Source organism: Pseudomonas synxantha (assembly GCF_900105675.1).
Classification (GTDB): Bacteria; Pseudomonadota; Gammaproteobacteria; order Pseudomonadales; family Pseudomonadaceae; genus Aquipseudomonas; species Aquipseudomonas synxantha.
Window position 1 is genome coordinate 4503326 of the sequence record NZ_LT629786.1, and the last position, 57671, is coordinate 4560996.

Here is a 57671-nt window from a genome sequence, read left to right on the forward strand (position 1 = left end):
TCCAGGCTGCCCTGCAGGCCGCCCTCGCCTTTCCAGCCAGCGAACGTGGACGCGGTGCCAATGGGCGCTTCCTGGAGAATTTTCAAGCCATCGCCCAAGCCGCCGGAGAACCCGCCGGTGAGCAGCAGGTGGCTGTCCTGGCCGGCCGGCGCGTGGGGAATGTTGACGTAGACGTCCTTAACCTGGGTATCGAGCAACTGGCCCTTGCTTGCCAGGATGCGCACACCGCTTTCCTCGACGAAGACTTCACCGTTGACCTTGTTAACATGGGGCCAACCCGGCTGGAAGGCCAGCTCGGCATCATGCACCTTGAAGAACAGACTGATGTTGCGCGACGCCGGCAGCGCGTCGTGGTTCAGGGAGCCTTGATACTGGAAGAACCCTTCATCCACGGCGCCCTTGAGGATTGCCGTACGCAGCCACTCATCCAGCGCCGGGCTCAACACGGCGGGCAGGTACTTGGGGGTGAAACGGCCATCGCCATCGACCATCCCGACCCGCAGGTCCATGTAGTCTTCCTGGCTATGATCGAAGTGCAGGCGGATCAGGAAGTCTGCAGCAACCTTGCCCTCCTCCCCCAGCACCTTGATATACGGGGCAATCAGGGTGAAACCCTGTTTATCCAGTTTCCAGGTCAGGCGTGCATTGGCCTGGATGTACTGCCAGGGCTTGGCGAAGATCGGGTCCAGGTGCAGGGAAAAGTCCTTGCTGTCCATGCGCAGCTCGCCATGGCCCAGGTCGCCACTGATGCTGCCAGACACATTGCGCGCGGCCGGCGCGCCGAAATACGCGTCGAAGCCTACACGCTCAAGGTTTGCGGCAAAACTGACTTTCTGGTCGGTGGTGTCCTGGGGTCTGAAGTCCACCAGCACATTGCGCAGCAGGCCCGTGGCCTTCAAGTGCTCGACGGTCTTGGCAAAGCCTTCCGGCAACGGCGCCAAGGCATTGAGCAGTGGCGTGATGGGTGTCAGGTCGAGACGATCGGCCTGCAGGTTCCACACTTCCTGAGCCTTATCGGTCGCCAGGCTCTGCTGTAATTGAAGGCGCGACTCCCAGCGGGTCTCACCGATAGTCATCGCCAGCGAGTCAAACAGCACCTTGAGGCCGCTGTCGCTGCGTTGCAGGTAGGCGGTCAGGGCCAGGTTTTCCAGATGCACAGGCTTGCGGTCGGCGTAGCTGCCCTTCACTTGCGGGGAATTGAGGCGCACCGCAGCGCTTTGCACGGTGCCTTTGGCCCAACTGAGCCAAAACTCGCCACCGGCCCTGAACTGGGTGAGCTTCCATTGCCGGGTCAGTTTGGCGGGAATCCACTTGGCCCAGTCGCTTTGCGGCAGGCTCAGGTAGGCATCGACCTCGGCGTCTTTCCATTGGCTGGCGCGGATGCGGCTACGCAGGCTGACAGCAAGCGGTTGGCCGTCGGGCAGGGTCAGGCGTGCATCCAGGCGCTGTTGGCTCATGCCGGTGTGCAAGCTCAGGCCCACGTACGTTACGGTCACTGGTGCCTGGTCGAAGGGTTGCAAGGTGACCTGGCTGTCCAGCACCGACACGCGCTTGACCATTTGCATGCGCGTCAGCAACTGCTGCGGGTCCAGCGGCTGATCGTCCTGCACCGGCAAGCCTTGCAGCGTCCAGCGCCCACCCTTGTCTTCCTTGACGCTCAGTTGCAGGCCACTGACTTCCAGGTGGGCGAGACGCACTTGGCGAGCCATCAGGCTGGCCCACATATCCGGCACCACTTCCACCTGGTCAAGGCGCAAGGCATTGCTGCCCTCGCCAACCATGACATCGTGGGCCAGCAATACCGGGGCAAACCCGCTCCAGCGGCCTTCAAGGCTGCCGATATGCAAAGGCGTCTGCACGGCAGTCTGGGCCTTGGCTTCGATTTCGGCGCGGTATTCAGCCACCAGAGGGGTCAATTCACGCCCCAGGCTCACGTATACCGCCGCCAATACCAGCAGCAACGCGCACAGGCCCAGGCTCCAGCGGGTCAAAGCGGCAAAAAAGCGTATCAGACGCTCCATGTCAGGCGACCCTCAAAAAACAGTTGGCGGACGGCAGATCAAGGTCTGCCGGTCTCGGATAAAACACGCAATTGGGGATCAGAGCAGCACCACGTCGTATTGTTCCTGGGAATACATGGTTTCAACCTGGAAGCGAATCGTGCGACCGATAAAACTTTCCAGCTCGGCAACGTTGCCGGACTCTTCGTCCAGCAGGCGATCGACCACTTTCTGGTTGGCAAGCACTCTATAACCTTCAGCCTGGTAGGCGCGCGCCTCGCGCAGGATTTCGCGGAAAATCTCGTAGCAAACGGTTTCCGGCGTCTTCAACTTACCGCGGCCCTGGCAGCTGCTGCACGGCTCGCACAGCACCTGCTCCAGGCTTTCGCGGGTGCGCTTGCGGGTCATTTGCACCAGGCCCAACTCAGTGATGCCGATGATGTTGGTCTTGGCGTGATCGCGCTCCAGCTGCTTCTCGAGGGTACGCAGCACCTGGCGCTGGTGCTCTTCATCTTCCATGTCGATGAAGTCGATGATGATGATGCCCCCGAGGTTGCGCAGGCGCAGCTGGCGAGCGATAGCGGTGGCGGCTTCAAGATTGGTCTTGAAGATGGTCTCTTCAAGGTTGCGATGGCCTACGAATGCACCAGTGTTGACGTCGATGGTGGTCATGGCCTCGGCCGGGTCCACCACCAGATAGCCGCCGGACTTGAGCGGCACTTTGCGCTCCAGGGCTTTCTGGATTTCGTCTTCGACGCCATACAGGTCGAAGATCGGCCGCTCGCCGGGGTAATGCTCCAGGCGGTCGGCAATTTCCGGCATCAGCTCGGCAACAAATTGTGTAGTGCGCTGGAAGGTTTCCCGCGAGTCGATGCGGATTTTCTCAATCTTCGGGCTGACCAGGTCACGCAGCGTGCGCAGCGCCAGGCCGAGATCTTCATAAATCACGCTGGGAGCGCCGATGGTCTTGATCTGTGCGTCGATCTGGTCCCACAGGCGCCGCAGGTAGCGGATATCCATAAGGATTTCATCAGCTCCGGCGCCCTCGGCGGCGGTGCGCAGGATAAAACCACCCGCTTCTTTGATGCCCTCAGCGGCGACGCAATCGCTGACCACCTTTTTGAGTCGGTCGCGCTCGGCTTCGTCTTCGATCTTCAGGGAAATGCCCACATGGGCGGTGCGCGGCATGTACACCAGGTAGCGCGATGGAATCGACAGCTGAGTGGTCAAGCGTGCGCCCTTGGAACCGATGGGGTCCTTGGTGACTTGCACCACCAGGCTCTGCCCTTCATGCACCAGGGCACTGATGCTCTCCACTGCCGGGCCTTCACGCAGGGAAATTTCCGAAGCATGGATGAATGCTGCACGGTCCAGGCCGATATCGACGAATGCCGCCTGCATGCCCGGCAATACGCGCACCACCTTGCCTTTATAGATATTGCCGACGATCCCGCGCTTCTGGGTGCGCTCGACATGCACTTCTTGCAGAACACCGTTCTCTACCACCGCCACGCGCGATTCCATCGGCGTGATATTGATCAGAATCTCTTCACTCATGGCTGGGTCTCGTTCAGGCGTTTTCACAATAGTGACCGGTCGCTCAAGGCTTGGCGCTGGAATACGGCGTTCAGCGCACGGTAAGGTTTTGCCAACAGGGTATGCCGAATTGGGCGAGCAGTTGCGCGGTTTCGCACACCGGCAGGCCAACCACCGCAGAATAACTGCCATTGAGGCCGGCAACGAACACCGAACCCAGGCCCTGGATAGCATAGCCGCCGGCCTTGTCCTGGGGTTCGCCACTGTGCCAGTAGGTTGTAGCCTCTTCGACAGAAACCTGGCGAAAACGTACAAGACTGCTTACATATCGGGTTTCGCAGCGCTGGCCGTCGGTGAGGGCAATCGCAGTGAGCACTTCATGCTCGCGGCCGGAAAGGGCCATCAGCATTGCCAGCGCATCGGCCTGGTCCACGGGTTTGCCCAGGATCTGGCCGTCAATAATCACCGCCGTATCGGCGCCCAATACGCAGGCGCCCGAGGGTTGCCCAAGCGCAACAAAACCCGCCGTTGCCTTGCCGCGCGCAAGACGCTCGACATAGGTAACGGCGGGTTCGTGGGTAAGAGGCGTTTCATCAATAGCGGCGCTGACCACGGTGAAAGGCACACCGATCTGGTTCAACAGCTCACGTCGCCGCGGGGAACCCGAGGCCAGATAAAGCGAATTCATTGCAGCCTCTCCCTGTGGGGTTTGATAACCAGGCAGAGCCTCGCAACCATTCAATTGATTTTATAGCGACGGCGCAGCCCACGCAGGCCAAAACTGATCCAGGGCCACAGCAATGCGCTGACCAGGGCCGGTAAGACCAACGCCAGGGTCGGCTGGCGATTGCCGGTCAAGGCACTGAGCCACAACTGGACCAACTGCGCCAGGCCGAAGATCACCAGGATCACCAGGCACTGCTGCCACATCGGGAACATGCGCAAGCGCTGCTGCAACGACAGCACCAGGAAGGTAATCAGGGTCAGGATCAACGCGTTCTGGCCCAGCAAGGTGCCATAGAGCACATCCTCCGCCAAGCCCAGGCACATCGCCGTGACCATGCCCACCTTGTGCGGCAGGTTCAGCGACCAGAACGCCAACAGCAAGGCCAGCCAGAGCGGGCGCAGGATTTCCATGAATTGCGGCAGTGGCGAAACGCTGAGTAACAGGCCAATGGCGAAGGTCAGCCAGACGATCCAGCCATTACGCGAATGAGTACTAGCCATTATTCCTCCCTCTGCCGTGTGGGGGCCGCAGTGGCGGTTGGCGTCGTGGCCGGCGGTTTAGACGCAGCCGGCTTGGCTGGGCGAGCGTTATGCGTAGCCGGTTTGGCCGGCGTTGCCACAGGCGCCGCCGCTGCGGGTACGGTAGCAGGGGCTGGCGGGCCGACGAACGCCGGTTTCGGCACCGTGGCCGGCACGACCGGCACAGTGCCGTTCTGCTTGTCTTCCGCCTCCTGGGCTTGGGCGGCGTCGTTGGCGCGCTCTTCCGGGGTACGGTTGTCGCTGAACACCAGCAGCAGGTAGCGGCTGCGATTGAGCGCGGCAGTCGGCACGGCCCGCACAATAGCGAACGGCTGGCCGGAATCGTGGATCACTTCCTTGACCGTCGCCACCGGGTAGCCGGCCGGGAAACGCTGGCCCAGGCCGGAGCTGACCAGCAGATCGCCTTCCTTGATATCCGCGGTGTCGGCTACATGGCGCAATTCCAGGCGTTCCGGGTTACCGGTGCCGCTGGCAATCGCACGCAAACCGTTGCGGTTGACCTGCACTGGAATGCTGTGGGTCGTGTCGGTCAGCAGCAATACCCGCGAGGTGTAGGGCATCAACTCCACCACCTGGCCCATCAGGCCACGGGCGTCGAGCACCGGCTGGCCGAGGACCACGCCGTCGCGTTCACCCTTGTTGATGATGATGCGATGGGTAAAGGGGTTGGGGTCCATGCCGATCAACTCGGCCACTTCGACCTTTTCGTTGACCAGTGCCGAAGAGTTGAGCAACTCGCGCAGCCGAACGTTCTGCTCGGTGAGGGCCGCCAGCTTTTGCATGCGCCCCTGCAGCAGCAGGTTTTCAGTCTTGAGTTTTTCGTTCTCGGCAACCAGCTCGGTGCGGCTGCCGAATTGGCTGGCCACGCCCTGGTAGAGACGTTGCGGCAGGTCGGTGATCCAGTAGGTCTGCATCAACACCAGCGACATCTGGCTACGCACAGGCTTGAGCAGTGCAAAGCGGGCATCGACCACCATCAGCGCGACCGAAAGCACGACCAGCACCAGTAAGCGCACGCCCAATGAGGGGCCTTTGGCGAAAAGCGGTTTAATAGGCCGCTCCTCCCAGGCAAATGTTCTCTTTATTCATACGGCATCAAACCGGCCTGGATGCAGATTGAAGAAGATAAACGCCAACAGGCAGCACTGCAAAGTGCTGCCTGCCGACCATGCATGAACCTTCCAGGTGTCTTATTCGCTGGAAAGCAGGTCCATGGTGTGTTTATCCATCATTTCCAGTGCACGACCACCGCCGCGGGCAACGCAGGTCAGCGGGTCTTCAGCGACGATCACCGGCAGGCCGGTTTCCTGGGCCAGCAACTTGTCGAGGTCGCGCAGCAAGGCGCCACCACCGGTCAGCACCAGGCCACGCTCGGCTATATCCGACGCCAGCTCCGGCGGCGATTGCTCCAGGGCGCTCTTCACGGCCTGAACGATGGTGGCCAGGGACTCCTGCAGAGCCTCCAGCACTTCGTTGGAGTTCAGGGTGAAGGCACGTGGAACGCCTTCGGCCAGGTTGCGACCGCGAACATCGACTTCGCGAACTTCGCCGCCCGGGTAAGCGGTGCCGATTTCCTGCTTGATGCGCTCGGCGGTGGATTCGCCGATCAGGCTGCCGTAGTTACGACGCACATAGGTGATGATCGCTTCGTCGAAGCGGTCGCCGCCGACGCGTACGGATTCGGCATACACCACACCATTCAGGGAAATCAGGGCGATTTCGGTCGTACCACCACCGATATCCACCACCATCGAGCCGCGGGCTTCTTCAACCGGCAGGCCGGCACCGATCGCGGCCGCCATCGGCTCTTCGATCAGGAACACTTCGCGGGCACCGGCACCAAGGGCCGACTCACGGATGGCACGACGCTCCACCTGGGTGGACTTGCACGGGACGCAGATCAGCACACGAGGGCTGGGCTGAAGGAAACTGTTTTCGTGAACCTTGTTGATGAAGTACTGCAGCATCTTCTCGCAGACGCTGAAATCGGCGATCACGCCATCCTTCATCGGACGAATGGCAGCAATATTGCCTGGTGTACGGCCGAGCATGCGCTTGGCCTCGGTGCCAACGGCAACGACACTTTTCTGATTACCATGGGTCCGAATGGCCACAACCGATGGCTCATTCAGGACGATACCGCGCTCGCGCACGTAAATAAGGGTGTTGGCAGTGCCCAGGTCAATGGAAAGATCGCTGGAAAACATGCCACGCAGTTTCTTGAACATGGGAAAGGGACCCTAGGCAACGCGTGGGTAAAAAAGTGCGGCAAACTCTAACAACGACAGGGATTTTGGGCAAGGCGCCAATGTGCTAAATTGGCCGACTTTCTGTGCACCAACCCCCACAATCGCGGCCTTATGACCGTAGAAATGCGGTAGTGTTCCGACAATCTAACACACGGACGCCCTCCGTTCTGTTTTCCACTGGAGAATCCCATGGCGCTTGAACGCTCCGACGTGGAAAAAATCGCACATCTGGCCTCGCTTGGCCTGAATGATGCCGATCTTCCACAGACCACCGCAGCCCTGAACAGCATCCTCGGGCTGGTCGACCAAATGCAGGCCGTGAATACCGACGGCATCGAGCCCCTGGCTCACCCACTGGAAGCCAGCCAGCGCCTGCGCGCAGACGTCGTGACCGAGCAAAATAATCGCGAGGCCTACCAGTCCATCGCGCCAGCGGTCGAAAACGGCCTGTACCTGGTTCCGAAAGTCATCGACTAAAGGGAAAGAGCCTTTCATGCATCACATGACTCTGGCCGAGATCGCCCGCGGTCTCGCCGACAAAACGTTTTCTTCCGAAGAACTGACCCAGACCCTGCTGGCGCGTATCGCCGAGCACGATCCCAAGGTCAATAGCTTCATCAGCCTCACCGAGGAGCTGGCATTGAGCCAGGCCAAGGCCGCCGACGCCCGTCGCGCCAACGGTGAAAATGGCGCGCTGCTGGGCGCTCCGATCGCCCACAAGGACCTGTTCTGCACCCAGGGCATTCGCACCAGTTGCGGCTCGAAGATGCTCGACAACTTCAAGGCACCCTACGATGCCACCGTAGTGTCCAAGCTGGCCGCCGCCGGGGCCGTGACCCTGGGCAAGACCAACATGGACGAGTTCGCCATGGGTTCTGCCAACGAGTCGAGCTACTACGGCGCGGTGAAAAACCCGTGGAACCTGGAACATGTGCCGGGTGGCTCGTCCGGTGGTTCGGCCGCGGCCGTTGCCGCGCGCTTCCTCCCGGCTGCCACCGCTACCGACACCGGTGGCTCGATCCGCCAGCCGGCGGCCTTCACCAACCTCACCGGCCTGAAGCCGACCTACGGTCGCGTTTCCCGCTGGGGCATGATCGCCTACGCTTCCAGCCTGGATCAGGGCGGCCCGTTGGCACGCACTGCCGAAGACTGCGCGATATTGTTACAAGGCATGGCAGGCTTCGATAAACAGGACTCCACCAGCATCGACGAGCCGGTGCCGGACTACAGCGCCAGCCTGAACACCTCGATCAAGGGCCTGCGCATTGGCGTGCCGAAAGAGTATTTCAGCGCCGGCCTCGACCCACGCATCGCCGACCTGGTGCAAAACAGCATCAAGGAACTGGAAACGCTCGGCGCGGTGATCAAGGAAATCAGCCTGCCGAACAACCAGCACGCGATTCCCGCTTACTACGTGATCGCGCCGGCAGAAGCTTCCTCCAACCTGTCGCGCTTCGACGGCGTGCGCTTCGGCTACCGCTGCGAAAACCCGAAAGACCTCACCGACCTGTACAAACGCTCCCGTGGCGAAGGCTTCGGCAGTGAAGTCCAGCGCCGGATCATGGTCGGTGCCTACGCCCTGTCGGCTGGCTACTACGACGCGTACTACCTCAAGGCGCAAAAGATCCGTCGCCTGATCAAGAACGACTTCATGGCTGCCTTTGAAGAAGTCGACGTGATCCTCGGCCCAACCACGCCAAACCCGGCCTGGAAGATCGGCGCCAAGACCGGCGACCCGATCGCCGAGTACCTGGAAGACCTCTACACCATCACCGCCAACCTCGCGGGCTTGCCGGGCTTGTCCATGCCCGCCGGTTTCGTCGATGGCCTGCCGGTCGGCGTGCAATTGCTCGCCCCGTATTTCCAGGAAGGCCGCCTGCTCAATGTGGCGCACCAGTACCAGTTGCACACCGACTGGCACACCCGCACCCCTACCGGCTTCTGAGGAGAACACTATGCAATGGGAAGTTGTGATCGGGCTGGAGATTCATACCCAGCTCGCCACTCAATCGAAGATTTTCTCCGGTAGCGCCACCACGTTCGGGTCCGAGCCCAACACGCAGGCCAGCCTGGTCGACCTGGGCATGCCCGGCGTGCTGCCGGTGCTGAACCAGGAAGCGGTGCGCATGGCCGTGATGTTCGGCTTGGCGATTGACGCCGAGATCGGCCAGCACAACGTGTTCGCGCGCAAGAACTACTTCTACCCGGACCTGCCCAAGGGCTACCAGATCAGCCAGATGGAGTTGCCGATTGTCGGCAAGGGCCACCTGGACATCGCACTGGAAGACGGCACCATCAAGCGCGTCGGCGTAACCCGTGCCCACTTGGAAGAAGACGCCGGCAAGAGCCTGCACGAAGAATTCCCGGGCGCCACCGGTATCGACCTGAACCGCGCCGGCACGCCATTGCTGGAGATCGTCTCCGAGCCAGACATGCGCAGCGCCAAGGAAGCCGTGGCTTACGTCAAGACCATCCATGCGCTGGTGCGCTACCTGGGCATCTGCGACGGCAACATGGCCGAAGGCTCGCTGCGCTGCGATTGCAACGTGTCGATCCGGCCAAAGGGCCAGGTCGAGTTCGGCACCCGCTGCGAGATCAAGAACGTCAACTCGTTCCGTTTCATCGAGAAGGCGATCAACAGCGAAGTGCGTCGCCAGATCGAACTGATCGAGGACGGCGGTAAGGTGATCCAGCAAACTCGCCTGTACGATCCGAACAAAGACGAAACCCGCGCCATGCGCAGCAAAGAGGAAGCCAACGACTACCGTTACTTCCCCGATCCAGACCTGTTGCCGGTGGTGCTCGAGGATTCGTTCCTCAATGACATCCGCGCCACTCTGCCGGAACTGCCACAGCAAAAACGCGAGCGCTTCCAGGCACAGTTCGGCCTGTCGATCTACGATGCAAGCGTACTGGCTTCCAGCCGTGAGCAAGCCAACTACTTCGAGAAAGTCGTAGGCATTGCCGGCGACGCCAAGCTGGCGGCCAACTGGGTGATGGTTGAGCTGGGCAGCCTGTTGAACAAACAGGGCCTGGAAATCGACGAAGCACCGGTCACTGCCGAACAACTGGGCGGCATGCTGCTGCGCATCAAGGACAACACCATCTCCGGCAAGATCGCCAAGACCGTGTTCGAAGCCATGGCCGCAGGTGAAGGCAGCGCCGACGAGATCATCGACAAGCGCGGCCTCAAGCAAGTCACCGACAGCGGCGCCATCTCGGCCGTGCTTGATGAGATGCTCGCGGCGAATGCCGAACAGGTCGAGCAATACCGCGCTGCAGACGAAGCCAAGCGCGGCAAGATGTTCGGTTTCTTTGTCGGCCAGGCGATGAAAGCCTCCAAAGGCAAGGCCAACCCGCAACAGGTCAACGAACTGCTCAAAAGCAAGCTCGAAGGCTGATAGCCGTGAAATGGTTGGAGCAGACTTCAAGGTCTGGCTCCAACCTGTGTGGGAGGGGGCTTGCTCCCGATGAGGGCGTTTCAGTCAACGCATGTGTTGACTGCTTCACCGCTATCGGGAGCAAGCCCCCTCCCACATAAGCCCCCTCTCCACATTTTTTATTGGGGATTTCCTGACAATGAAGCGTCTACTCGGCCTCCTGGCCCTGTCCTCCCTGCTGGCCGGTTGCGCCAGCGGCCTCATCGACCCCAAAGGCTACGACGAAACCGGCACCGCCTCCTATTACGGTGCCAAGCACCATGGCAAGCGAACCGCCAGCGGTGAACCTTTCAACCAGAACGCCCTGACCGCCGCCCACAGGCGCCTGCCCTTCGGCACCCAGGTCAAGGTGACCAATCTCGACAACGACCGATCGGTGGTGGTGCGCATCAATGACCGCGGCCCGCATACCCGCGGGCGCCTGATCGACCTTTCCCGCAAGGCTGCCGAGCAACTGCGTATGCTGGGCAGCGGTACCGCACGGGTTCGCGTGCAAGCCCTGAACAACTGACGAGGCAGCCTTGAGCATTTTCGCGTTGAACGCCCTTTCGCCCTGGAGCCTGCTCGAACTGGTTGGCGGCCTGTTGCTGCTGATCGCCGGCGCTGAAATCCTGGTACGCGCCGCCGTGCGCCTGGCGGCCAGCCTCAAGGTGCGGCCGCTGATCATCGGCTTGAGCATCGTCGCCTTCGGCAGCAGCGCACCGCAGATGACCGTCAGCCTGCAGGCCACATTGGCCGGCAATACCGACATTGCCGTAGGCAGTGTGATTGGCAGCAGCATCTTCAATATCCTCGTCACCCTGGGCCTGTCGGCGCTGATCATTCCCTTGCGCGTATCGCGGCAACTGGTGCGCGTGGATATCCCGGTGATGATCTTCGCCGGCCTGCTGGTGTTTATCCTGGCGGCCAACGAAATGCTCACGCCATTGGATGGCGGCGTATTGCTGGTGGCGCTGTTGGCCTACCTGGGCGTGCTGCATTACCAGACGCGCCATTCGCGCCGTCCGCGAAGCCTGGACACCGTCACCAAGGCACCCTGGCTGAGCAGTGTGTTGCTGATGTTCGGCGGGCTGCTGATATTGGTATTGGCCGGGCATCTGCTACTCGGCGCAGCGGTGGACGTGGCGGGCGACCTGGGCTTGTCGGAGCGGGTCATCGGCCTGACGCTGATTGGCGTGGGCACCTCGCTGCCCTGCCTCGCCACGTCACTGATCGCCGCGTTGCGGGGCGAACGGGAAATTGCGGTGGGCAACGTGATCGGCAGTAACCTGTTCAACCTGCTGGGGGTGCTGGGCTTTACCGCGCTGGTGGCGCCGTCGCCGCTGTCGGTATCCCCCAATGCCTTGGATTTTGATTTGCCGGTCATGCTCGGCGCCATCATCCTGTGCCTGCCGGTGTTCTATACCGGCTACCGGGTGACGCGTATCGAAGGGCTGGTGCTGCTGGGGCTATATCTGGCGTACGGCCTGCATGTGATGGCCTTCACCACCGGCATGCCCCTGGCCAACAAGCTTGAACAGCTGATGTTGTATTACGTCCTGCCGGCGTTGGTGATTTTGCTGTTGCTTACCTCACTGCGCGCCTGGCATCGCCAACACAAGAGGGAATCGCAATGAACGATCAGAAAAGGCCAGGAGTTGAAGTGCGTCGCCAAGTCATGGGCGATGTGTTCGTCGACCGCGCCCTGGGCAATGCCACAGCGTTCACCCAGCCGCTGCAGGATTTCGTCAACGAGCACGCGTGGGGCAGCGTATGGAACCGCGAAGGCTTACCGCTCAAGACCCGCAGCCTTATAACCCTCGCCGCCCTGACCGCCCTCAAGTGCCCACAGGAACTCAAGGGCCACGTGCGCGGTGCCTTGAACAATGGCTGCACGGTCGAAGAGATACGCGAAGCGCTGCTGCATTGCGCGGTGTATGCGGGGGTGCCGGCGGCGATTGACGCGTTTCGGGCCGCGCAGGAAGTGATCGACAGCTACCAGAAAGACGCCTAGATCCAGCCACCTGCCTGCAACACGAAGATCCCGATATTGGTGGTCACCGCCGCCATCAGTGTGGTGATCACAATGATCGCCGCCGCCAGCTCATGATTGCCTTGCGCCGCCCTGGCCATTACGAAGCTCGCGGCGGCAGTCGGCGCGCCGAAGTACAGGAACAGGATCCCCAGCTCCGGCCCGCGGAACCCCAATAGCCAGGCGCCCAGGGTCGCGATTACCGGCAGCCAGACCATCTTCATCAAGCTTGCGCTCAGCGCCATGTTGCCGCTTTTGCGCAATGCCGCCAGGGACAAGGTGCCGCCGATGCAGATCAACGCCAACGGCAACGTGGTGTCGGCCAGATACTGCATGGACTTTTCCAGCCAGCCGGGCAGGCCGATCTGCAAGTAAGCGAACGGCGCGGCGACGATCACGCTGATGATCAGCGGGTTGGCCACCACGCTCTTGAAGATGCTCCATGGGTCGGACTTGATCACCGGGCTGTACACCGCCAACACAATGGTCGACAGCGTGTTGTAGAACAGGATCACCAGCGCCGCGAGGATCGCGCCGAGGGAGATACCGTAGTCGCCGTACATGCTGGCCGCCAGCGCCAGGCCGATCACGCCGTTGTTGCCACGAAATGCGCCTTGGGTATAGATCCCACGGTCTTCGCGCTTGCAGCGAAAGATCGCCCAGCCCCAGGCCAGGGCGAAGCTCAGCAGTGTGGCGATTGAAAAGTAGATGAGCAAACCCGGCTTGAGCGCCGCGTGCAGGTCGGCATGCAGGATGCCCAGGAACAACAGCGCCGGCATGGTGACGTTGAACACCAGCGACGAAGCGGTATGGATAAAGTTGTCGTTAATCCATTGGATGCGCTTGAGCAGCACACCGAGGAACAGCATGGCGAACACCGGCGCGGTGATGGTGAGGGTGGTGAGGAAAATTGCCAGCATGCCGGGGAGAACCTTGGTGGGCGTCGGTAGGTGGCTAATGATAAGCCATGCAGCCCGTGTCGTCTGGTCTACCGCAATCGGGGGCAAGCCCCCTTCCCACCTCGACCGCGTTCACCCGATCGAATGTGGGAGGGGGCTTGCCCCCGATGCAGGCGCCTCGGTCTCAGGTAATAGGCGCCGGGTTGAACAGGGTAATGTCGTTATGCAGTTTGTGATGCTCCGCCCACGTCTGCTTCCTGCCACTGGCCACATCCAGGTAGAAGTGGAACAACTCCCAGCCCAGTTCTTCGATACTCGCACGCCCGGTAGCAATGCGCCCGGCATCGATATCGATCAGGTCCGGCCAACGCTGGGCCAGCTCGGTACGGGTCGAGACCTTTACCACCGGCGCCATCGCCAACCCATAGGGCGTGCCGCGCCCGGTTGTGAACACATGCAGGTTCATCCCGGCCGCCAGTTGCAAGGTGCCGCACACGAAATCACTGGCAGGTGTAGCGCAGAAGATCAGCCCTTTGCCCTTGAAGCGCTCACCCGGGCCGAGCACGCCATTGATCGCGCTGCTGCCGGATTTGACGATGGAGCCCAAGGACTTCTCGACGATATTCGACAGCCCACCCTTCTTGTTCCCCGGTGTGGTATTGGCGCTGCGATCGGCTTCGCCCTTGGCCAGGTAACGATCGTACCAGTCCATTTCCCTGACCAGCTCGCGGGCGACGTCCTCGTTTTGCGCGCGTGACGTGAGCAGGTAGATCGCATCACGCACCTCCGTCACTTCGGAAAACATTACCGTCGCCCCAGCCCGCAGCAGCAGGTCAGAGGCATACCCCAGCGCCGGATTGGCGGTGATGCCGGAAAACGCATCACTACCGCCGCACTGCATGCCCAGGATCAACTCGGAGGCCGGTACGGTTTCCCGGCGACGCTGGTCGAGTTTTTTCAAGCGCACTTCGGCCAGTTCCATGATCTGTTCGATCATTTCGGTAAAACCGTGGCTGGAGTCCTGCAAGCGGTACAGCCATGGCTCGCTCAGGTCCACGGAGCTGTCGTTGTCGTGCATCACCTGCCCGGCCTGCAATTTCTCGCAGCCCAGGCTGATCACCAAGGCTTCGCCGCCCAGGTTCGGGTTACGTGCCAGGTTGCGCACCGTACGGATCGGGATATAGGCGTCCGTCGCCGTAATCGCCACGCCGCAGCCGTAGCTATGGGTCAGAGCTACTACATCATCAACATGCGGGTATTTGGGCAGCAACTCATCCTTGATGCGCTTGACCGCATGGTCCAGCACACCGGTAACGCACTGCACGGTGGTGGTGATGCCGAGGATATTGCGCGTGCCCACCGTGCCATCGGCATTGCGATAGCCCTCGAAGGTAAACCCCTCCAACGGTGCCTGGGTTTCAGGCACCTCGGTGGACAGCGGCAAACTGTCCAGGGGTGGCGCGGTCGGCATGCGCAGCTGATCCTCCTGCACCCAACTGCCACGGGGTATTGGCGCCAAGGCATAACCGATGGTCTGGCCGTAGCGAATGATCCGGCCGCCCTCGGGGATATCTTCCAGGGTCACCTTGTGGCTCTGGGGAATAAAATCCACGGTGACCAGGCCGTCGGGAAATTCAGTGCCCGCCGGCACGCCCTGGTCGTTCACCACGATCACTACGTTGTCGCGCTCGTGCAAACGGATGGAGCGCGGCGAGTCGGCATGTTCAATCAACTGCATCACACGAACCTCAGGAATGCGCTTGGGAAAGGTTGGTCAACTCCGGGCCTTTGGTGGGCGGCTCCTTGAGCACCACGCGCTTGATCGGGCCGACAATCACCAGATAGCTGAACACCGCCACCAGGGCATTGGCGCCAACGAACACCAGGGCCCACTTGAACGAGCCGGTGGTGCTGATGATGTAGCCGATCACGATCGGCGTGGTAATGGAGGCCAGGTTACCGAAGGTGTTGAACAAGCCGCCACTGAGGCCGGCGATCTGTTTCGGCGAGGTGTCGGACACCACCGCCCAACCCAATGCGCCAACGCCTTTACCGAAGAAGGCCAGCGCCATGAAGCCCACCACCATCCATTCGATGTCCACGTAGTTGCACGCCACGATGCTGCTGGAAATCAGCAGGCCGCCAATGATCGGCGCCTTGCGGGCAAAGGTCAGGGAGTGGCCCTTGCGCAGCAGGTAATCGGAAATCACCCCGCCAAGCACCCCGCCGATAAAGCCGCAGATCGCCGGCAACGAGGCAATGAAACCGGCCTTGAGAATGGTCATGCCACGGTCCTGCACCAGGTACACCGGGAACCAGGTGAGGAAGAAATAGGTGATGCCGTTGATGCAGTACTGGCCCAGGTACACACCGAGCATCATGCGGTTGGTCAGCAGTTGACGGATGTAATCCCACTTCGGCCCGTCGGTTTTCTTGCCCTTTCCTTTGTCCTGGTCCATGTCGACCATCGCGCCATTGGCGGCGATGTGATTGAACTCGGCCTCGTTGATCATCGGGTGCTGGCGCGGGCTGTGGATAACTTTCAGCCAGATCAACGAGAACACGATGCCGATCACGCCCATCACGATAAACACATGCTGCCAGCCAAAGCGGTAGACGATCCAACCCATCAATGGCGCGAACAACACCGTGGCGAAGTACTGCGCCGAATTGAAGATCGCCGATGCAGTGCCGCGTTCAGCCGTCGGAAACCACGCCGCAACAATGCGGGCATTTCCCGGAAACGAGGGTGCCTCGGCCAGGCCCACCATAAAGCGCAGCATAAACAGCGCGACCACGGCGGTGGAGACACCGAACTCACCGACATAGCCTTGCAGCACGGTGAACAAGGACCAGGTGAAAATGCTCAGGGCATAGATTTTTTTCGAACCGAAGCGATCGAGCAACCAGCCGCCGGGGATTTGCCCGGCAACGTAGGCCCAACCGAAAGCGGAAAAGATATAACCGAGGGTGACCGCGTCGATGCCGAGGTCTTTTTGCAGGCTGGAACCGGCGATGGCGATGGTGGCCCGGTCGGCGTAGTTGATCGTGGTCACCAGGAACAGCATGAGCAGGATCAAATAGCGGACATGGGTCGGCTTGGTCGCTTGCATGTAGAAGTACTCCCACTAATTATTTTTTTTGCGGGTAATAGTTATGTCGGTGCCGCCCCCTGTAGGAGCGAGCTTGCTCGCGAAAAACACGCAGGCGCCGCGTGCATCCTGAATGCTCGCGTAATCGTTGACGTTCTTCGCGAGCAAACTCGCTCCGACAGTGAAACGGGTATTACGAACCGATGTAGCTGGTTTTCACCACGGTGTAGAACTCTTGCGCATAGCGACCTTGCTCACGCGAACCGTAGGATGAGCCCTTACGGCCGCCGAACGGAACGTGGTAGTCCACACCCGCGGTCGGCAGGTTGACCATCACCATCCCGGCCTGGGAGTGGCGCTTGAAGTGGTTGGCGTATTTCAGCGAGGTGGTGGCAATCCCCGCCGACAGGCCGAACTCGGTGTCGTTGGCCATGGCCAGTGCCGCTTCGTAGTCCGCCACGCGTACCACGTTGGCCACCGGGCCGAAGATTTCTTCGCGGCTGATACGCATGGCAGCTTCGCTGTCGGCAAACAGTGTCGGCGCCAGGTAATAGCCTTCGGTGTCGCAGGTCACCAGGCCACCGCCACTCACCAGCCGCGCACCTTCGTTTTGGCCGATGTCGATGTATTTCAGGTCCTGGTCCAACTGGGCCTGGGAAACCACCGGGCCGATGTCGGTGCCGCTTTGCAGCGCGTGGCCGACCTTGATCGACTGCATGCGCTCGGCCATGGCCGCCACAAACTGGTCGTGAATACCCGCAGTGACAATCAAACGGCTCGACGCGGTGCAACGCTGGCCGGTGGAGTAAAACGCGCTCTGTACCGACAACTCGACGGCCTGCTTGAGGTCGGCGTCATCGAGAATAATCTGCGGGTTCTTGCCGCCCATTTCCAACTGCACCTTGGCCTGGCGCGATACACAGCTGACGGCGATCTGACGGCCCACGCCGACGGAGCCGGTGAAACTGATGCCATCGACTTTCGGGCTGTTGACCAACACATCACCGACTACACGGCCGCTGCCCATCACTAGGTTGAACACACCGGCCGGGAAACCGGCACGGGAGATGATTTCCGCCAGGGCCCAGGCACAACCCGGCACCAGTTCGGCGGGCTTGATCACCACGCAGTTGCCGTAGGCCAGGGCCGGGGCGATCTTCCAGGCGGGAATGGCAATCGGGAAGTTCCACGGGGTGATCAAGCCGACCACACCAAGGGCTTCACGAGTGACTTCAACGTTGACGCCCGGGCGTACCGACGGCACGTAATCACCCGACAGGCGCAGGCATTCACCGGCGAAGAACTTGAAGATATTGCCGGCCCGGGTCACTTCGCCAATGGCCTCGGGCAGGGTCTTGCCCTCTTCACGGGCCAGCAGGGTGCCGAGCTCTTCACGACGGGCGAGGATTTCGCTGCCGACTTTGTCCAGGGCATCGTGACGCGCCTGGATACCGGAAGTCGACCAGCCCGGGAACGCGGCGCGGGCGGCGTCGATGGCCGCGTTGACTTGGGCCACATCCGCCTTGGCATAGTCGCCAATGACATCGGACACATCCGACGGGTTGATATTGGCGCAGTATTCGGCGCCGGTTACCCATTCGCCATTGATGTAGTTCTCAAAACGCTTTGCTTGGGACACGAATCTTCTCCTGACGCAAAAGGCCGCTGATTGCTCAGCGGCCTTGTGGATAATTTACTGCGGGCCTTGCTTGTCGATCAGCGCGGCCAGGGCTTCGTACTCTTCCGGCAGCAGGTCGGTGAGCGGCGTGCGCACCGGCCCGGCGTCATAACCGACGATTTTCGCACCGGCCTTGACGATGCTCACTGCGTAACCGGCTTTACGGTTGCGGATGTCCAGGTACGGCAGGAAGAAGTCATCGATGATCTTGCCGACGGTGGCGTGATCTTCGCGGGCAATGGCGTGGTAGAAATCCATCGCGGTTTTCGGGATGAAGTTGAACACTGCCGAGGAGTACACCGGAACCCCCAGGGCCTTGTAGGCCGCGGCATAAACCTCTGCAGTCGGCAGGCCGCCGAGGTAGCTGAAACGGTCGCCGAGGCGGCGGCGGATCGACACCATCAACTCGATATCACCCAGGCCATCCTTGTAGCCGATCAGGTTCGGGCAGCGCTCGGCCAGGCGCTCCAGCAGTGGCGCAGTCAGGCGGCAGACATTGCGGTTGTAGACCACTACGCCGATCTTGACCGACTTGCACACCGCTTCAACGTGTGCAGCCACCCCGTCCTGGCTGGCTTCGGTGAGGTAGTGCGGCAGCAGCAGCAAGCCTTTGGCGCCGAGGCGTTCGGCCTCTTGGGCGTACTCGATGGCCTGACGGGTCGCACCGCCCACACCGGCCAGGATCGGCACGCTGGTGGCGCAGGTATCAACGGCGGTTTTGACCACTTGGGAGTATTCGCTCGCGGCGAGGGAGAAAAACTCACCGGTGCCACCCGCTGCGAACAAGGCGGTGGCGCCATACGGGGCCAACCATTCCAGGCGTTTGATATAGCCCGCCTGGTGGAAATCACCCTGGGCAGTGAAATCGGTCACCGGGAAAGACAGCAGACCGTGGGAGAGGATGGACTTCAGTTCTTGTGGATTCATTATTCGAACACCCTGGGCGAAGACTTTCTAACGAAAGGTTGTTGTTGGTTTTGGTGATGTCGTACGTCATCGTACAACCATAAAAAGATTCGTCAACTGCAATTCATCGCTGCTCATCGCAAAGCCGGCACGTTTAACGATGCCACTTGACGTAGGAAATTTCTCCTTTATTCTCAAAATAGCTGTATATACATACAGCCATCAAGGAAGATTCCTACGACATAGCAAGGAGCTAACATGTCAGGTCTAGAACTCGCTGCACCGCAAAAGCAAGCGCCGACCCTACGTTTCGAAGGGGGTGAGCACACCGCCATCGGTGATGAAACCCTTTTACATTTCGCCACGGACGCGCCGGCGATCCCCGCCCACCAAGTCGAACTGCACCTGCCCAACGGGCTCGCACTGACCTACGGCCAAGTGATCGCCCTGGGCGGCGATTTCTATGGCATTCCTGGCCAAGCTATCAGCGATGGCGCTTCCCCTGCCGAGCGCGTGCAACGTTTCAATGCGGCCTTCAACTCTCTGGCAGTGCTACCCGCCTCCCGGGAAGAAGCCCACAAGATCCTGGCGGTGATGCAAAAGGAGACCGCCGCAGTCAAGCAGGCGATCAAGGACGGCAAGCAGCCCCACGAAGCCTATGACGCCTTGGGTGATACGTTGTCCGAGGAGTGGAACCGCATCACCGGCGGTGGCAGTGCTGTTTCAGCCCTCATCCCCCTGGGGCGCTACCTGAAGCTGGCGGCGGACAACGCCGACCACTTCGGCGGGTGGGCCCTGTCGGCGTACCTGGCCGGCCACACGGCAGCGCTGCAACAGGCCGTCGCGGCCCATCAAACCGGCACCGATCAGGCCCTCGAGCTGGCTTATGCGATGAACAGCTTTGCTGATCATTTCTTGACTGACCTGTTTTCCGCCGGCCACCTGCGCGTACCGCGCAAGCAACTGGCAGCGGTAGTGACGCCGGGCGAACTGGGTTCGCTGATAAGCCGTTTCATGCACGATGAAGACAGCAAGTTCGGGCTCAAGGTGCGCAATGCCATGGGCGATCAATGGCATGCCTATGGGGATAAACGCTACTTCGATGACATCGACGCGGACAACCGCATGCAGGTCAAACGCGCAGTACAGGCTTCGGCTGATGAGATCTTCGAGACTTTCATCAGCGGTATCGCGCCCTCCCCAGCCAGCTTCAAGGCACCACTGTATGTGCCCGACTTGAACGCGGCGCAAAACCCGGCGAACAACTTCTCGCCACTGTTCAAAATGGAGGGAGACAAGGTGCTGCGGCGCAAGGACGTCAATGACCTGAACGACAAGCACTGGACCAATGATTGGTGGGGTTGGAGTACGTACTTGTTGCTTAAGGACTACAAGCCCAATCAACCCACCAGCTAAGTAGCCGCAATCATCCAGGCAATGGAGATCAACTGTGGGAGGGGGCTTGCCCCCGATAGCGGTGGGTCAACCGACATCAATGTTTGCTGGGCCGACGTCTTCGCGGGCAAGTCGAATCGTCGCACCGGCCCTCCCACATTTGGATCGCGGCGAATCAGCCTTCAACCGCGCTGCGCCTCGGCCTCTTCATGGGCATGGCGCAGCCGTTCGCGGCTATTGGTCAAATGCAGACGCATGGCCGCGCGTGCCGCATCCGAATCCTGGCGTGCAATCGCCTCATAAATCTCTTCGTGTTCGCGACTCAGGCGACTCATGTAGTGCTGTTGGTCATCATGGGCCAGGCGCGCCGAATTCAGACGCGTGCGTGGAATAATGCTGGTACCCAGGTGGGTCATGATGTCGGTGAAGTAACGGTTGCCGGTAGACAACGCAATTTCCAGATGGAAGGCAAAGTCCGAAGCTACCGCATCGCCGGCATGGGCCGCGCTTTCATTCAGGGCATCGAGGGCCGCACGCATGGCGGCCAGCTGTGCATCGCTGCGACGCAAGGCTGCAAGGCCCGCGGACTCCACTTCAAGGCTGATACGCAGCTCGAGGATCGCCAATACATCACGCAACGTCACCACGGTGGCCGGGTCAATGCGGAAACCGCTGGGGCTTGGCGTGTCCAGCACAAAGGTGCCGATACCGTGGCGGGTCTCGACCTGCCCCGCCGCTTGCAGACGCGAGATGGCTTCACGCACCACAGTGCGGCTGACGCCATGGGCGTCCATGATCGCCGACTCGGTGGGCAGCTTGTCGCCGCGCTTGAGCTGGCCGTCGCGGATCTGCTCGGACAACACCGTGACCAATTCCTGGGCAAGGCTGCGGCGCTTGCGGGGAAGACGTGGAGCGGCGCTGGCGTTTTCCATGATGAACCATCTTTCTCGGCGAACTAAAGACCGCATCATAGCCCATGGTGGTTGTACGATCACCGTTCCGGCGCGACTTTCATCCATATCCTTCGCGCAAAAAAAATGCCCCGACAGCAGTCGAGGCATTTTTCACATGGGCCTGGAGGCGTAATCCGCCTACTTCACCACTTTCAAGCTCGGCCGACCGCTAGGGCGCGGCGGCTCGGTATCCGGTGGCGGCACATCATCACCGCCTTCACCTTCGATCGTTTCGCCGTCCTCGAAAGGCGACTCCAGATCGAACACCATGCCTTGGCCATTTTCCCGGGCATAAATCCCGAGGATGGCACCGATTGGCACGAACAGCGTATGGGGCACACCGCCGAAACGCCCTTCGAAGCTCACCGCTTCGTTGTCCATGTGCAGGTGGCGCACGGCACTGGGCGATACGTTCAGCACGATTTGTCCGTCACTGGCAAAACCCTGCGGTACCTGAACCGCAGGAAATTCGGAATTGACCAGCATGTGCGGGGTGCAATCGTTGTCCACAATCCACTCATAGAGCGCGCGGACCAGGTAAGGTCGACTGGAGTTCATCAACGGCTCCTTAAGCCTTAGCGCATATCGCGTTCGACACCAGACAGACTTGCCTGGAAAGCCTCACGCGCAAACTGGCGCTCCATGTAATCAAGCAACGGCTTGGCCGGCCGTGGCAGTTCAATGCCCAGGATCGGCAAGCGCCAAAGTATGGGTAATAGGCAACAATCCACCAAGCTTTGTTCCTCACTGAGGAAAAAAGGTTTGTCGGCGAACAACGGCGAAACGCCGGTCAGGCTCTCGCGCAATTCCTTGCGCGCCTGCACCCGAGCGGCTTCTTTTGAACGCGAATCCAGAATCACATCCACCAGCCCGCACCAGTCGCGCTGGATCCGATGGATCAGCAGGCGGCTATTGGCGCGCGCCACCGGGTATACCGGCAGCAAAGGCGGATGAGGGTAACGCTCATCCAAGTATTCCATCACCACGGTTGACTCCCACAACGCCAGGTCACGATCGACCAGGGTGGGCAAGCTGCCGTAAGGGTTCACTTCGATCAGTTTCGGCGGATGACGGCCCGCCTCCACACTGATGATCTCGGCGCTGACACCCTTCTCTGCGAGCACGATGCGTACTCGGTGGGAATAGTGGTCGGCGGGGTCGGAGTAACAGGCCAACCGATTGGTCACGCCCATGGCGGTCCTCCTCGCTTGTTGAAATTATCGAAAGCTCAAAAACGAGCGCGCCCAGAGAGCATCCCTGTAACGTCCGGTTCAACCGGTCGCTACGTATTCAGGGACGCCGCTGGGCGCGCAAGATTAACAGCAATTGCTTACGGTTGGATCAATGCACATCCTTCCAGTATTCGCGCTTGAGCAGATAAGCGAATACGAAGAAGAAAGCCAGGTACAGCAAGACGTAAGTACCGATGCGCTGGTGCTGCAGTTTGACCGGGTTGGCCGAGTAGGCCAGGAAGGTCACCAGGTTCTTGACCTTCTCGTCGAACTGCTCTTCATTCAGCGTACCGGTCTTGGGCACGATGGTCAGTTGATCGCATGCTTCATGGGTCAGAGGCGTACCGGTCAACGGATCATATTGCTTCTTGCCGTCTTCAACGACCTGAACCTGCTTGCATCCTACCACCTGGCGACCCTGCAGGCCGACCAGAACGTTCGGCATGCCGACATTCGGGAAGACTTTGTTGTTCACGCCGTAAGGGCGTGCAGGGTCTTCGTAGAAGGATTTCAGGTAGCCGTAGAGCCAGTCGGTGCCGCGCACGCGGGCCACCAGGGTCAGGTCTGGCGGTGCGGCGCCGAACCAGGTCTTGGCGTCGGCCGGTTGCATGCCGATGCTCATGTGGTCGCCGATCTTCGCACCGGTGAACACCGCGTGGCTGAGCATCACTTCATGGGGGATGCCCAGGTCATCGGCGACCCGCTCGTAACGTTGGAACTTGGCGCTGTGGCAACCCATGCAGTAGTTAGTGAATGTACGCAGCCCATCCTGCATGGCGGCTTTGTCAGACACATCGATATCGACCTTTTCCAGCTGCGCGCCATGTTCGGCGGCGAAGGACAGTAGCGGCAGGGCCGCAAGCACGAATGCAACGAATAACTTTTTCATCAGCCAGTCACCCTTTCCGGAACCGGTTTGGTCTTCTCGAGCCGGGTATAGAACGGCATCAGAATGAAGTAGGCGAAGTACAGGAAGGTGCAGACCTGCGACAACAACGTACGCTCAGGGGTTGGCGCCAATACGCCGAGTACGCCCAGGATCACGAACGAAATGCAGAACACCCACAACCAGATCTTGCTCAGCCAGCCTTTGTAGCGCATCGACTTGACCGGGCTGCGGTCGAGCCATGGCAGCACGAACAGCACCGCGATGGCTGCGCCCATGGCGATCACGCCCATCAGCTTGTCAGGGATGGCGCGCAGGATCGCGTAGAACGGCGTGAAGTACCACACCGGTGCAATGTGCTCGGGAGTCTTGAAGGCGTTGGCCTGCTCGAAGTTAGGCTTTTCGAGGAAATAACCGCCCATCTCCGGGAAAAAGAACACGATCGAGCAGAACACGAACAGGAACACCACCACGCCGACAATGTCTTTGACGGTGTAGTAAGGGTGAAACGGAATGCCATCCAGCGGGATACCGTTCTCGTCCTTGTGCTTCTTGATGTCCACGCCATCGGGGTTGTTGGAGCCTACTTCGTGCAGCGCCAGGATGTGCAGCACAACCAGGCCGAGGATCACGATCGGCAAGGCCACCACGTGCAGGGCGAAGAAGCGGTTCAGGGTAATACCCGAGATCAGGTAGTCACCGCGGATCCACTGGGTCAGGTCGTTGCCGATCACCGGGATCGCACCGAACAGCGAAATGATCACCTGGGCGCCCCAGTACGACATCTGGCCCCACGGCAGCAGGTAACCCATGAAGGCTTCGGCCATCAGCGCCAGGTAGATCAGCATGCCGAACACCCACACCAGCTCGCGAGGCTTCTGGTACGACCCGTAGAGCAGGCCACGGAACATGTGCAGGTAGACGACGATAAAGAACGCTGACGCGCCGGTGGAGTGCAGCAGGCGCAGGATCGAGCCGTACTCGACGTCACGCATGATGTATTCAACGGAAGCGAACGCCTCCTCCGCCGACGGGGTGTAGCTCATCGTCAGCCACACGCCGGTGACGATCTGGTTGACCAGCACCAACAGGGCCAGGGAGCCGAAGAAGTAGAAGAAATTGAAGTTCTTTGGCGCGTAATACTTGCTGAGATGGTCTTCCCACATTTTAGTGGCGGGGAAGCGCGCATCCACCCAATCCATGAACTTGCTCATCACGCGTTCTCCTTGTCGAGGCCAATGACTATGAGGTCGTCAGTTTCGTAGGTATGCGGAGGCACGGGCAGGTTCAAGGGCGCGGGCTGGGACTTGTAGACTCGGCCGGCGAGGTCGTAGTGGGAACCGTGACACGGGCAGAAATAACCGCCTACCCAGTCCTTGCCCAGATCGACAGGGGCCACTTCCGGGCGGAAGGTAGGCGAGCAACCCAGGTGGGTACACAGACCGACCAGCAGCAGAATCTCTGGCTTGATCGAACGCACTTCATTCTTGGCGTAGGCGGGCTGGTCGGAATTTTCGGATTGCGGGTCGGACAACTGGCCCTCGATCTTCTTCAGATTCCCCAGGATTTCCTCGGTACGACGAACGATGAATACCGGTTGGCCGCGCCACTCAGCAATCATCTGCTGCCCTGGCTCGATCTTGCTGACATTCACCTTCACCGGTGCACCTGCGGCTTTCGCCTTGGCACTGGGAAACCATGACCCCACGAACGGGACCGCAGCCCCCACCGCTCCTGCAGCACCCACCACGGATGTGGCTGCTACCAAGAAGCGACGCCGGCCTGCATTCACGCCGTCATTGCTCATTCAGTCCTCTCCCATCAGCTTTTTTGGCCTGTTAAATCAGGCGTCTACTAAGTGTTGAAACTTTACTTATAAAAATTTTGACGGATGGTAATGAAAAGCCCCACGTATGACAAGGGAATTGCCCGGGCCTCCGCCCCCAGGCCTTGTAGTATAGGGGGTCTACGGATGTGGCAAGTTGTCACGCACAAATTTATGTATAAATCGCAGGCAATAAAAAACGCCCAGCTCCGTGAGGAGGCTGGGCGTTTTTGTGGAACGTAAAGCGAATTAACGCTTCGAGTACTGCGGACGCTTACGCGCTTTACGCAGACCGACTTTCTTACGTTCAACTTCACGAGCATCGCGAGTCACGAAGCCAGCTTTGCGCAGAGCGCCACGCAGGGTTTCGTCGTACTGCATCAGAGCGCGAGTGATACCGTGGCGGATTGCGCCAGCTTGACCACTTACACCGCCACCGATAACGGTGACGTAGATGTCGAACTTTTCAACGGTCTCGGTCAATTCCAGCGGCTGACGAACTACCATGCGGGCAGTTTCGCGACCGAAGAAGTTGTCCAGGGAGCGGTTGTTGATCGAGATGTTACCAGTGCCCGGACGCAGGAAAACGCGTGCGGTTGCGGTTTTGCGACGGCCAGTGCCGTAATTTTGAGTCGCCGACATAATGAACTATTCCGTTAAAACTTCAGTTCTTGGGGCTGCTGAGCAGCATGAGGGTGTACAGCGCCCGCATAGACTTTCAGCTTGCGAAACATATCGCGACCCAGTGGGCCCTTCGGCAGCATGCCTTTGACCGCGATTTCGATCGGGGCTTCAGGCTTCTTGGAGATCAGGCCTTCAAAGTTGGAAGACTTGATACCGCCTGGGAAACCGGAGTGACGGTAGTACATTTTGTCTTGCGCTTTGTTGCCGGTAACACGTACCTGCTCAGCGTTGATGATCACGATGTAGTCACCGGTGTCAACGTGAGGGGTGTACTCAGGCTTGTGCTTGCCACGCAGACGGCTGGCGACTTCAGTGGCCAGACGACCCAGGGTCTGACCAGCGGCGTCGACGACAAACCAGTCGCGCTGAACTGTTTCCGGTTTTGCAGTAAAAGTTGTCATTCTTTAATAGCCTCAGGGGCCGCCCTGTAAATTAGACGGCGGATCTTACTGAATAGTGCTTACTTTGACAAGTCAAAGGCAGCCGGATACAGACGCTATCGGGGGCTCGGGTCGGCGCGTCCGTTCAACGGCAAGATTCTTCGGCAGGCGGCGCATCACTTCCACTGCAGAAAGAGGTGGGCAATTATGCAGATTGCGAAAAAAAATTCAACCTGCTTTTATGATTGTTTTCCCCGAAGGAGTACCCGATGGATTACCGACAGCTGGGCCGCACCGATCTGAACGTCAGCGCGATCGCCTTGGGCACCATGACCTGGGGCGAGCAGAACAGCGAGGCAGAGGCCTTCGCGCAGATCGAACGGGCCAAGGCGGCGGGGATCAACTTCCTCGATACTGCGGAAATGTACCCGGTACCGCCCAAGTCCGACACCTATGCCACCACCGAGCGCTACATCGGCAACTATTTCAAAAGCCGGGGCGACCGCGCCGACTGGGTCCTCGCCAGCAAGATCGCAGGCCCCGGCAACACCATCGACTACATCCGCGATGGCTATCTGCGCCACAACCGTAAGCACATTGCCCAGGCCCTGGACGCCAGCCTCAAGCGCCTGCAGACCGACTGGATCGACCTCTACCAACTGCATTGGCCGGAGCGCAGCACCAACTTCTTCGGCCAGTTGAGCTACAAGCACAAGGACGAAGACGACCTCACTCCTCTGGAGGAAACCCTCGAAGCCCTGGATGAGCAGGTCAAGGCCGGCAAGATCCGCCACATCGGCCTGTCCAACGAAACCCCGTGGGGCACCATGAAGTTCCTCGCCCTGGCCGAAGCCCGCGGCTGGCCCCGTGCGGTGTCGATCCAGAACCCCTATAACCTGCTCAACCGCAGCTTCGAGGTGGGCCTGGCGGAAATCGCCATTCGCGAACAGTGCGGCTTGCTGGCGTATTCCCCACTGGCGTTCGGCATGCTCAGCGGCAAATACGAAAATGGCGCACGGCCGGCCAAGGCACGCCTGACTGAGTACAGCCGGTTCAGCCGTTACTTCAACCCGCAGTCGGAGGCGGCGTGCAGCCGCTATGTGGCGTTGGCGCGGGAACATGGCCTGGACCCGGCGCAGATGGCGCTGGCGTTTGTGACGCAGCAGCCGTTTGTGACCAGCAATATTATTGGGGCCACGACGCTGGAGCAGTTGGATAGCAATATTGCGAGTGCTGATCTGAGACTGTCGAAAGAAGTATTGGAGGGGATTGAGGCGATTCAGAAGGATCATCCGAATCCGGCGCCTTGATTGACCTTTAGGCCGCTATCGGGAGCAAGCCCCCTCCCACATTTGGACTTATAAACCCAGTCAAATGTGGGAAGGGCGGTGCGACGATTCGACTTGCTCCCAATGAGGCCATCAGCAACACCGCAAGATCAAAGCGCCCGCGCAATAATCTCCTTCATGATCTCATTGGTTCCCGCATAAATGCGCTGCACCCGCGCGTCCGCCCAGGCCCGGGCAATCGGGTATTCCCACATGAAGCCGTAGCCGCCGTGCAGCTGCACGCACTCATCGAGTACCTTGCATTGCAGGTCCGTGGCCCAATACTTGGCCATCGCCGCAGTAGGCACATCCAGCTTGCCGTCCAGGTGCAACGCCATGCATTTGTCGACAAACACGCGGCCGATCTGAATCTCGGTGGCCATCTCCGCCAGCTTGAAGCGGGTGTTCTGGAAATCGGCAATCGCCTTGCCGAACGCTTTGCGCTCGCGGGTGTAGTCCAGGGTCCACTGCAACGCCGCTTCCGCGGATGACAAGGCGCCAATCGCCACCGTCAAACGCTCCTGGGGCAACTCCTGCATCAGGTACGCAAAGCCCATACCGGCCTGGCCCAGCAAGTTTTCCTTGGATACCCGCACGTCCTGGAAGAACAGCTCCGAGGTGTCCTGGGCCTTCATGCCGACTTTCTCCAGGCGCTTGCCCTTGTCGAAGCCGGGCGTGCCGGCTTCCACCAGGAACAGGCTGGTGCCCTTGGCGCCGGCCTTCGGGTCGGTCTTGGCCACCACGACCACCAGGTCGGCCAGATAGCCGTTGGTGATAAAGGTCTTGGAGCCATTGATCACATACTCATCACCGTCCAGCACCGCCGTGGTCTTGACCCCTTGCAGGTCGGAACCGGCGCCCGGCTCGGTCATGGCAATGGCCGTGACCATCTCCCCAGAAATCAGCTTGGGCAGGTACTTCTGTTTCAGCGCTTCGCTGCCGTAATGCAGGATGTAGGGCGCGACGATGTCCGAATGCAGGGAAAAGCCGATGCCGGTCAAACCCAGGCGGCTGATTTCTTCGATCACCACCGCGCTGTAGAGAAAGTCCGCGCCCAGGCCACCATATTCCTCCGGCAGGTGGGAGCACAGCATGCCCGCCTCCCCCGCCTTGCTCCACAGGCTACGGTCGATATGGCCCTGCTTTTCCCATTGGCCATGGAAGGGCGCGGCGTGTTTGTCGAGAAAGGTGCGCACGCTCTCGCGGAAGAGTTCGTGCTCCGAGCTGAACAAGGTTCTGGGGATCATGGGTCACCTGCATGGATTGTCGGACAAGGATGAGCCCACAGAGCCTATGCCGCGATGGCGTCACGGGACACTGGACACATGCGACAAAAAATAAGACGATCCAGCCGTCTGGTGACCACTTTCCCCTATAAGAATAAATGAAATTATGTCTAACCAAATCTCCACGCCCTTGCGGCGCGTCAGCATTTTGGCCATTGATCGGGTATTCGCTTCAACCCTGATGCAAGCCAAGGATTTCTTCCACCTCGCCAGCCTGCGTTACGGCAAACAGCAGGGCCTGGGCCTGACCCCAGGGTTCGATACACGCCTTGTCAGCCCCGACGGGCAGTCGGTGCGCAGCTTCAGCGATGTGATCATGCCGGTGGACGGCGGCCTGGAAGACGCCGACATCATCGTGCTGCCGGCCTTCTGGGACGACTTCGACGGCCTGTGCGCCCGCTACCCGCAAGTGTTGCCGTGGCTGCGCGAACAACACGCCCGCGGCGCTGTGCTCTGCGGCGAAGCCACCGGGGTGTTTTGGCTGGCAGAAGCCGGGCTGCTCGATGGCAAGGAGGCGACCACCTACTGGCGATTCTTCACTGCCTTCAGCGAGCGCTTCCCCAAGGTCCAGCTCAACCAGGACAAGCACCTCACCGATGCCGACAACCTGTATTGCGCCGGCGGCACCACTTCGGCCTGCGACCTCTACATCTATCTGATCGAACGCTTTTGCGGCGCCAGCATTGCCCAGGCCGTGGCCCGGGACATCCTCTATGAGGTGCAGCGCAGCTATTCACCGGGACGTATCGGCTTTGGGGGGCAGAAGCTGCACCAGGACGTGATCATCCTGCAGATCCAGCACTGGCTCGAGGAACACTTTGCCGACAAGTTCCGCTTCGAAGACGTCGCCCGGGAACACGGCATGAGCATCCGCAACTTCATGCGGCGCTTCCAGACCGCTACCGGCGACAAGCCGCTGCATTACCTGCAACGGCTGCGTATCGAGACGGCAAAAGGCCTGCTCTCGGGCAGCCGCAAGAGCATCAAGACCATCAGTTATGAGGTGGGTTACGACGATGCGAGTTTCTTTGCGCGCTTGTTCAGGCAGCACACGGAGCTGTCGCCGAATCAGTATCGGCAGCAGTTCCAGCAAGCCGCATAACTCCAGGCAGACACAGGGCAAATGTGGGAGGGGGCTTGCTCCCGATAGCGGAGTGTCAGTCAGTGCATCTTTTGCTGACAGACTGCTATCGGGGGCAAGCCCCCTCCCCCATTAAAACTCCACAGCTCTGGAAACTGCTTACGGTTTGTGTCCGCGCGAGAGGAATTCGTGGGACTGCATTTCAAGCAAGCGGCTCAAGGTGCGCTGGAACTCGAAGTTCAAGCGACCACCGGTATACAGGTCCTTGAGCTCGACTTCCGCCGAGATGATCAACTTGACGTTACGGTCGTAGAACTCGTCGACCATGTTGATAAAACGGCGGGCGATATCGTCCGTGGCAACGCCCATCTGCTCGACGCCGCTCAAGATCACCGCGTGGAAAATCTTGCCCAGCTCGATGTAATCGTTCTGGCTACGCGGGCCGTCGCACAATTGGCGGAACTCAAACCAGGCCACGTCATCGCAGGTACGCAGCGCGATGATTTCGCGGTTCTCGATCATCAGCTTGTCGTTTTCCACCGCCTGGGTGCATTCAGGGGTCAGGGCGCGAAAGCTCTTTTTCAGGCTTTCGTGGGCCGCTTCGTTCAGCGGGAAGTGGAATAGCTCGGCTTGCTCCAGATGACGCAGACGATAGTCGACGCCGCTGTCGACATTGACGATATCGGTGTTCTGCTTGATCAGCGCGATGGCCGGCAGGAAGCGTGCACGCTGCAGGCCATCCTTGTACAAACCGTCGGGCACGATGTTCGAGGTGGCGACCAGGGTCACGCCGTTCTTGAACAGCTCTTCCATCAGGGTGCCAAGGATCATGGCGTCGGTGATGTCGGAGACGAAGAACTCATCGAAGCAGATCACCCGCGCTTCCTGGGAGAAACGCTTGGCGATGATGGTCAGCGGGTTTTTCTCGCCCGGCAGGGTCTTCATCTCTTCGTGCACGCGCTTCATGAAGCGGTGGAAGTGTGTCCGGACCTTTTCCTTGAACGGCAGCGCTTCGAAGAAGGTGTCCACCAGGTAAGTCTTGCCCCGGCCGACGCCGCCCCAGAAGTACAGGCCCTTGACCGGCGTGTGGTCTTTCTTGCCAAACAGCTTGCTGAACATCCCTGGCTTGCTCTGCGAGGCCGCGACGAGGTCGTCGTACAGGCGCTGCAAATGACGCACGGCATTTTCCTGGGCCGCGTCATGGAAGAATTCAGGGCGTTTCAGATCAGCTTGATATCGTTCTAGGGGCGTCATAATTTCGTTAGCAAGGCAACAAAAACGGGCCGTCACTGTAACGACGGCCCTGGATAATGGCAATCAACCCTTGGTCGGGTTAATCCTCGGTTGGGGTCAAGGCCACGCGCAAGGCGACGATGGCGGCATCGCGGGAGGCTGCATCGGCGAACGGTGCGCTATCGGCCACTGCTGCACCGTCCAGCCAAACGCTGAAGCCCTGGGCCTCAGTGCGTACATCCAGCGCGTCGCCGCTTTGCAATTGCTTGGTCACCGCCCCCGCCGCCTTGCCGTCGGCAAAGTTGCGCGACAGCAGCAGCTGCTCGCCGTCAGCCGCCAACAGGCGGAAGCGGAAACTGCCGTCCTCTTCGCGAAAGCTTACAAAGCGTGCGGCTTTCGCGGCTTTCTTTTTAGTGCTGATCGGCGCTGCCGCCTGGTTGACGAACGAACGCAGGCCCACCGCTTCGCGCAGCTCGGCCAGGAACGGTGCCGCCACGGCGCGGGCTTTCTTGGCGCCGATCAGCAGCAGGTCTTCCATGTCCGACGGACGCGACATCAGTTGGTGATAGCGCTCGCGGGCTTCACCGAGTTGGCCGTCCAGCAACTGGAACAGGCGGTTCTTCGCCTCGCCCCAACCCAGGCCTTGCAGCAGCTCGCCACGGAATTCCTGCTCCTGGGCCTTGGTCGCAAACGCCTGATACAAGGTAAACAGATGCGAATTGTCCGGGTCCTTGGCTTCGCCCGGCGCGCGGGAGTCGGTGACGATCCGCGAGATCGCGTCCTTCATGTCCTTGGCGCTGGTGAACAACGGAATGGTGTTGTCGTAGCTCTTGGACATCTTGCGGCCATCCAGACCCGGCAAGGTGGCGACGCTTTCTTCGATCAGGGCCTCGGGCATGGTGAAGAATTCCTTACCATTGCCAAACAGGTGGTTGAAGCGCTGGCCGATGTCGCGGGCCATCTCCACGTGTTGGATCTGGTCGCGACCGACCGGCACCTTGTGCGCGTTGAACATCAAGATGTCTGCCGCCATCAGCACCGGGTAGCTGTACAGACCCATACTGATGCCCGCATCCGGGTCTTCGCCGTTTTCCACGTTCTTGTCCACCGACGCCTTGTAGGCGTGGGCGCGGTTGAGCAGGCCCTTGGCGGCGACGCAGGTCAGCAGCCAGGTCAGCTCGGGAATTTCCGGGATGTCGGACTGGCGATAGAAGGTCACCCGGTTCACATCCAGGCCACCGGCCAGCCAGGTCGCGGCGATTTCCATGCGCGAGCGCTGGATGCGCTGCGGGTCATCGCACTTGATCAGGGCATGGTAGTCGGCCAGGAAGTAAAAGGAATCGGCATTGGCATCTTCGCTGGCAAGGATCGCCGGGCGAATCGCACCTGCATAGTTGCCCAAGTGCGGCGTGCCGGTGGTGGTGATGCCGGTGAGGATACGGGTACGGGTCGTCATGGGGGATCGCTTGTCATCAATTCGAAAGACGTGGCAGCACCATATCCTTGAGATCGGTCAGCTTGCCATGAAAAAAGTGTCCGCATTCTGCCACTTTCAGCAGCTCATGGGGGCGTTTCAGGGCGGCGGACCAGTCGTAGACCAACTGCGGATCAACCACTTCGTCGGTTTCCGGCTGGATCAGGGTCAATGGGCAGCCTTGAGGCAGCACATCCGCATCGCCCAGGCGCATCACGGCGGCGGCAACCATGAACAGGTGCGCAAGCTTCTCGCCCTTGGCTTCCAGGCGGCCACCAAGACTGGCCGCGACGTAGCCGCCGAAGGAAAACCCCAGCAAGGTGATCGGCAGGTCCGGGTGCTTTTCCCGCAGCCAGGTGGCGGCCGCTTCGGCATCGTCCACTTCACCGGCGGCCATATCGTGAGTACCGGCGCTGGCGCCGACGCCACGATAATTGAAACGCAACGTAATCAAGCCGGCATCGCGGGCGGTGCGTTGCAGGGTCGAAACGACTTTATTGAGCATGGTCCCACCCTGCACCGGGTTAGGGTGGCAAACCAGCGCCAGGCCACGTGGTTCGGGGTGATCCAGATACAAGGCTTCCAATTGGCCCACCGGGCCGTCGATCAAAACGGGGGTTTCACGCATGAGCAAGGATGAACTCCGTGACCTCTCAAGGGGTCGACTCGTCTAGCTAAAAGTCTGTGCATGGCATCATTGCGAGCTTAATCGCGGTATACAGCGCAGGTCCGAGCCGTTAACGTAAAGCAAAGCCGTTTATAGAGGAAGGACTCGTGGAACACTCGCTCTTAGTTTGGTTGTTGCCGACTCTTGCCCTGGTTGCCGGTGTCGCCATTGGATTCCTGGTTGCTCGCTTGCTGCCGAATGCCGCGCCTAACCGCACGCAGCGTCAGCTCGATGACATCCAGGAACGTTTTGACAGTTATCAGAACGAGGTTGTTACCCACTTCAACAGCACCGCGACCCTGGTCAAGAAGCTCACCCAGAGCTACCAGGAAGTACAGGATCATCTCGCCGATGGCGCTAATCGCCTGGCCCTCGACGACATCACCCGCCAGCGCCTGCTGGCTGCGCTGCATTCCGATGCGCCGCAAACCCCACGGGAACGCCTGACCCCGCCGCGGGAAAACCAGGAGCCACCACGGGACTACGCGCCAAAGACGCCGAACGCCCCAGGCATGCTGGATGAGCATTACGGCTTGAAGAAGTAAGTCGTCCTCAAGCAATAAAAAAGCCCGGCTGATCGATGATCAGCCGGGCTTTTTGTTGGGTCTGAATTTTCCCGACAATGGAGATCCAATGTGGGAGGGGGCTTGCCCCCGATGGCGGTGGGTCAATCACAACATCATTGACTGACACTCAGCTATCGGGGGCAAGCCCCCTCCCACAATTGACCCTGCACGGCCTTAGGCCGGTTGTTGCTCCTGCAACCGCCCACCCTCGATCCGCACATGCCGCCCGTGAAAGCGCTTGAGGCTGCTGCGGTGGCCGACGCTGACAACGCTCAACCCCGGCAGCTCATCGATCAGCGCCTGGTACAAGGTCGCCTCATCCTCTTCATCCATCGCCGAGGTTGCTTCATCCATGTACAGCCATTGCGGCGCGAACAACAATGCACGGGCAAAGGCCAGGCGCTGCTGCTCACCCGGTGAGAGCATGCGCTGCCAGTGGTTGGCTTCATCCAGCCGTGCGACCAGATGGGGCAGACGACAGGTTTCCAGGACCTGTGCATAACGTTCTGGCGGATAGACTCCGTCGTCCTGTGGATAACTCAACACGGCCTTAAGCGTGCCAATCGGCAGGTAAGGCTTCTGCGGCAGGAACAGGTAGCGCGTCGCCGGCAGGCGAATGCTGCCATGACCGGCCGGCCACAGATGGCCCATCGCTCGCAACAAGGTGCTCTTGCCACTGCCGGAACGCCCGCTGAGCATTACGCGCTGGCCAGGCTCCACAGTCATGTTGGCGTCGCTGAGCAGATGACGACCGTCGGCCAAGTCCATTCCAAGATCCTTTATCACCAGGCGCTCGCCTTCATGGCGCACATCGATGGCCGGGGCGCGTTGCTCATTGTCGCTCATGGCCTGCTGGAAGCTCAGCAGACGGTCACTGGTGGCACGCCATGTCGCCAGTTCCGAATAAGCGTTGATAAACCAGCTGAAGTTGTCCTGCACATTGCCGAACGCCGAGTTGATTTGCATCAACTCGCCCAACTCGATCTTGCCAGCGAAGTAGCGTGGCGCAGCCACGATAAACGGAAAGATGATCGCGATCTGGCTGTAGCCGGCGGTGAAAAAAGTCAGGCGCTTGGACACTTTCATGATGTCCCAAAAGTTGTGCCAGACCTTGCCGAAACGTGTGCTCAGGCGTTGCCTTTCATTCGGTTCGCCGTTGTACAGGGCAATACTCTCGGCGTTCTCACGCACCCGCACCATGGAGAAACGCAAGTCCGCTTCAAAGCGTTGCTGCTGGTTGCTCAGGCCGATCAAGCGACGGCCGATCAGGTGGGTCAACCAACTGCCCACGGCGGCGTACAGCAGCGCACACCAGAACATGTACCCCGGGATGGTGATGCCGAACAATTCGATGCTGCCCGACACGCCCCACAGGATGATCGAGAACGACACCAGGCTGACCACATTACGCAGCAATCCCAGGCCAAGGCTCAAGGTGGCGGAGGTGAAGTTATTGAGGTCTTCGGAAATCCGCTGGTCCGGGTTATCGGTATAGCCGCCCTGTTCCAGTTGGTAGTAGTTCTTGTGCGCGAGCCAACGGGTGAAGTGTTTTTCGGTGAGCCAGGCACGCCAACGGATCGTCAGCATCTGGGTCAGGTAGAGACGGTAGACCGCGCCGAGAATCGCTACCGCCGCAATTCCGCCGAAATAACCGATCAGTTGCCAGAAGGCCTCGGTGTCCTTCTTCTCCAGAGCGTTGTAGAAGTCCTTGTACCAGTGGTTGATCCATACGGAGATCGCCACGCTGAACAGCGACAGGCCAATCACGGCAGCCAGCAACAGCCAGGCCCTGCCCTTCTCTTCACTACGCCAATACGGGGTGATCATGGCCCAGGTTCGGCGGAAGAATTGCCCCCGCACCGCGTCGTTGACCGCGGAGTACTCAGCGTTCTGGTTCATTGTTCAGGCTCGGTAGGAAAAACATCACAGGCGTTTGAACCGATCATAGGTGATCGGTTCGCGCATCCGTGCAGCCTGAAGCAGGTTGTTCAGTTTTCGTTCAGCGTCGTACCGGGCGCTTCTGCAGCTTGCGTTGCAGCGTGCGGCGGTGCATGCCCAGGGCACGGGCCGTAGCGGAGATATTGCCTTCGTGTTCGGTGAGCACGCGCTGGATGTGCTCCCACTGCAGGCGGTCCACCGACATCGGGTTTTCCGGCACCAGGGTGTCGAGGTCGGCATGCTCGGACAGCAAGGCGGCCAGCACGTCGTCGGCGTCCGCCGGCTTGCACAGGTAGTTGCAGGCGCCGCGCTTGATCGCCTCGACGGCGGTGGCGATGCTGGAGTAACCGGTGAGGATCACTACGCGCATTTCCGGGTCGAGTTCCAGCAGCCTCGGCAGCAGCACCAGGCCGGAGTCGCCGTCCATTTTCAGGTCGAGGGCAGCATAGTCCGGCAGGTCGGCCTGGGCGATGGTCAAGCCCTCTTCGGCGGAGCCTGCGGTGCTGACGCGAAAACCGCGCCGGCTCATGGCGCGTGCCATCACGCGGGTAAAGGTCGCGTCGTCATCTACCAGCAACAGGTGTGGCAGTTCTTCGCCTTCGACTTGGATCTCGTCACTCATCGATATCTCCTCGTGCGACACGGGGCAGGCGCAGCTCGGTGAGCGTGCCGCCTTCCTCATGACTATAGAGCTTCACTGAGCCGCCCGCGCGGGTCACGCTGGCCTTGCTCAAAAACAGGCCCAGGCCGAAGCCTTTGCCCTTGGTGGTAAAGAATGGTTTGCCGATCTGCTCGGCAATGGCCAGCGGCACGCCCGCGCCGTGGTCACGAATGCTGATGGTGATGTTTTCTGCGTCCCAGTCCAACTGCACGCCCAATCCTTCGGGGCAAGCGTCGGCGGCGTTGTTCAAAAGATTGAGCAGCGCCTGGGTCAGGTCCGGCGGTGGCGCCATGCGCGGCACGCTGCCTTGGCCCAGCAGATTGAAACGGTAACTGGCCTCGGGACGCATCAGGTGCCAACGGTTCAAAGCTTCGTCGAGCCAGTGGGTGACATCCTGCATTTCGACCGCCAGGCGGCGATTGGCTTCGGCAGCGCGCACCAGTTGCTGCAGCGTCAGCTTGCACTGCTTGACCTGTTCCTGCAGCACGCTGAGGTCCTCCTGCAAGGCCGGGTCGTGGTGGTCCTGGGTCATTTCCTTGAGCAATACGCTCATGGTCGCCAGCGGCGTGCCCAGTTCATGGGCGGCGCCGGCTGCCTGGGTGGCGACGGCCAGCAGTTGCTGATCACGCAGGCCCTCTTCACGGCGAATGGCGCGCAGTTCTTCCTGGCGGCGCAGCTCTTCGGCCATGCGTGCGGCGAAGAAGGTAATGACCGCAGCCGAGAGGGCAAAACTCAGCCACATTCCGTAGATCTGCAGGTTCTCCCGGGCAATCGGAAAGGTTTGCAGCGGATAGAACTGCGCCAGCAGCAGGGTATAGAGCGTCAGGGCAATGCCCGACAGCACCACCGAGTAGCGCCATGGCAAGGTCACGGCGGCAATGGTCAACGGCACCAGGTAATAAGAAACAAACGGATTGGTGGAGCCACCGGAGAAATACAGCAACACACTGTGGATAAACAGGTCGCACGCCAACTGAAGCGCGTACTCCAGCTCGGTCACCGGCCACGTGGTGCGCAACCGGATAGCGGTGAACGCACAGAGCACGGAGGAAAAGCCGAGAGTCACAGCCAATTGCAGCCACGGCAGCGGCAGCAGGTCGAACCAATAGGCAAGCCCGACGGAACCGGCCTGTGCGGCCAATACCAGAGTGCGAATGAACGTCAGGCGCCAGAGGTTCTGGCGGGTGGCGGAAGTCAGTTTTACGGCGGCGAGCATGAGCTCTCCCGGTGAGCGCTGCAGGCGGATCGGCACGAGTATAAACGAAGCAGGCCGGCTGGCACGGCGTATGTGGCTCTTTGACGCAGGGCGGGAAAACGACCGTTCGTCGGACCCACCATAACTTGTAGCTATTGTGTAAACCCGAAGAACCCGGCGCCAGCGTCTACAGTCATACCGAACACGACTATCTCAAGGAGCTTCCATGTCTCGTTTCACTCGCAGTGCCGCTGTCCTTGCCCTCAGCGCCAGCGCCCTGGCCAGCCTCCAGGCCATGGCTGCCGATGAACTGCATTACAACCAGATTTCCCTGCGTGCCGAAGTCAGCCAGGAAGTGGCTCGCGACAAGATGATCGTCACTCTCTACACAGAGTCGCAAAATGCCGACCCGGCCAAGCTCGCTGCCGATATCACCACCACCATGAACCAGGCCCTGGGCCAGGCCCGCGAGGTCAAAGGTGTGACCCTGCGCCAGGGCAGCCGCAACAGCTACCCGATCTACGACAACAAGAACCAGAAGATCACCGGCTGGCGTGAACGCGCCGAACTGCGCCTGGAAAGCGCGGACTTCCCGGCGTTGTCCAAGCTCACCGGCGAACTGCTGAACACGCTGAAAATGGAAAACATGGACTTCGCCATCGCCGACGCTACGCGCAAGGCCAGCGAAGATGCGCTGCTCAAGGATGCAGTTGCAGCGTTCAAGGCCCGTGCCCAGCTGGCGACTGACGCATTGGGTGGCAAGGGTTACAAGATCGTCAATCTGAACTTCAACACCAACGGCTATCCAATGCCTTATGCCCGTGGCGGGATGATGATGAAAGCGGCCATGGCCGATTCGGCGCCAACACCTGAAGTGGAAGCCGGTACCAGCCAGGTCAACATGAGTGCCGATGGGGTGATTGAAGTACAGCAATAAACATAGAAAAAAGACAATGGCGCAGCCTTAACAGCCTGCGCCATTTTTTTGCACACTGTTTCAGCGTCATCGCAACTTAAGTCGTCTGGCAAAGCCTTAACAGGCGTCGTACACCTGAAACTAATATAACCAAAGTACCAGACCCACACTTTCTGATTAGGATGTGGAACTTTCCTGTGCAAGCAGCCACACACTTCACACTCAATCACTCCATCATCCCAACCAGGTACTCAAAAGTGGAAAACTTAAATCAGTTTACTATTATCCGTTATCCGGCACCCACGCCTGGGCCTACTGAACACACACAAGCGCAGGCACAGAAACCGGATAAATCGCTTAACAATAACGAAGCCTATACAACCGACCACACTGTCTCTACGGTCCAGCGCCACTCCGATGACTACAAGGCAATCATTTATGGATCAGACCCTGTCCAAGCGCCCGGAGACAGATATACGTTAAAGCAGCGCGAAGATCGCATTGACGCTTACGCCACGCGTGTAAATACGCAGATAAAAAATATCGAAAGTGGCAGTGAAGGCGACAGAAACAATAAGTTCCAGAACGTGCGCCTATTTATGGAACCCTCCGGTTACTTCAGTGGGGGTCTATTAGCTGCAGGGTTCGATCCGCATGAAAAAATCAGCGTAAGGTTCGACACTTACGTCGGTATGGGGACCGGAGAAAATCTGTCCGATACCGAAACCCGTACCTACTCTGCATGGGAAATCGCAGCGGGTGTGCTTGAACACGACACACCAGCACGGGGCGGGATTGTCAATTTCCATGGAATGGTCATTGACCCAAAAGACCGGAGCAAGATTAACGATCTGCAATCGTTAGGCAAACAACTTCAAAACCACTGGGAGCAGGATATAGCCACGCCAATGCGTGGCAGCGCCAGGGTCGACACCCTTATTGAGATTACGGATGACTTTCCTCTCATACCCCACCTCCCATTCCTACCTCGACCCAAAATATCAACAGTAATACCTGAACGCTCGGGCAAAGCAGACGCCTATGTAGCGCGGGGCGCTTTGCAGAGTCTTCATAGCGATAAGGAGGCCTTTGAAAAGTTAAGCTCTTCCGGTCAAGAAGCGATTAGCCGCACGCTGAATAAGAATGGGCAAGTGATTATTCCCAATATCTACGGTTACCCCCTGAGTGGGTACGCATTCATTCCCTATACGCCCTATAATGGCGATTACAACAACCGGCCCAATCAGGGTGTCATGCTTGATTTGAGGAGTGGCGCTGTCAGCGAGATAAAGGGCGATGAGGAGTTTGCGGCGTGGGCCAAAGACAATCGTAACCAACTGATAAGTCGTTTCAATGCCAGTGACCTGCAAGGAGGAAAAGACGCGCATTGGCCACCGGCCGCGACGGTACTCGACAGTCTGATCCGAGATAATAGATCCCACTACCCAGGGCGGGACACTTTGGTAACCGACAAGTCCGTACCCGTTCGGGAATTGTTTAATTATACCCAATCGCGAGGCGGTGACTATGAACTGAAATTTGGCAATCTGAACAAAGGTATTGCCTCGCATTATCACGAGATGAACGCCAAGAACGCGCTATGGGACGATCAAACCAAGGTTTTTGGCGCCATGGAGCAAGGCTGGAAGGCCGCAAAAGAAGTATGGGGCGATACCTTTGGCTACGTACCCGTCCTTGGTAACGCGGGCAATATTGTTTTTGGCAAGCATGACGCCGCCCACGGCATGACGGCCAGCGATCGCGTTGGAGGCAGGGCCGGAGTAGTGATATCAGGCCTGCTGCTGGCGCATGAAGTTATACCGGCTGGGGTAGAGGCAGGACTGGGTGAACCGGCCTTGAATTTCAACGCCGCCGAAAGCCAACAGTACGGCTGGAAATACAATGAGCAGGCCAACCGTTTTGATTTCGTGAAAAAAGTAAGCGCCTCCAACGAGGGCGATATAACCCCCGTCGCCAACAAAGCGTCAAACGAACCGAGCACGCCACACGCCAGTGAAACGGAAGGTGCCCATCCGACAATCGAACCACCAAATAGTAAACGTGCTTTTCTAAACTCCATCGAGAACTTACCCACCGGCGAAGATCTTTTTTCCAGTGCTGAAAAAAACGTAATCCTGAGTGGAGAGCTCAATGAGCTAAACACCCTTAACGAAAAACTCTACACATTTACTGATTTCAACAAAAAAGGTACTCAAGAACGACTCAACATACTGGTACACGGCAGTGTCGACCCTGATACTGGCATTTCGAAAGTTTCATATAATGGAAAACTCAATACGCCACACGAGTTACTTCAGACACTTCACAACGAAGGTATTCACCCCGAGACGTTTGACAATGTAAGACTGCTGTCATGTGACTCTGCAAGTGGTGGAGATGCCTCCTTCGCAGCTGAATTTCAGAAGCTCATAGGGCGCCCGGTCAAAGGCTATAGTGGCACCCTCAGCGCTAACCTCACACCAGAAGATGTAAATGCAGCGGTTGTAAAAGTAGAAAAGTCCTATCTGGAAGCCCTGGAAAAAAATCAAGCCACCCCCCTGACTGCCGCCGATAGGGCATTGGCTAGATCCGAAGCTGAAAAATACGCTGCCAAAGAACTGGCGAAAAAAACAAACTTCAGACCGGCAAAGAAAAATCCTTATTGGAATCCGTTGAAATGGTGGGCTTTTACTTATAAACCCGAGACCTTCCCAAAACCGTAACACCGAGAATATGCTCGCCATCGAAAGAGTAGTCGTCAAATCGCCCTCAGCGCCAGTGCAATTGCCAGCCTCCCGGCCATGGCCGCCGATGCACTGATATTACAATCAGGTATACCTGCGCGCTGACGGCAGCCAGGAAGTGGCTCGCGACAAGACGATCATGACCCTCTACACCGAGTCGCAAAATGCCGACCCGGCCAAGCTCGCTGCCGCCCCCCCGCCACCATGAACCAGGCCCTGAGCCAGGCCCGCCAGGTCAATATGAGTGCCGATGGCGTGATCGAAGTTTTACAGTAACTTTTTTAGACAAGACAAAGGCGCAAACCCAAGGGCTTGCGCTTTTTTTGCGTTCGCTGCCGCCACGTCATATCCGGCAGCATATCTCGCTGGAATTACGTTCAAGGTCTTCACGACTCAATGACTGCCATAGCTACCAGGGAGGGCTGTGCTGGCATTTATTCACACAGTGAGAGCCAAACTTATGTCCCTATCAGTCAATGCAACACCATCCTCATCGCTGCCGCAGGTACCCGGCGATCTGCGGTCAACAACTGATACGCAATCCCCACAAGCGCCTCAACCGCTCACCGCAAACATCGCCCGGCCTGCCGAGACAGCATTGCTTAAGGCTTACCTTGAAGCCGCCCAACGCAAGGTCCTGCATAACAATGCCGGGCTTATAGCAGTCCCGCCCCAGAGCAACCTGGGCCAATGGCTTGGAGTATATCGCGAGCATTTGGAACACCCTGTTGTGCAGGGCTGGCTGCGCGAACAGCAGATCGAGCCGAACACCCTCCTCTCAATCAACCCGTCTACAGGCACCTTGTCCGCCGAGGTAAGAGGCGAAACGAAAACCTTCCACCTCACGGACACATCAGGTTGGGGACAGATTTCGGGGCCTCTGCTGGCAGCCGCCAGGATCATCGCTCCAGGCAATCATGGTGATTTGCGTGTGAGGCTGCGCGAAGACTCCATTCAAGTCAGCGCAAAGGTCGTGGCAAACTTTGAAGGCGTGGAACTTCCACAAACACTGTCCCAGGCTCGGGAACAAATCAGGCATTTGGAGCATAAAACCACTTTCGATCCGATTCCCGCCGATGATCACCTGCGTCCTGCCAGCAGCCGCTCGGCAGAGGCGCTGCAGGTACACAGACAGAATGCGACCCGCTATTACAGCAGCGCACCACAGGCGTTGGCCTACAAGCGCTTGGCAGTCGACGTTGCCAAAAACCTCCCCAATACGCGGGCAGAGGCCAAAAAATGGGCGGACGCGCTGCTGCTCAAACTCACAGGCAAGCCAATCGACTCAGATACCGTCTACTTGAATCGCTTCAAGGGCGGCGAAAGCGCGGATACAGTGACCGGCTGGGAGCACAAGTTCCAGGAGCCCTGGTCTTCGCTGCGCTTGCCCGACGCCTTGCTGAAGAATTTCTCCGAGCACGATTGGGTACCCGGAAACCTGGATCTCGAGGCGGGTCTGTATACCCAATCTACGGGACAGAGCGAAAAAGACGGCTACGGCAAGCACAATCAGATCGACCTTAAGCCATCGCAAGTGATGCACGAAAGCTGGAAGACCGACTTCCAGGCCCAGATGACCCAGAAAATCGACAGCTTCTGGCACACGCATGCCGATGGCTACCAGACCGCGATCAAAGGTGAGTTCGTCTTCCAGGCCCGCGAACAATTGAAGACGGCCGAAGCCCGATCACCCGCCGAGCGAGCCTTACAAGCACCCGAGCATCGATTCAATCGAGGTGACTACCGCTTGGTGATGGCGGCCGCCGGCAATCTCCCGCTCGACGAGAATGCTGCGTTGAGCATGGAGCAGCTCAAGGCACAAGCGCCGGTAAACGGCGACACTCAAGTGCATGCCCTTAGCATCCACGGTTTTAAGTCCAGCGACATTGTGCGGTTCGGCGCTGACGATGGAGGTCGCCAGGTACTTTATATACCGGGAGCAAAGCCGGCATTCCTGCGCTTCGACTCCCTGAAAAAACTCAATCAGTGGGTGATTGAGCAAAGTCAGTATCCGAAAAAAAGCCAGGCGCTGCTGGCACATTTTTCATTGATTGATCGCCAGGACCATAAGCCCGGCATCCTGCCGCAACTGGGAATCGACTTTATACCTGGCTTGAGCTTCACGGGAATAGGCGACACGCGAGATGGCCTGGACGCCCTGTTCAAAAAAATGGCTGCCGGTGATCTGAAAACCCCGGTGCTCAATGACAGCCACGCAAAAATCGAGGCAGACGTATTTTCCACATTGGCCACCGCCGCCAAACAACGCATGACCAGCGATACAGACGTAGTCATCAAATCCAACAGCGAAGTGACCCGCGACACCTGGCTGAACGACATAACCGTGGCTGCGGGTCTGCTGGCCAAGCTTGCGCCCATCGCAGCACCGGTTGCGGGTGCGGCGGCGCTTGCAGGGTTGACCGAGCTGGGGTTGGGCGCGGAAAAAGCAGCATCCGGCGACACCGAGGCCGAGCGCAGCGATGGAGTGTCCAAGGCATTCGATGGTTTGCTGAACACGCTATTTTCAGCCGGGGCAAGCGCAGTCCCCGAGGATCCTTTTGCATTACCGACCGAAAAAGAATTGCCGAATCTAGAGTCACTCGATCCGCCCGAAATCAGTGTCATCGAACCCACACCCGGGCCATCCAGCGGTACACGTGTTGTCAACGAGCCCGGAGCGCCCCTGCCAAGATCCCAACCCCTGCTGCCAATGGCACCCCATGCCGTCCCTGACGGTGAGCAATTGATAAAGAACGCGCCTCGTGACGCACTGGGTGTCTATCGAATAACCGACAGCAAGGGAGCGCTGCGTCAATTCGTACGCCTTACCGACGAAACTGAAACAAGCAGGATATTTGAAATATCAGGTCGCTACAGGACAGGCGACACCTTTGCCAGAATCATCAATTCCGACGGTGACGGACTGATGGTTATCACACCCGGGCGCGAGAAGGAGTGGGCCCGCGCACCGGGCGATGGCGGGATTAAGTGGCCGTGGCAACGTCCGATTTCGCCGACCCCGAGTAACGACTTAAAGTCATCCTCCCGCTTTTCGGACAACTTTATTGAGTTAGACGGATCAAAAATGGAAGGCGCCGACACACTCGACAAATACCTCAACTTTGAGGAGCAGACGCAGTATAGATTTGGCGTCAGCGTTGATGAGGAAAACGGTACGGTTAAAAGTCGCCCTGTCCTTTCATGGGAAGTAGACGATAGAAACTTCACGGTCTCCGCTTCGGAAGCGGCATCCCCTTCAAAGTTCGGCACCAGCGTCTACTCTGGCCAATTCATCAAAGACATCAACAGAAACCCTTACACAATAAGGCGACCGGGCTTGCAGGACGTTGAAATCGACATACCCCAGCAGATAAAAGGACTTAATGTTCCGGGCAATAATGCAGAGCAGTCAGTCGTCGATGGTCTTATCCATGACGGAATCGAAACCTTTGAAAGTGCGATCCCCGACCCCGACATGCGGGCGGCGATTTCAGAGGTAGCGCATCAAGGCTCTGCCGCTCCGGCGTGGCTTGAATTGCAGCCCCCCCGGGTAAAAGACGACTACCTGAGCAGCGCTGGCGACCGACACTTTTTCATCGACTATTCGCCTTTGGAAAATGAGACCAAAGTCACGGTGACCTCGCAATGGAAACTCGTTTATGCAGGCGGAGATGAGCCCATTCCCGCTTCAGACTTGAGCATCACAGCCAGCCGGACGTTCACCCTTCGTGAGAGTAATGCGGTGGATGGATTGCCCGTTACAATCGACAAATCTGCGCCTACCCGCATAGAAGTCTCCCCTACCTAACCCGCTTGAACGGCGGTAACCTCGGTGACCGCCGTTTTCGTTTGGGCAGCTTTTGTATGCCTGCCATTTCAGGGGTCTCCATGAAAAAGCCACTGCTCCTCGCCGCCAGCCTCCTGGCCTTTATACCAATGGCCCAGGCCGCCACGACCCTGGTCTACTGCTCCGAGGCCAGCCCCGCCGGCTTCGATCCCAGCCAGTACACCAGCGGCACCGATTTCGATGCATCCGCCGAAACCGTGTTCAACCGCCTGACCCAGTTCAAGCGCGGCGGCACCGAAGTCGAGCCCGGCCTGGCAACCCGCTGGGAGGTCTCCAGCGACGGCCTCACCTACACGTTCCACCTGCGCGAGGGCGTCAAGTTCCACACCACCGATTACTTCACCCCGACCCGCGACTTCAACGCCGATGATGTGCTGTTCACCTTCAATCGGCTGCTGGACGCCGATAGCCCGTTTCGCAAGGCCTACCCATCCGAATCGCCCTACTTCACCGACATGGGCTTGAACACCACGATCAAAAGCATCGACAAGCTCGACGAACACACCGTGCGTTTCAACCTGAATAATGTCGATGCTGCGTTTGTACAGAACCTGGCCATGAGTTTTGCCTCGGTGCAATCGGCTGAATATGCCGCGCAGCTCCTGAAAGAAGGCAAGCCCGAGCAGATCAATCAAAAACCGGTCGGCACCGGGCCATTTGTGTTCAAGCGTTACCAGAAAGACGCGCAGATTCGCTATGCGGCCAATAAACAGTATTGGAAACCCGAGGACGTGAAGCTCGACAACCTGGTGTTCGCCATCACCCCGGACGCCGCCGCGCGCCTGCAGAAGCTCAAAGCCGGCGAATGCCAGGTCAGCGGTTACCCGCGCCCCGCCGATATCGAGGTGATGAAGCAAGACCCCAACCTGCGCGTGCTACAGCAAGCCGGATTCAACCTGGGCTTCCTGGCCTACAACGTAACCCACCCGCCGCTCGACCAGCTCAAGGTGCGTCAGGCCCTGGATATGGCCATCGACAAGCCTGCGATCATCAAGGCCGTATACCAGGGCGCCGGACAATTGGCGCAGAACGCATTGCCTCCGGCGCAGTGGTCTTATGACCCGAAAATCCAAGACGCGCCCTACGACCCGTCCAAGGCGCGGTTGCTACTAAAAGAAGCAGGGGTTGCACCAGGTACCACCATCAATCTATGGGCAATGACCGTGCAGCGCGCCTCCAACCCCAATGCGCGAATGTCCGCGCAAATGATCCAACAGGATTGGGCCAAGGTCGGCATTACGGCCAACATCGTCAGCTATGAGTGGGGCGAGTACATCAAGCGCGCCAAGAATGGCGAGCACGATGCAATGATTTACGGCTGGACCGGTGATAACGGCGACCCGGATAACTGGCTCGGCGTGCTCTACAGTTGTGCCGCAGTCAAGGGCAGCAACTACGCCAAATGGTGTAACCCGGCCTACGACACACTGGTGCAGCAAGCCAAGGTCAGCAACGACCGCGAGCAGCGCATCAAGTGGTATCAACAGGCACAAAAAAATCCTTAACGAACAAGTACCTATAACGCCTATTGCGAACTCGACGGTTTTCCAGCCTTTGCGCAAGGAAGTGCGTGACTTCAAGATCAGCCCCTTTGGGCTCACGCCGTTCTATGGCGTGGGTCTAGATAAGTAACAACAGCGCCCCAACCGAGTGCGCTAGACGCCTCGGCTGGGCTTTTTTGGTGCACCTATTGCACCGAAAAAACCCTCCAAACAGGCATATTTGTGTCGAAACTTTCATAATTGCGACATTCCTGTACGTTCGTACGACTGTTTGCCGCTCCTGGCCGCTCTGCATCTTGCATTGGGTATGGCGCCTGCATAAGTATACGCAGGCCGACTCACGAGGTCGCCCTCACCACCAAAAATGACAACAAATCATGAGGCCAACATGCTTAAACACGCAGTCCTTCCGTTATTAGTGAGCGCGGGCCTTATGGCCGCCGCCCCTGCAGCCCTTGCGGCAACTAACCTGGTGTTCTGCTCCGAAGGGAGCCCGGCCGGTTTCGATCCAGGCCAGTACACCACCGGAACAGACTTCGATGCCTCGGCCGAAACCATGTTCAACCGTCTGAGCCAGTTCGAACGTGGCGGCACCGCCGTGGTTCCTGGCCTGGCCACCAGCTGGGACGTGTCCCCGGATGGCCTGACGTATACCTTCCACCTTCGCGAAGGCGTCAAGTTCCATACCACCCCGTACTTCAAGCCGACTCGTGAATTTTCGGCAGACGACGTGCTGTTCACCTTCAACCGGATGATCAATAAAGACGATCCATTCCGTAAGGCCTACCCCACCGAGTTCCCGTACTTCACGGACATGGGGATGGACACCAACATCAAGAACATCGAGAAAGTCGATGACCACACCGTCAAGTTCACCCTTGGCACCGTGGATGCGGCTTTCATCCAGAACCTGGCCATGAGCTTCGCGTCGATCCAGTCCGCTGAATATGCCGCGCAGTTGCTCAAGGAAGGCAAGCCCGCCGACATCAACCAGAAGCCGGTTGGCACTGGCCCGTTCGTGTTCAAGAGCTACCAGAAAGATTCGAACATTCGCTACACCGGCAACAAGGACTACTGGAAACCTGAAGATGTGAAGATCGACAACCTGATCTTCGCAATCACCACTGACCCGTCGGTGCGTATCCAGAAGCTCAAGAAAAACGAATGCCAGATCACCCTGTTCCCACGTCCGGCCGACCTCAAGGCCCTGGGCGAAGACAAGGACCTGAAACTGCCGCACCAGGCCGGTTTCAACCTGGGCTACGTTGCCTACAACGTCATGGACAAGGTCAAGGGCAGCGATCAGCCAAACCCGCTGGCTGACCTGCGCGTACGCCAGGCGCTGGACATGGCGGTGAACAAGCAGCAGATCATTGACTCCGTGTACCAGGGCGCCGGTCAACTGGCCGTCAACGCCATGCCGCCGACCCAATGGTCCTACGACACCAGCATCAAAGACGCCAAGTACGACCCTGAAAAAGCCAAGGCGCTGCTCAAGGAAGCCGGCGTCAAGGAAGGTACCGAAATCGTCCTGTGGGCCATGCCGGTTCAGCGTCCGTACAACCCGAACGCCAAGCTGATGGCCGAGATGCTGCAGAACGACTGGTCCAAGATCGGCCTGAAGGTCAAGATCACCAGCTACGAGTGGGGCGAGTACATCAAGCGCTCCAAAGGCGGCGAGAACCAGGCCATGATCATTGGCTGGAGCGGCGACAATGGTGACCCGGACAACTGGCTGAACGTACTGTTCGGCTGCGACTCGCTGTCGGGTAACAACTTCTCCAAGTGGTGCGACAAAAAATTCGACGGCATCGTAAAAGAAGCCAAGGCCACATCGGATGTCGCCAAACGCACCGAGCTGTACAAGCAGGCGCAACATATCCTCAAAGATGCAGTCCCGATGACACCTATCGCGCACTCGACGGTGTATCAACCCATGCGTAATACCGTACAGGACTTCAAGATCAGCCCGTTTGGCTTGAACTCCTTCTACGGCGTTAGCGTCAGCGGCAAGTAAGGATCAATAACGGCGACGTTTCATAACGTCGCCGTTATTCCATCTGCCCAGGCCATAGGAAACAGACCACGATTGAAAGCGTTGCGTCCTACAGCAACGAACTGCGACCCGTGTCTCCGTTACCTACAAGGCCAGTCAGAATTGACGCATTTACTGCAATGTCCGCGCCCCATAACGTCGTAGGACAGCAGAGGCATCATTCTGGGAAAAGGCACTTGCTGTGTGTGGGATCAGTGATGTCTCCCTGGCCGTGCGCCAGAGAGGTGGTTCGCTGTTGATAACTACAAACAAGGATCGGGATTGTCATGCGCCATACCACCGTTCTATCCGCGATGTTTGCCACCAGCCTGCTGACCGTGGCCACGATGGGCCAAGCCGCCGAGAAGAAGAGCCTGGTGTTCTGCTCCGAAGGCAGCCCGGCAGGTTTTGATACTGCGCAATACACCACCGCCACCGACAACGATGCCGCAGAGCCGTTGTACAACCGCCTGGTCGAATTCGAAAAAGGCGCCACTGACGTGGTGCCAGGGCTGGCAACCAAGTGGGATATCTCCGAAGACGGGCTGACCTATACGTTTCACCTGCGTGAAGGGGTGAAGTTCCACAGCAACAAGGAATTCAAGCCGACGCGGGACTTCAACGCCGACGACGTGCTGTTCACCTTCAACCGCATGCTTGACCCCGACCACCCGTTCCGCAAGGCCTACCCTACCGAGTTTCCGTACTTCAACGGGATGAGCCTGAACAAGAATATCGCCAAGGTCGAAAAAACCGGCCCCTACACCGTGGTGATGACCTTGAACACGGTCGACGCCGCGTTCGTGCAGAACATCGCCATGAGCTTTGCCGCAATCCTCTCGGCCGAATACGCCGAGCAGTTGCTCAAGCAAGCCCGGCCCAGCGACATCAACCAGAAGCCGATCGGCACTGGCCCCTTCGTGTTCCAGCGCTACCAGAAAGACTCGCAGATCCGTTATGTGGGCAACAAACAGTACTGGGACCCGAGCCGGGTCAAACTGGACCAACTGATCTTCGCCATCAACACCGATGCCTCCGTGCGGGTGCAGAAGCTCAAGGCCGGCGAATGCCAGGTCACCCTGCATCCACGCCCCGCCGATGTCGAAGCCCTCAAGACTGACCCGAACCTGCAACTGCTGACCAAACCTGGCTTCAACCTCGGCTATATCTCTTACAACGTGCGCCATAAACCCTTCGACCAGCTCGAGGTCCGTCAGGCATTGGACATGGCAGTGAACAAGCAGAGCATCCTGAATGCCGTGTACCAGGGCGCCGGGCAACTGGCGGTCAACGCCATGCCGCCGACGCAATGGTCCTACGACGACAGCATCAAGGACGCCGCCTACAACCCGGAAAAAGCCAAGGAACTGCTCAAGGCCGCCGGCGTCAAGGACGGCACCGAGATCACCCTGTGGGCCATGCCCGTGCAGCGCCCCTACAACCCCAACGCCAAGCTGATGGCCGAGATGCTGCAGAACGACTGGGCCAAGATCGGCCTCAAGGTCAAGATCGTCAGCTATGAGTGGGGCGAATACATCAAGCGCACCAAGAACGGTGAGCACGATGTCAGCCTGATCGGCTGGACCGGCGACAACGGTGACCCGGACAACTGGCTCGGCACCCTCTACAGCTGCGACGCCATCGGCGGGAACAACTACTCCATGTGGTGTGACCCGGCGTACGACAAGCTGATCAAGCAAGCCAAGGTCGTGACCGACCGCGAACAAAGGACTGTTCTGTACAAACAGGCGCAGCAACTGCTCAAGCAGCAGGTGCCGATCACGCCCATCGCCCACTCGACGGTCAACCAACCGTTAAGCGCCAAAGTCGAAGGTTTCAAAGTGAGCCCCTTCGGCCGCAACGTGTTCTCGGGCGTCAGCATTACCCCATAAGAAAATAACCGGATTGCGGGGAGCGAAGTCGGCTCCCCGGCAAACGTGCAGGCTTTTGTCGGGAAAATCCCTACGCCAAACGTTTGCAAAGGCTTGAACGAGTTCCACACCCAATAGCCGGTTCACCTAAAAAGACCGGCATAAAAAAGAGAACCAAAGGAGCTTCACCCATGAAACTGAGCAGCAAAGCGCTTCTGGCCCTGGCCATCAGCAGCATCACGGCGACCGCCTATGCTGAACCCGCCAGCCAGGACTTCGTTCCTACCACATTGGCCGGCACCAGCGCCCAAGGCGAGGCCAAGGGCTTCATTGAAGATTTCAGCCTCGGCGGCACCACGCGTAACTGGTACTCCCATGAAAGCAAATACCGTGGGGGCACCTTCGCCTACCAGAAGCACGGCCAGACCCTTACTGATCGCAACCGTACCAACTGGGTGCAGGGCACCATCCTCAACGCCAGCTCGGGTTTCACCCAGGGCACCGTTGGGGTCAAGACCGAAGTAGCGGTCTACAACGCCCTGGTACTGGACCGCAGCAAGCGTGACATCAAGGGTGGCTCCAACCGTACCCTGGCGGACTCCAACGGCGACGCCGTCGACCAGTGGAGCAAGCTGGGCCTGGCCAACGTGCAGTTCCGCGTGTCCAACACCACCTTGACCGCCGGTCGCCAGAACTTCAGCAGCGGCATCGTCGACACCATCGGCAACCGTGCCCTGCCTTCAAGCTTCCAGGGTGTGAGCTTCAACAGCGAAGAGTTCAGCAACCTGTCGTTCCAGGGCGGCGTGTTTGACCGCGTTTCGCCACGTAGCGAGCAGAGCCTGTCGAAATTCCGTACCGAATACGGCAATGGCGCAGAAACCGACAAAGTGTCCACCCTGGGCGTGAACTACCAGCCGCTGAAAAGCCTGAAGACCAGCTTCTTCGCCGCCAACGTGAAGGACTTCTGGAACCAGTACTACTTCGGCGCTACCCACGAATTGGGCGACGCTCAGCAACTGGGCCTGACCACCGGCTTCAACTACTACAAGACTGTCGACGAAGGCAAAAAAGAGATGGGGGAAATCGACAACGATACCTTCTCCCTGTCCCTGGGCCTGACTCACCAGGCACACAGCCTGACCTTCGGTTACCAGCAAGTGAACGGTAACGAGTACTTCGACTACCTGCACGAAACCAACGGCATCTACCTGGCCAACTCCCTGACCTCGGACTTCAACGGCCCGAACGAGAAATCCTTCCAGATCGCCTATGCCATCAACATGGCTGAATACGGCGTACCAGGCCTGAAGTTCAATGCCTACTCGGCCCGCGGCTGGGGCATCGACGGTACCCACTACACCGGCAACAATGGCCGCGCCAAGTTCGCCTACGACGGCATCCAGTCCCAGGACGGCGAGAAGCACCAGGAATACGGTGTAGGCGCTTCCTACGCGGTGCAGAGTGGCCCGCTCAAGGCCACCGCGATTCGCGCCACCTACGTTGAACACCGTGGCAGCGAGTTCCAGTCCGATGGCAGCATCAAGGAATTCCGTCTGGTTACCACCATCCCATTCAACATCCTTTAATTAGCGCCAGGTAGACGGCGGGCTCAGGACGAGCCTCGCCGTCTACGCTTTTCTGGTTCCATCGATTGCAGAGGGCTCTGAATGAAAATGCTCCCGCTACAAGCCGCCATGGCTGCCGCGCTGTTGAGCGTGGCGATCGGCGTTTCGGCCAAACCGCTGGTGGTCTGCACCGAAGCCAGCCCGGAAGGTTTCGACCCGGTGCTGTACACCACCGCCGTGACCGCTGATGCCGCTGCTGAAACCATGTTCAACCGTCTAGTGGATTTCAAGCCGGGTACGACCGAGGTAGTGCCCGCGCTGGCCAAGTCATGGGAAATCAGTGATGACGGCCTGACCTACACGTTCCACCTGCGCGATGACGTCAAGTTCCACACTACCGATTACTTCAAGCCTTCGCGCAACTTGAATGCCGACGATGTGCTGTGGAGCTTCCAGCGCCAGTTGGACCCGAAACACCCGTGGCATAACAAGTCCACCACCGGTTTCCCTTATTTTGAAAGCATGGGTTTCAAGGAACTGCTCAAGAGTGTCGAGAAGGTTGACGATCACACCGTGGTCTTCACCCTGACGCGCCCTGAAGCACCGTTCCTGGCCGATGTTGCAATGCCGTTCACCGCTATCCATTCCGCCGAATACGCCGACAAGCTGCTCGCCGCCGGCAAGACCGACGAACTCAACAGCAAGCCGATCGGCACCGGCCCATTCATCTTCATCCGCTATCAGAAAGATGCTCAGGTGCGCTTCAAGGCCAACCCGGAATACTTCCGTGGCAAGCCGCCCGCCGACCCGTTGATCCTGGCCATTGCGGTCGATAACAACGTGCGCTTGCAAAAGCTCAAGGCCAATGAATGTCAAATCGCGCTTTATCCCAAGCCGGATGATCTGCCGAGCATCAAGAAAGATCCGAACCTGAAAGTCGATGAGCTGGCGGCCATGACCACCAGCTACACCGCCCTGAACACTACCCACAAGTACATGAGCGACCCACGGGTGCGTCACGCGATCAACATTGCGTTCGACAAGGCCGGCTACACCGACGCCCTGTACGGCAAAGGCAACGCGGTGGTGGGCACCGGCCCGTATCCACCGACCTTGCTGGGCTTCAATGACAAGCTCAAGAACCCACCTCGCGACTTGGACAAGGCCCGTGCCCTGCTCAAGGAAGCCGGCGTACCGGAGGGCACCGAGTTCACCCTGTTCACCCGTAACGGCGGCGGCCCGACCAACCCCAACCCAATGCTCGGCGCCCAGCGCATGCAGGCAGACCTGGCCCAGATCGGCCTGAAGGTCAACATCAAGGTCATGGAATGGGGCGAGATGCTCAAGCGCGCCAAGGCAGGCGAGCACGACATGGTTTCCGCCGGCTGGGCGGGGGATAACGGCGACCCGGATAACTTCCTCACGCCTAACCTGAGTTGCGATGCAGCGAAAAACGGCGAAAACTACGCCCGTTGGTGTAACAAGGAGTTTCAGGACTTGATCGACAAGGCGCGCGCCATCGCTGAACCCCAGCAACGGGCCGCACTCTATGAACAAGCCCTGGATGTTTTCGAGAAGGACCAGCCGTGGATACCCATGGCTTATCCAAAAATGTTTACCGCCATGCGCAAGAACGTCGAGGGTTATACCCAAAGCCCGCTGACGAACAATAACTTCGCCACCACCCAGGTGAAGTAAATAAGAAAAACGCTCGGCACCGTCGACACTGACGGTGCCGAACCTGCCTAACCGGCTGATTGAGGTACACACCAAGATGTTTAGTTTTATTGCCCGCCGACTGGGGTTATTGATCCCCACGTTCTTCGGCATCACGTTGCTGACCTTTGCGTTGATTCGCATGATTCCAGGCGACCCCGTAGAAGTCATGATGGGCGAGCGACGGGTTGACCCCGAAATGCACGCCCAGGCAATGGAGCGCCTTGGCCTTAACAAGCCGCTGTATGCGCAATACCTGGATTACGTCGGCAAGCTCGCCCAGGGCGACCTTGGCGAATCGCTGCGCACCCGCACCAGCGTGTGGACCGAGTTCACCGCCCTCTTCCCCGCGACCCTGGAACTGTCCATGGCCGCCCTGTTGTTCGCCGGTATCCTGGGCCTGTTAGCCGGGGTGATCGCGGCTTTGAAACGAGGATCCCTGTTCGACCATGGGGTGATGGGCATCTCCCTGGCGGGCTATTCGATGCCGATCTTCTGGTGGGGCCTGATCCTGATCATGTTCTTCTCGGTAAGCCTGGGCTGGACCCCGGTTTCCGGGCGTATCGACCTGCTCTACGACATCGAGCCGCGCACCGGTTTCATGCTGATCGACACCCTGCTGGCCGACGAGCCGGACGCGTTCTGGGACGCCCTGCACCACCTGATCCTGCCGGCCATCGTGCTGGGCACCATCCCGCTGGCGGTGATCGCGCGGATGACCCGTTCGTCGATGCTCGAAGTACTGCGTGAAGACTACATTCGTACCGCCAAGGCCAAGGGCCTGTCGCCGGCACGCGTGGTATTCGTGCACGGCCTGCGCAACGCGCTGATTCCGGTACTTACCGTGGTCGGCCTGCAAGTCGGCACGCTGCTGGCCGGTGCGGTACTGACCGAGACCATCTTCTCGTGGCCCGGCATCGGCAAATGGCTGATCGAAGCCATTGGCGCACGGGACTACCCGGTGGTGCAAAACGGCATTCTGCTGATCGCCTGCCTGGTGATCCTGGTGAACTTCGTAGTGGACATCCTCTACGGCTTCGCCAACCCACGCATCCGTCACCAGCGCTGAGATCATGACCATGACTACCTCTACTCCAGTGTCAGCAGTCGATCAGAGCCTGCTGTACCCGTCTCCATACAAAGAATTCTGGCAAGCCTTCTCCAAGAACAAAGGCGCGGTTGCCGGCCTGCTGTTCATGTTGCTGATCGTGTTCTGCGCGATCTTCGCCCCGTGGGTGGCACCGCATAACCCCAGCGAGCAATACCGCGACTTCCTGCTGACCCCGCCAGCCTGGCTGGAAGGTGGGCAGATGCAGTTCCTGCTCGGCACCGACGAATTGGGCCGTGACCTGCTCTCGCGCCTGATCCAGGGTTCGCGCCTGTCGTTGCTGATCGGCTTGTCGTCAGTGGTGATGTCGCTGATCCCGGGCATCCTGCTGGGCCTGTTCGCCGGGTTCTTCCCGCGCTTGCTTGGCCCGACCATCATGCGCCTGATGGACATCATGCTGGCCCTGCCATCGCTGCTGCTGGCCGTTGCCATTGTCGCCATCCTCGGCCCTGGCCTGATCAACACCGTGATCGCCATCGCCATCGTGTCGCTGCCGTCCTACGTGCGTCTGACCCGCGCCGCGGTGATGGGCGAACTGAACCGCGACTACGTGACGGCCGCCCGTCTTGCCGGCGCCGGCCTGCCACGCCTGATGTTCATCACCGTGCTGCCTAACTGCATGGCACCGCTGATCGTCCAGGCCACCCTGAGCTTCTCGTCGGCGATCCTCGATGCCGCCGCCCTGGGCTTCCTCGGCCTTGGCGTACAACCGCCAACCCCGGAGTGGGGCACCATGCTGGCCTCGGCTCGGGACTACATCGAACGCGCCTGGTGGGTGGTGAGCCTGCCTGGTTTGACCATTTTGCTCAGCGTGCTGGCAATCAACTTGATGGGTGACGGCCTGCGCGATGCGCTGGACCCGAAACTCAAGAACGCCGCCTGAGGAGATTCCCATGTCACTGTTAGAAATAAAGAATCTCAACGTACGCTTCGGCGACAAGACCGCCGTGCCGGTGGTCGATGGCCTCGACATTACCGTCGACAAAGGCGAAGTACTGGCGATCGTTGGCGAGTCGGGTTCGGGTAAATCCGTGACCATGATGGCGCTGATGGGCCTGATCGAGCACCCAGGCATCGTCACCGCCGACGCCCTGAACTTCGACGGCAAGGACATGCTCAAGCTGAGCAACCGCCAGCGCCGCCAGATCGTCGGCAAAGACCTGGCGATGGTGTTCCAAGACCCGATGACCGCGCTCAACCCCAGCTACACCGTGGGTTTCCAGATCGAAGAAGTGCTGCGCCTGCATTTGAAAATGTCCGGCAAGCAAGCGCGCAAGCGTGCGATCGAGCTGCTGGAAAAGGTTGAAATCCCAGGCGCTGCCAGCCGGATGGATGCCTACCCGCACCAACTGTCCGGTGGTATGAGCCAGCGCGTGGCAATCGCCATGGCGATTGCCGGCGAGCCCAAGCTACTGATCGCCGATGAACCGACCACTGCGTTGGACGTGACCATCCAGGCGCAGATCATGGAGCTGCTGCTGGCCCTGCAGAAAGAGCAGAACATGGGCCTGGTGCTGATCACCCACGACCTCGCCGTGGTGGCCGAAACCGCCCAGCGCGTGTGTGTGATGTATGCCGGCCAGGCCGTGGAAGTTGGCCAGGTGCCACAACTGTTCGACATTCCAGCGCACCCCTACAGCGAAGCGCTGCTCAAGGCGATTCCGGAACACAGCCTGGGCGCCACGCGCCTGGCCACGCTGCCAGGCATCGTGCCCGGTCGGTATGACCGTCCGCAAGGTTGCCTGCTGTCGCCGCGTTGCCCGTACGTACGCGATAACTGCCGCACCGAACGTCCGGCTCTCGATCCGAAAACCAACAGCCTCGCGCGTTGCTTCTACCCCTTGAACCAGGAGGTGGCGTAATGGCCGTCGTTCTTACCGCCCGCGACCTGACCCGTCACTACGAAGTGTCCCGTGGCCTGTTCAAGGGCCACGCCACCGTACGTGCTCTCAATGGTGTGTCCTTCGAACTGGAAGCCGGCAAGACCCTGGCCGTGGTAGGCGAGTCGGGTTGCGGCAAATCCACCCTGGCCCGGGCCCTGACGCTGATTGAAGAGCCCTCGTCGGGCTCCTTGAAAATCGCCGGGCAAGAAGTGGCTGGCGCCGACAAGGCCCAGCGCAAGCAGTTGCGCAAAGACGTGCAAATGGTGTTCCAGAGCCCCTATGCCTCTTTGAACCCACGCCAGAAGGTCGGCGATCAACTGGCGGAACCGTTGCTGATCAACACCAACCTGTCCGCTGCCGAGCGCCGCGAAAAAGTGCAGGCGATGATGAAGCAAGTGGGCCTGCGCCCCGAGCATTATCAGCGCTACCCGCACATGTTCTCCGGCGGCCAGCGCCAGCGTATCGCCCTGGCCCGGGCAATGATGCTGCAACCCAAAGTGCTGGTGGCGGATGAGCCGACCTCGGCGCTGGACGTGTCGATCCAGGCCCAGGTGCTCAACCTGTTCATGGACCTGCAGCAGGAGTTCAACACCGCCTACGTGTTCATCTCCCATAACCTGGCG

Annotated in this window: 47 protein-coding genes and 2 pseudogenes (2 of these 49 running past the window's edge); 23 read left to right on the top strand and 26 right to left on the bottom strand. The window is 59.2% G+C overall.

What is annotated here, in order from left to right; all coding sequences use genetic code 11:
- The 6 genes from BLU48_RS20895 to mreB all read right to left on the bottom strand — a co-directional run.
- Positions 1-2021, bottom strand: the 5' portion of a protein-coding gene (locus tag BLU48_RS20895; protein WP_057021567.1) for a YhdP family protein. Its footprint begins 1795 nt before the window's first position; 2021 of the gene's 3816 nt are visible here — the first part of the coding sequence; its start codon is at positions 2019-2021; its stop codon lies off the left edge, out of view.
- A 78-nt stretch (positions 2022-2099) separates the two neighbouring features.
- Positions 2100-3557, bottom strand: coding sequence for a ribonuclease G (gene rng, locus BLU48_RS20900; RefSeq protein WP_046070915.1), 1458 nt, complete (start codon positions 3555-3557; stop codon positions 2100-2102).
- Positions 3558-3627: 70 nt separating this feature from the next.
- Positions 3628-4224 (bottom strand): Maf family protein, encoded by a 597-nt coding sequence (locus tag BLU48_RS20905; protein ID WP_046070914.1) that lies wholly within the window; start codon positions 4222-4224, stop codon positions 3628-3630.
- Between the two features lie 50 nt (positions 4225-4274).
- On the bottom strand, positions 4275-4763 hold the full coding sequence (gene mreD / locus BLU48_RS20910; protein ID WP_043048570.1) for a rod shape-determining protein MreD: 489 nt from the start codon (positions 4761-4763) through the stop codon (positions 4275-4277).
- Positions 4763-5824, bottom strand: coding sequence for a rod shape-determining protein MreC (mreC, locus tag BLU48_RS20915; RefSeq protein WP_046070913.1), 1062 nt, complete (start codon positions 5822-5824; stop codon positions 4763-4765). Before mreC ends, mreD begins: the two co-directional genes overlap by 1 nt.
- 168 nt (positions 5825-5992) lie before the next feature.
- Entirely contained in the window at positions 5993-7030 is a 1038-nt protein-coding gene (mreB, locus tag BLU48_RS20920) for a rod shape-determining protein MreB (RefSeq protein WP_002555108.1), read from the bottom strand.
- 210 nt (positions 7031-7240) lie between these two features.
- Here mreB and gatC point away from each other — a divergent pair, with 210 nt between their 5' ends.
- The 6 genes from gatC (at position 7241) to BLU48_RS20950 (ending at position 12484) form a co-directional block, all read left to right on the top strand.
- Positions 7241-7528, top strand: coding sequence for an Asp-tRNA(Asn)/Glu-tRNA(Gln) amidotransferase subunit GatC (gene gatC, locus BLU48_RS20925; RefSeq protein ID WP_046070912.1), 288 nt, complete (start codon positions 7241-7243; stop codon positions 7526-7528).
- A gap of 16 nt (positions 7529-7544) precedes the next feature.
- A complete protein-coding gene (gatA, locus tag BLU48_RS20930; protein ID WP_057021568.1) occupies positions 7545-8996 on the top strand; it encodes an Asp-tRNA(Asn)/Glu-tRNA(Gln) amidotransferase subunit GatA in 1452 nt (483 codons plus the stop codon).
- Positions 8997-9006: 10 nt separating this feature from the next.
- Positions 9007-10452 carry an Asp-tRNA(Asn)/Glu-tRNA(Gln) amidotransferase subunit GatB gene (gene gatB / locus BLU48_RS20935; protein WP_046070910.1) on the top strand — a complete coding sequence of 482 codons (1446 nt, stop codon included), beginning with the start codon at positions 9007-9009 and terminating at the stop codon, positions 10450-10452.
- 178 nt (positions 10453-10630) lie between these two features.
- Complete coding sequence (locus BLU48_RS20940; RefSeq protein WP_057012916.1) at positions 10631-11002, top strand: septal ring lytic transglycosylase RlpA family protein; 372 nt, start codon at positions 10631-10633, stop codon at positions 11000-11002.
- A gap of 25 nt (positions 11003-11027) precedes the next feature.
- Complete coding sequence (locus BLU48_RS20945; protein WP_057021789.1) at positions 11028-12107, top strand: calcium/sodium antiporter; 1080 nt, start codon at positions 11028-11030, stop codon at positions 12105-12107.
- Positions 12104-12484 carry a carboxymuconolactone decarboxylase family protein gene (locus tag BLU48_RS20950; protein ID WP_046070908.1) on the top strand — a complete coding sequence of 127 codons (381 nt, stop codon included), beginning with the start codon at positions 12104-12106 and terminating at the stop codon, positions 12482-12484. Before BLU48_RS20945 ends, BLU48_RS20950 begins: the two co-directional genes overlap by 4 nt.
- Here the strand turns inward: BLU48_RS20950 and BLU48_RS20955 are convergent.
- From BLU48_RS20955 to kdgD, 5 genes are all read right to left on the bottom strand, one after another.
- Positions 12481-13422 (bottom strand): AEC family transporter, encoded by a 942-nt coding sequence (locus BLU48_RS20955; protein WP_057021569.1) that lies wholly within the window; start codon positions 13420-13422, stop codon positions 12481-12483. The genes BLU48_RS20950 and BLU48_RS20955 overlap by 4 nt on opposite strands.
- Positions 13423-13585: 163 nt before the next feature.
- A complete protein-coding gene (garD, locus tag BLU48_RS20960; protein WP_046070907.1) occupies positions 13586-15139 on the bottom strand; it encodes a galactarate dehydratase in 1554 nt (517 codons plus the stop codon).
- A gap of 10 nt (positions 15140-15149) precedes the next feature.
- A complete protein-coding gene (locus BLU48_RS20965) occupies positions 15150-16514 on the bottom strand; it encodes an MFS transporter (RefSeq protein ID WP_057021570.1) in 1365 nt (454 codons plus the stop codon).
- A 172-nt stretch (positions 16515-16686) separates the two neighbouring features.
- Positions 16687-18132 carry an aldehyde dehydrogenase family protein gene (locus BLU48_RS20970; RefSeq protein WP_057021571.1) on the bottom strand — a complete coding sequence of 482 codons (1446 nt, stop codon included), beginning with the start codon at positions 18130-18132 and terminating at the stop codon, positions 16687-16689.
- Positions 18133-18186: 54 nt separating this feature from the next.
- Positions 18187-19098, bottom strand: a complete 912-nt coding sequence (gene kdgD, locus BLU48_RS20975) for a 5-dehydro-4-deoxyglucarate dehydratase (RefSeq protein WP_043048557.1) — start codon at positions 19096-19098, stop codon at positions 18187-18189.
- Positions 19099-19335: 237 nt separating this feature from the next.
- Between kdgD and BLU48_RS20980 the strand changes: the two genes are divergently transcribed.
- Complete coding sequence (locus BLU48_RS20980; protein ID WP_057021572.1) at positions 19336-20493, top strand: hypothetical protein; 1158 nt, start codon at positions 19336-19338, stop codon at positions 20491-20493.
- A 161-nt stretch (positions 20494-20654) separates the two neighbouring features.
- On the opposite strand, the gene BLU48_RS20985 is transcribed toward BLU48_RS20980, so the two are convergent.
- The 8 genes from BLU48_RS20985 to rplM all read right to left on the bottom strand — a co-directional run bounded on the left by BLU48_RS20985 (position 20655) and on the right by rplM (position 26453).
- Complete coding sequence (locus tag BLU48_RS20985; RefSeq protein WP_032877801.1) at positions 20655-21404, bottom strand: FadR/GntR family transcriptional regulator; 750 nt, start codon at positions 21402-21404, stop codon at positions 20655-20657.
- A gap of 159 nt (positions 21405-21563) precedes the next feature.
- The gene (locus BLU48_RS20990) at positions 21564-21983 is read right to left on the bottom strand and encodes a ClpXP protease specificity-enhancing factor (protein ID WP_057013888.1); all 420 of its coding nucleotides are present in this window, start codon (positions 21981-21983) and stop codon (positions 21564-21566) included.
- A gap of 17 nt (positions 21984-22000) precedes the next feature.
- On the bottom strand, positions 22001-22618 hold the full coding sequence (locus tag BLU48_RS20995; RefSeq protein WP_005784778.1) for a glutathione S-transferase N-terminal domain-containing protein: 618 nt from the start codon (positions 22616-22618) through the stop codon (positions 22001-22003).
- 148 nt (positions 22619-22766) lie between these two features.
- Positions 22767-23546, bottom strand: coding sequence for a cytochrome c1 (locus tag BLU48_RS21000; protein ID WP_057021573.1), 780 nt, complete (start codon positions 23544-23546; stop codon positions 22767-22769).
- Positions 23546-24757, bottom strand: a complete 1212-nt coding sequence (locus tag BLU48_RS21005) for a cytochrome b (RefSeq protein WP_003188526.1) — start codon at positions 24755-24757, stop codon at positions 23546-23548. The genes BLU48_RS21000 and BLU48_RS21005 overlap by 1 nt, the downstream gene beginning before the upstream one ends.
- Positions 24757-25350: a ubiquinol-cytochrome c reductase iron-sulfur subunit gene (gene petA / locus BLU48_RS21010; protein WP_043048551.1), complete on the bottom strand. Its 594-nt coding sequence runs from the start codon at positions 25348-25350 to the stop codon at positions 24757-24759. Before petA ends, BLU48_RS21005 begins: the two co-directional genes overlap by 1 nt.
- Positions 25351-25617: 267 nt before the next feature.
- Positions 25618-26010 (bottom strand): 30S ribosomal protein S9, encoded by a 393-nt coding sequence (gene rpsI, locus BLU48_RS21015; protein ID WP_002555064.1) that lies wholly within the window; start codon positions 26008-26010, stop codon positions 25618-25620.
- A 14-nt stretch (positions 26011-26024) separates the two neighbouring features.
- Positions 26025-26453, bottom strand: coding sequence for a 50S ribosomal protein L13 (gene rplM, locus BLU48_RS21020; RefSeq protein ID WP_003171742.1), 429 nt, complete (start codon positions 26451-26453; stop codon positions 26025-26027).
- Between the two features lie 248 nt (positions 26454-26701).
- Between rplM and BLU48_RS21025 the strand changes: the two genes are divergently transcribed.
- Positions 26702-27742, top strand: a complete 1041-nt coding sequence (locus tag BLU48_RS21025) for an NADP(H)-dependent aldo-keto reductase (RefSeq protein WP_057021574.1) — start codon at positions 26702-26704, stop codon at positions 27740-27742.
- A gap of 128 nt (positions 27743-27870) precedes the next feature.
- On the opposite strand, the gene BLU48_RS21030 is transcribed toward BLU48_RS21025, so the two are convergent.
- Positions 27871-29007, bottom strand: a complete 1137-nt coding sequence (locus tag BLU48_RS21030) for an acyl-CoA dehydrogenase family protein (protein WP_057021575.1) — start codon at positions 29005-29007, stop codon at positions 27871-27873.
- Positions 29008-29227: 220 nt separating this feature from the next.
- Here BLU48_RS21030 and BLU48_RS21035 point away from each other — a divergent pair, with 220 nt between their 5' ends.
- Entirely contained in the window at positions 29228-30148 is a 921-nt protein-coding gene (locus BLU48_RS21035) for a GlxA family transcriptional regulator (protein ID WP_172833447.1), read from the top strand.
- A 138-nt stretch (positions 30149-30286) separates the two neighbouring features.
- On the opposite strand, the gene zapE is transcribed toward BLU48_RS21035, so the two are convergent.
- The 3 genes from zapE to BLU48_RS21050 all read right to left on the bottom strand — a co-directional run bounded on the left by zapE (position 30287) and on the right by BLU48_RS21050 (position 33462).
- Entirely contained in the window at positions 30287-31381 is a 1095-nt protein-coding gene (gene zapE, locus BLU48_RS21040) for a cell division protein ZapE (RefSeq protein WP_057021576.1), read from the bottom strand.
- 79 nt (positions 31382-31460) lie between these two features.
- Positions 31461-32816, bottom strand: a complete 1356-nt coding sequence (locus BLU48_RS21045) for a tryptophan--tRNA ligase (RefSeq protein ID WP_057021577.1) — start codon at positions 32814-32816, stop codon at positions 31461-31463.
- Between the two features lie 16 nt (positions 32817-32832).
- Complete coding sequence (locus tag BLU48_RS21050) at positions 32833-33462, bottom strand: alpha/beta hydrolase (protein ID WP_057021578.1); 630 nt, start codon at positions 33460-33462, stop codon at positions 32833-32835.
- 146 nt (positions 33463-33608) lie between these two features.
- On the opposite strand from BLU48_RS21050, the gene BLU48_RS21055 reads away from it, so the two are divergent.
- Positions 33609-34046: a Z-ring associated ZapG family protein gene (locus BLU48_RS21055; RefSeq protein ID WP_003171734.1), complete on the top strand. Its 438-nt coding sequence runs from the start codon at positions 33609-33611 to the stop codon at positions 34044-34046.
- A 195-nt stretch (positions 34047-34241) separates the two neighbouring features.
- Here the strand turns inward: BLU48_RS21055 and BLU48_RS21060 are convergent, their stop codons facing one another.
- The 3 genes from BLU48_RS21060 to BLU48_RS21070 all read right to left on the bottom strand — a co-directional run bounded on the left by BLU48_RS21060 (position 34242) and on the right by BLU48_RS21070 (position 37882).
- Complete coding sequence (locus tag BLU48_RS21060; protein ID WP_057021579.1) at positions 34242-35966, bottom strand: ABC transporter ATP-binding protein/permease; 1725 nt, start codon at positions 35964-35966, stop codon at positions 34242-34244.
- 100 nt (positions 35967-36066) lie between these two features.
- Complete coding sequence (locus BLU48_RS21065) at positions 36067-36627, bottom strand: response regulator transcription factor (RefSeq protein WP_043048539.1); 561 nt, start codon at positions 36625-36627, stop codon at positions 36067-36069.
- Positions 36620-37882, bottom strand: coding sequence for an ATP-binding protein (locus BLU48_RS21070; protein ID WP_057021580.1), 1263 nt, complete (start codon positions 37880-37882; stop codon positions 36620-36622). Before BLU48_RS21070 ends, BLU48_RS21065 begins: the two co-directional genes overlap by 8 nt.
- Positions 37883-38087: 205 nt before the next feature.
- Here BLU48_RS21070 and BLU48_RS21075 point away from each other — a divergent pair, with 205 nt between their 5' ends.
- The 13 genes and pseudogenes from BLU48_RS21075 to BLU48_RS21130 all read left to right on the top strand — a co-directional run.
- Positions 38088-38798, top strand: coding sequence for an SIMPL domain-containing protein (locus BLU48_RS21075; protein ID WP_057021581.1), 711 nt, complete (start codon positions 38088-38090; stop codon positions 38796-38798).
- Between the two features lie 236 nt (positions 38799-39034).
- Entirely contained in the window at positions 39035-41500 is a 2466-nt protein-coding gene (locus BLU48_RS21080) for a hypothetical protein (protein WP_307718378.1), read from the top strand.
- 39 nt (positions 41501-41539) lie between these two features.
- A pseudogene (locus tag BLU48_RS32360) lies at positions 41540-41758 on the top strand (SIMPL domain-containing protein); the annotation flags it as partial.
- A gap of 223 nt (positions 41759-41981) precedes the next feature.
- Positions 41982-45329, top strand: a complete 3348-nt coding sequence (locus BLU48_RS21085; protein ID WP_057021582.1) for a dermonecrotic toxin domain-containing protein — start codon at positions 41982-41984, stop codon at positions 45327-45329.
- 80 nt (positions 45330-45409) lie between these two features.
- Positions 45410-47000, top strand: a pseudogene (locus tag BLU48_RS21090) (ABC transporter substrate-binding protein).
- A 258-nt stretch (positions 47001-47258) separates the two neighbouring features.
- Complete coding sequence (locus BLU48_RS21095) at positions 47259-48887, top strand: ABC transporter substrate-binding protein (protein WP_056845521.1); 1629 nt, start codon at positions 47259-47261, stop codon at positions 48885-48887.
- Between the two features lie 305 nt (positions 48888-49192).
- On the top strand, positions 49193-50797 hold the full coding sequence (locus BLU48_RS21100; protein WP_057021583.1) for an ABC transporter substrate-binding protein: 1605 nt from the start codon (positions 49193-49195) through the stop codon (positions 50795-50797).
- A 170-nt stretch (positions 50798-50967) separates the two neighbouring features.
- Positions 50968-52362: an OprD family outer membrane porin gene (locus BLU48_RS21105; RefSeq protein ID WP_046070888.1), complete on the top strand. Its 1395-nt coding sequence runs from the start codon at positions 50968-50970 to the stop codon at positions 52360-52362.
- Between the two features lie 81 nt (positions 52363-52443).
- Complete coding sequence (locus tag BLU48_RS21110; protein ID WP_057021584.1) at positions 52444-54039, top strand: ABC transporter substrate-binding protein; 1596 nt, start codon at positions 52444-52446, stop codon at positions 54037-54039.
- A gap of 76 nt (positions 54040-54115) precedes the next feature.
- Positions 54116-55126 carry an ABC transporter permease subunit gene (locus tag BLU48_RS21115; protein ID WP_003171721.1) on the top strand — a complete coding sequence of 337 codons (1011 nt, stop codon included), beginning with the start codon at positions 54116-54118 and terminating at the stop codon, positions 55124-55126.
- A 10-nt stretch (positions 55127-55136) separates the two neighbouring features.
- The gene (locus BLU48_RS21120; protein ID WP_005784738.1) at positions 55137-56048 is read left to right on the top strand and encodes an ABC transporter permease subunit; all 912 of its coding nucleotides are present in this window, start codon (positions 55137-55139) and stop codon (positions 56046-56048) included.
- 10 nt (positions 56049-56058) lie between these two features.
- Positions 56059-57027 (top strand): ABC transporter ATP-binding protein, encoded by a 969-nt coding sequence (locus BLU48_RS21125; protein ID WP_057021585.1) that lies wholly within the window; start codon positions 56059-56061, stop codon positions 57025-57027.
- Positions 57027-57671 carry the 5' portion of a peptide ABC transporter ATP-binding protein gene (locus tag BLU48_RS21130; protein ID WP_043048525.1) on the top strand. Its footprint extends 327 nt past the window's final position, so only the first 645 of its 972 coding nucleotides appear in the window; it begins with the start codon at positions 57027-57029; the stop codon falls past the right edge of the window. Before BLU48_RS21125 ends, BLU48_RS21130 begins: the two co-directional genes overlap by 1 nt.

Excerpts from the sequence above, each read along its gene's own strand:
- BLU48_RS20980 (WP_057021572.1), top strand. The coding sequence starts at position 19,336 with ATGTCAGGTCTAGAACTCGCTGCACCGCAAAAGCAAGCGCCGACCCTA.
- BLU48_RS21065 (WP_043048539.1), bottom strand. The coding sequence starts at position 36,627 with ATGAGTGACGAGATCCAAGTCGAAGGCGAAGAACTGCCACACCTGTTG.
- BLU48_RS21030 (WP_057021575.1), bottom strand. The coding sequence starts at position 29,007 with ATGATCCCCAGAACCTTGTTCAGCTCGGAGCACGAACTCTTCCGCGAG.
- rng (WP_046070915.1), bottom strand. The coding sequence starts at position 3,557 with ATGAGTGAAGAGATTCTGATCAATATCACGCCGATGGAATCGCGCGTG.
- BLU48_RS21035 (WP_172833447.1), top strand. The coding sequence starts at position 29,228 with ATGCAAGCCAAGGATTTCTTCCACCTCGCCAGCCTGCGTTACGGCAAA.
- BLU48_RS21085 (WP_057021582.1), top strand. The coding sequence starts at position 41,982 with ATGTCCCTATCAGTCAATGCAACACCATCCTCATCGCTGCCGCAGGTA.
- BLU48_RS20905 (WP_046070914.1), bottom strand. The coding sequence starts at position 4,224 with ATGAATTCGCTTTATCTGGCCTCGGGTTCCCCGCGGCGACGTGAGCTG.
- BLU48_RS21050 (WP_057021578.1), bottom strand. The coding sequence starts at position 33,462 with ATGCGTGAAACCCCCGTTTTGATCGACGGCCCGGTGGGCCAATTGGAA.
- BLU48_RS21005 (WP_003188526.1), bottom strand. The coding sequence starts at position 24,757 with ATGAGCAAGTTCATGGATTGGGTGGATGCGCGCTTCCCCGCCACTAAA.
- garD (WP_046070907.1), bottom strand. The coding sequence starts at position 15,139 with ATGCAGTTGATTGAACATGCCGACTCGCCGCGCTCCATCCGTTTGCAC.
- rplM (WP_003171742.1), bottom strand. The coding sequence starts at position 26,453 with ATGACAACTTTTACTGCAAAACCGGAAACAGTTCAGCGCGACTGGTTT.
- BLU48_RS21060 (WP_057021579.1), bottom strand. The coding sequence starts at position 35,966 with ATGAACCAGAACGCTGAGTACTCCGCGGTCAACGACGCGGTGCGGGGG.
- gatB (WP_046070910.1), top strand. The coding sequence starts at position 9,007 with ATGCAATGGGAAGTTGTGATCGGGCTGGAGATTCATACCCAGCTCGCC.
- mreD (WP_043048570.1), bottom strand. The coding sequence starts at position 4,763 with ATGGCTAGTACTCATTCGCGTAATGGCTGGATCGTCTGGCTGACCTTC.
- BLU48_RS21025 (WP_057021574.1), top strand. The coding sequence starts at position 26,702 with ATGGATTACCGACAGCTGGGCCGCACCGATCTGAACGTCAGCGCGATC.
- zapE (WP_057021576.1), bottom strand. The coding sequence starts at position 31,381 with ATGACGCCCCTAGAACGATATCAAGCTGATCTGAAACGCCCTGAATTC.
- BLU48_RS21095 (WP_056845521.1), top strand. The coding sequence starts at position 47,259 with ATGCTTAAACACGCAGTCCTTCCGTTATTAGTGAGCGCGGGCCTTATG.
- kdgD (WP_043048557.1), bottom strand. The coding sequence starts at position 19,098 with ATGAATCCACAAGAACTGAAGTCCATCCTCTCCCACGGTCTGCTGTCT.
- gatA (WP_057021568.1), top strand. The coding sequence starts at position 7,545 with ATGCATCACATGACTCTGGCCGAGATCGCCCGCGGTCTCGCCGACAAA.
- BLU48_RS21125 (WP_057021585.1), top strand. The coding sequence starts at position 56,059 with ATGTCACTGTTAGAAATAAAGAATCTCAACGTACGCTTCGGCGACAAG.
- BLU48_RS21075 (WP_057021581.1), top strand. The coding sequence starts at position 38,088 with ATGTCTCGTTTCACTCGCAGTGCCGCTGTCCTTGCCCTCAGCGCCAGC.
- BLU48_RS20995 (WP_005784778.1), bottom strand. The coding sequence starts at position 22,618 with ATGGGCGTGACCAATCGGTTGGCCTGTTACTCCGACCCCGCCGACCAC.
- BLU48_RS20985 (WP_032877801.1), bottom strand. The coding sequence starts at position 21,404 with ATGGAAAACGCCAGCGCCGCTCCACGTCTTCCCCGCAAGCGCCGCAGC.
- BLU48_RS20965 (WP_057021570.1), bottom strand. The coding sequence starts at position 16,514 with ATGCAAGCGACCAAGCCGACCCATGTCCGCTATTTGATCCTGCTCATG.
- BLU48_RS20940 (WP_057012916.1), top strand. The coding sequence starts at position 10,631 with ATGAAGCGTCTACTCGGCCTCCTGGCCCTGTCCTCCCTGCTGGCCGGT.
- BLU48_RS21110 (WP_057021584.1), top strand. The coding sequence starts at position 52,444 with ATGAAAATGCTCCCGCTACAAGCCGCCATGGCTGCCGCGCTGTTGAGC.
- mreB (WP_002555108.1), bottom strand. The coding sequence starts at position 7,030 with ATGTTCAAGAAACTGCGTGGCATGTTTTCCAGCGATCTTTCCATTGAC.
- BLU48_RS21045 (WP_057021577.1), bottom strand. The coding sequence starts at position 32,816 with ATGACGACCCGTACCCGTATCCTCACCGGCATCACCACCACCGGCACG.
- BLU48_RS20955 (WP_057021569.1), bottom strand. The coding sequence starts at position 13,422 with ATGCTGGCAATTTTCCTCACCACCCTCACCATCACCGCGCCGGTGTTC.
- BLU48_RS21100 (WP_057021583.1), top strand. The coding sequence starts at position 49,193 with ATGCGCCATACCACCGTTCTATCCGCGATGTTTGCCACCAGCCTGCTG.
- BLU48_RS21115 (WP_003171721.1), top strand. The coding sequence starts at position 54,116 with ATGTTTAGTTTTATTGCCCGCCGACTGGGGTTATTGATCCCCACGTTC.
- gatC (WP_046070912.1), top strand. The coding sequence starts at position 7,241 with ATGGCGCTTGAACGCTCCGACGTGGAAAAAATCGCACATCTGGCCTCG.
- BLU48_RS21070 (WP_057021580.1), bottom strand. The coding sequence starts at position 37,882 with ATGCTCGCCGCCGTAAAACTGACTTCCGCCACCCGCCAGAACCTCTGG.
- BLU48_RS21000 (WP_057021573.1), bottom strand. The coding sequence starts at position 23,546 with ATGAAAAAGTTATTCGTTGCATTCGTGCTTGCGGCCCTGCCGCTACTG.
- BLU48_RS21120 (WP_005784738.1), top strand. The coding sequence starts at position 55,137 with ATGACTACCTCTACTCCAGTGTCAGCAGTCGATCAGAGCCTGCTGTAC.
- BLU48_RS20990 (WP_057013888.1), bottom strand. The coding sequence starts at position 21,983 with ATGAACTCCAGTCGACCTTACCTGGTCCGCGCGCTCTATGAGTGGATT.
- BLU48_RS20950 (WP_046070908.1), top strand. The coding sequence starts at position 12,104 with ATGAACGATCAGAAAAGGCCAGGAGTTGAAGTGCGTCGCCAAGTCATG.
- petA (WP_043048551.1), bottom strand. The coding sequence starts at position 25,350 with ATGAGCAATGACGGCGTGAATGCAGGCCGGCGTCGCTTCTTGGTAGCA.
- rpsI (WP_002555064.1), bottom strand. The coding sequence starts at position 26,010 with ATGTCGGCGACTCAAAATTACGGCACTGGCCGTCGCAAAACCGCAACC.
- BLU48_RS21105 (WP_046070888.1), top strand. The coding sequence starts at position 50,968 with ATGAAACTGAGCAGCAAAGCGCTTCTGGCCCTGGCCATCAGCAGCATC.